Annotated in this window: 53 protein-coding genes and 7 tRNA genes (2 of these 60 running past the window's edge); 41 read left to right on the top strand and 19 right to left on the bottom strand. The window is 65.6% G+C overall.

The window, feature by feature from the left end; genetic code table 11:
* The 13 genes from virB11 to VG561_RS04405 form a co-directional block, all read left to right on the top strand.
* A protein-coding gene (virB11, locus tag VG561_RS04465) for a P-type DNA transfer ATPase VirB11 (RefSeq protein ID WP_049408142.1) crosses the window boundary here: on the top strand, positions 1-974 show its 3' portion. It extends 70 nt beyond the left edge of the window; 974 of the gene's 1,044 nt are visible here — the last part of the coding sequence; its start codon lies off the left edge, out of view; it ends in the stop codon at positions 972-974.
* 3 nt (positions 975-977) lie between these two features.
* Positions 978-1,961, top strand: coding sequence for a lytic transglycosylase domain-containing protein (locus VG561_RS04460; protein ID WP_069118279.1), 984 nt, complete (start codon positions 978-980; stop codon positions 1,959-1,961).
* Positions 1,962-2,034: 73 nt separating this feature from the next.
* Positions 2,035-2,442 carry a TrbC/VirB2 family protein gene (locus tag VG561_RS04455; protein WP_046431329.1) on the top strand — a complete coding sequence of 136 codons (408 nt, stop codon included), beginning with the start codon at positions 2,035-2,037 and terminating at the stop codon, positions 2,440-2,442.
* Positions 2,435-2,743, top strand: a complete 309-nt coding sequence (locus VG561_RS04450) for a type IV secretion system protein VirB3 (RefSeq protein ID WP_019660289.1) — start codon at positions 2,435-2,437, stop codon at positions 2,741-2,743. The genes VG561_RS04455 and VG561_RS04450 overlap by 8 nt, the downstream gene beginning before the upstream one ends.
* Positions 2,744-2,824: 81 nt before the next feature.
* On the top strand, positions 2,825-5,272 hold the full coding sequence (locus VG561_RS04445; protein ID WP_069118278.1) for a VirB4 family type IV secretion/conjugal transfer ATPase: 2,448 nt from the start codon (positions 2,825-2,827) through the stop codon (positions 5,270-5,272).
* The gene (locus VG561_RS04440) at positions 5,202-6,140 is read left to right on the top strand and encodes a hypothetical protein (RefSeq protein WP_153643637.1); all 939 of its coding nucleotides are present in this window, start codon (positions 5,202-5,204) and stop codon (positions 6,138-6,140) included. The genes VG561_RS04445 and VG561_RS04440 overlap by 71 nt, the downstream gene beginning before the upstream one ends.
* Before the next feature lie 83 nt (positions 6,141-6,223).
* Positions 6,224-7,366, top strand: coding sequence for a type IV secretion system protein (locus VG561_RS04435; RefSeq protein ID WP_262093122.1), 1,143 nt, complete (start codon positions 6,224-6,226; stop codon positions 7,364-7,366).
* Positions 7,367-7,396: 30 nt separating this feature from the next.
* Entirely contained in the window at positions 7,397-7,921 is a 525-nt protein-coding gene (locus VG561_RS04430) for a DUF4189 domain-containing protein (RefSeq protein ID WP_153643293.1), read from the top strand.
* Positions 7,922-8,035: 114 nt separating this feature from the next.
* Positions 8,036-8,737: a DUF4189 domain-containing protein gene (locus VG561_RS04425; RefSeq protein WP_414611705.1), complete on the top strand. Its 702-nt coding sequence runs from the start codon at positions 8,036-8,038 to the stop codon at positions 8,735-8,737.
* Positions 8,738-9,103: 366 nt separating this feature from the next.
* On the top strand, positions 9,104-10,117 hold the full coding sequence (locus VG561_RS04420) for a hypothetical protein (protein WP_100450276.1): 1,014 nt from the start codon (positions 9,104-9,106) through the stop codon (positions 10,115-10,117).
* A gap of 490 nt (positions 10,118-10,607) precedes the next feature.
* Positions 10,608-11,144, top strand: coding sequence for a hypothetical protein (locus VG561_RS04415; RefSeq protein ID WP_032954278.1), 537 nt, complete (start codon positions 10,608-10,610; stop codon positions 11,142-11,144).
* Between the two features lie 57 nt (positions 11,145-11,201).
* On the top strand, positions 11,202-12,209 hold the full coding sequence (locus VG561_RS04410) for an XVIPCD domain-containing protein (protein ID WP_321210536.1): 1,008 nt from the start codon (positions 11,202-11,204) through the stop codon (positions 12,207-12,209).
* Positions 12,210-12,305: 96 nt separating this feature from the next.
* Entirely contained in the window at positions 12,306-13,574 is a 1,269-nt protein-coding gene (locus VG561_RS04405) for a hypothetical protein (protein ID WP_423179403.1), read from the top strand.
* Between the two features lie 52 nt (positions 13,575-13,626).
* Here the strand turns inward: VG561_RS04405 and VG561_RS04400 are convergent, their stop codons facing one another.
* The 3 genes from VG561_RS04400 to VG561_RS04390 are packed head-to-tail and all read right to left on the bottom strand — an operon-like array spanning position 13,627 to position 16,305.
* Positions 13,627-14,955 carry an XVIPCD domain-containing protein gene (locus VG561_RS04400; protein ID WP_262093123.1) on the bottom strand — a complete coding sequence of 443 codons (1,329 nt, stop codon included), beginning with the start codon at positions 14,953-14,955 and terminating at the stop codon, positions 13,627-13,629.
* On the bottom strand, positions 14,952-15,605 hold the full coding sequence (locus tag VG561_RS04395) for a hypothetical protein (protein ID WP_014647564.1): 654 nt from the start codon (positions 15,603-15,605) through the stop codon (positions 14,952-14,954). The genes VG561_RS04400 and VG561_RS04395 overlap by 4 nt, the downstream gene beginning before the upstream one ends.
* A 43-nt stretch (positions 15,606-15,648) precedes the next feature.
* Positions 15,649-16,305, bottom strand: a complete 657-nt coding sequence (locus tag VG561_RS04390; RefSeq protein ID WP_238381466.1) for a hypothetical protein — start codon at positions 16,303-16,305, stop codon at positions 15,649-15,651.
* 258 nt (positions 16,306-16,563) lie between these two features.
* Here VG561_RS04390 and VG561_RS04385 point away from each other — a divergent pair, with 258 nt between their 5' ends.
* Complete coding sequence (locus VG561_RS04385) at positions 16,564-17,070, top strand: GNAT family N-acetyltransferase (RefSeq protein WP_262093124.1); 507 nt, start codon at positions 16,564-16,566, stop codon at positions 17,068-17,070.
* Between the two features lie 33 nt (positions 17,071-17,103).
* Here VG561_RS04385 and VG561_RS04380 read toward each other — a convergent pair whose 3' ends face one another.
* Positions 17,104-17,541, bottom strand: coding sequence for an acetyltransferase (locus tag VG561_RS04380; RefSeq protein WP_049441672.1), 438 nt, complete (start codon positions 17,539-17,541; stop codon positions 17,104-17,106).
* Between the two features lie 68 nt (positions 17,542-17,609).
* Positions 17,610-18,377, bottom strand: a complete 768-nt coding sequence (locus tag VG561_RS04375; RefSeq protein ID WP_069118271.1) for an NAD(P)H-dependent oxidoreductase — start codon at positions 18,375-18,377, stop codon at positions 17,610-17,612.
* Positions 18,378-18,455: 78 nt separating this feature from the next.
* Here VG561_RS04375 and VG561_RS04370 point away from each other — a divergent pair, with 78 nt between their 5' ends.
* The 5 genes from VG561_RS04370 to VG561_RS04350 all read left to right on the top strand — a co-directional run bounded on the left by VG561_RS04370 (position 18,456) and on the right by VG561_RS04350 (position 22,422).
* Positions 18,456-18,815: a winged helix-turn-helix transcriptional regulator gene (locus VG561_RS04370; protein WP_032961582.1), complete on the top strand. Its 360-nt coding sequence runs from the start codon at positions 18,456-18,458 to the stop codon at positions 18,813-18,815.
* A gap of 75 nt (positions 18,816-18,890) precedes the next feature.
* Complete coding sequence (gene tadA / locus VG561_RS04365) at positions 18,891-19,415, top strand: tRNA adenosine(34) deaminase TadA (RefSeq protein WP_014647558.1); 525 nt, start codon at positions 18,891-18,893, stop codon at positions 19,413-19,415.
* A gap of 75 nt (positions 19,416-19,490) precedes the next feature.
* On the top strand, positions 19,491-20,063 hold the full coding sequence (gene orn / locus VG561_RS04360; protein WP_014647557.1) for an oligoribonuclease: 573 nt from the start codon (positions 19,491-19,493) through the stop codon (positions 20,061-20,063).
* Between the two features lie 170 nt (positions 20,064-20,233).
* Complete coding sequence (locus tag VG561_RS04355) at positions 20,234-21,106, top strand: EcsC family protein (protein ID WP_046431294.1); 873 nt, start codon at positions 20,234-20,236, stop codon at positions 21,104-21,106.
* A gap of 200 nt (positions 21,107-21,306) precedes the next feature.
* Positions 21,307-22,422, top strand: coding sequence for an alkene reductase (locus tag VG561_RS04350; RefSeq protein WP_142234919.1), 1,116 nt, complete (start codon positions 21,307-21,309; stop codon positions 22,420-22,422).
* A 129-nt stretch (positions 22,423-22,551) separates the two neighbouring features.
* On the opposite strand, the gene VG561_RS04345 is transcribed toward VG561_RS04350, so the two are convergent.
* Positions 22,552-23,445, bottom strand: a complete 894-nt coding sequence (locus VG561_RS04345) for a mechanosensitive ion channel family protein (RefSeq protein WP_049408109.1) — start codon at positions 23,443-23,445, stop codon at positions 22,552-22,554.
* 148 nt (positions 23,446-23,593) lie between these two features.
* Positions 23,594-25,972: a phosphoenolpyruvate synthase gene (gene ppsA / locus VG561_RS04340; protein ID WP_423179402.1), complete on the bottom strand. Its 2,379-nt coding sequence runs from the start codon at positions 25,970-25,972 to the stop codon at positions 23,594-23,596.
* Positions 25,973-26,116: 144 nt separating this feature from the next.
* Between ppsA and ppsR the strand changes: the two genes are divergently transcribed.
* From ppsR to VG561_RS04270, 14 genes are all read left to right on the top strand, one after another.
* Positions 26,117-26,938 carry a posphoenolpyruvate synthetase regulatory kinase/phosphorylase PpsR gene (ppsR, locus tag VG561_RS04335; protein ID WP_014647552.1) on the top strand — a complete coding sequence of 274 codons (822 nt, stop codon included), beginning with the start codon at positions 26,117-26,119 and terminating at the stop codon, positions 26,936-26,938.
* Between the two features lie 178 nt (positions 26,939-27,116).
* Positions 27,117-27,626 carry a DUF1249 domain-containing protein gene (locus VG561_RS04330; RefSeq protein WP_032956108.1) on the top strand — a complete coding sequence of 170 codons (510 nt, stop codon included), beginning with the start codon at positions 27,117-27,119 and terminating at the stop codon, positions 27,624-27,626.
* A gap of 41 nt (positions 27,627-27,667) precedes the next feature.
* Positions 27,668-28,156, top strand: coding sequence for an NUDIX hydrolase (locus tag VG561_RS04325; protein ID WP_014647550.1), 489 nt, complete (start codon positions 27,668-27,670; stop codon positions 28,154-28,156).
* Positions 28,157-28,280: 124 nt separating this feature from the next.
* Positions 28,281-28,898: a DUF2239 family protein gene (locus tag VG561_RS04320; RefSeq protein WP_014647549.1), complete on the top strand. Its 618-nt coding sequence runs from the start codon at positions 28,281-28,283 to the stop codon at positions 28,896-28,898.
* 118 nt (positions 28,899-29,016) lie between these two features.
* The gene (locus tag VG561_RS04315) at positions 29,017-30,378 is read left to right on the top strand and encodes an MATE family efflux transporter (protein ID WP_032956100.1); all 1,362 of its coding nucleotides are present in this window, start codon (positions 29,017-29,019) and stop codon (positions 30,376-30,378) included.
* Positions 30,379-30,833: 455 nt separating this feature from the next.
* Positions 30,834-31,448 (top strand): CDP-alcohol phosphatidyltransferase family protein, encoded by a 615-nt coding sequence (locus VG561_RS04310; RefSeq protein ID WP_014647547.1) that lies wholly within the window; start codon positions 30,834-30,836, stop codon positions 31,446-31,448.
* Positions 31,449-31,470: 22 nt separating this feature from the next.
* Complete coding sequence (phaE, locus tag VG561_RS04305) at positions 31,471-32,550, top strand: class III poly(R)-hydroxyalkanoic acid synthase subunit PhaE (protein WP_262093127.1); 1,080 nt, start codon at positions 31,471-31,473, stop codon at positions 32,548-32,550.
* Positions 32,547-33,614: a class III poly(R)-hydroxyalkanoic acid synthase subunit PhaC gene (gene phaC, locus VG561_RS04300; protein WP_032956096.1), complete on the top strand. Its 1,068-nt coding sequence runs from the start codon at positions 32,547-32,549 to the stop codon at positions 33,612-33,614. Before phaE ends, phaC begins: the two co-directional genes overlap by 4 nt.
* 33 nt (positions 33,615-33,647) lie before the next feature.
* The gene (locus VG561_RS04295) at positions 33,648-34,016 is read left to right on the top strand and encodes a YfeK family protein (RefSeq protein WP_049408149.1); all 369 of its coding nucleotides are present in this window, start codon (positions 33,648-33,650) and stop codon (positions 34,014-34,016) included.
* Between the two features lie 64 nt (positions 34,017-34,080).
* Positions 34,081-34,284 carry a PspC domain-containing protein gene (locus VG561_RS04290; protein ID WP_014647543.1) on the top strand — a complete coding sequence of 68 codons (204 nt, stop codon included), beginning with the start codon at positions 34,081-34,083 and terminating at the stop codon, positions 34,282-34,284.
* Positions 34,281-34,733 (top strand): hypothetical protein, encoded by a 453-nt coding sequence (locus VG561_RS04285; RefSeq protein ID WP_032956093.1) that lies wholly within the window; start codon positions 34,281-34,283, stop codon positions 34,731-34,733. The genes VG561_RS04290 and VG561_RS04285 overlap by 4 nt, the downstream gene beginning before the upstream one ends.
* Positions 34,734-35,562: 829 nt before the next feature.
* A complete protein-coding gene (locus VG561_RS04280) occupies positions 35,563-35,778 on the top strand; it encodes a hypothetical protein (protein WP_005410085.1) in 216 nt (71 codons plus the stop codon).
* Between the two features lie 207 nt (positions 35,779-35,985).
* On the top strand, positions 35,986-38,373 hold the full coding sequence (locus VG561_RS04275) for a Tex family protein (RefSeq protein ID WP_262093128.1): 2,388 nt from the start codon (positions 35,986-35,988) through the stop codon (positions 38,371-38,373).
* 207 nt (positions 38,374-38,580) lie between these two features.
* Positions 38,581-40,770, top strand: coding sequence for a PAS domain S-box protein (locus VG561_RS04270; protein ID WP_014647539.1), 2,190 nt, complete (start codon positions 38,581-38,583; stop codon positions 40,768-40,770).
* Positions 40,771-41,076: 306 nt separating this feature from the next.
* On the opposite strand, the gene VG561_RS04265 is transcribed toward VG561_RS04270, so the two are convergent.
* Both VG561_RS04265 and VG561_RS04260 read right to left on the bottom strand, forming a co-directional pair.
* Positions 41,077-41,367 carry a putative quinol monooxygenase gene (locus tag VG561_RS04265; RefSeq protein ID WP_046431272.1) on the bottom strand — a complete coding sequence of 97 codons (291 nt, stop codon included), beginning with the start codon at positions 41,365-41,367 and terminating at the stop codon, positions 41,077-41,079.
* Between the two features lie 62 nt (positions 41,368-41,429).
* Positions 41,430-42,518, bottom strand: coding sequence for a DUF5694 domain-containing protein (locus tag VG561_RS04260; protein WP_262093130.1), 1,089 nt, complete (start codon positions 42,516-42,518; stop codon positions 41,430-41,432).
* 580 nt (positions 42,519-43,098) lie between these two features.
* Between VG561_RS04260 and VG561_RS04255 the strand changes: the two genes are divergently transcribed.
* Positions 43,099-44,925, top strand: a complete 1,827-nt coding sequence (locus tag VG561_RS04255; RefSeq protein ID WP_262093131.1) for a methyl-accepting chemotaxis protein — start codon at positions 43,099-43,101, stop codon at positions 44,923-44,925.
* Here the strand turns inward: VG561_RS04255 and VG561_RS04250 are convergent.
* Positions 44,922-46,361: a GGDEF domain-containing protein gene (locus VG561_RS04250; RefSeq protein WP_262093132.1), complete on the bottom strand. Its 1,440-nt coding sequence runs from the start codon at positions 46,359-46,361 to the stop codon at positions 44,922-44,924. The two genes, VG561_RS04255 and VG561_RS04250, sit on opposite strands and share 4 nt — an antisense overlap.
* 305 nt (positions 46,362-46,666) lie before the next feature.
* A tRNA-Leu gene (locus VG561_RS04245) sits at positions 46,667-46,752 on the bottom strand.
* Positions 46,753-46,884: 132 nt separating this feature from the next.
* Between VG561_RS04245 and VG561_RS04240 the strand changes: the two genes are divergently transcribed.
* Positions 46,885-47,265: a response regulator gene (locus VG561_RS04240; RefSeq protein ID WP_032957303.1), complete on the top strand. Its 381-nt coding sequence runs from the start codon at positions 46,885-46,887 to the stop codon at positions 47,263-47,265.
* 123 nt (positions 47,266-47,388) lie between these two features.
* On the opposite strand, the gene VG561_RS04235 is transcribed toward VG561_RS04240, so the two are convergent.
* Complete coding sequence (locus VG561_RS04235; RefSeq protein WP_134809023.1) at positions 47,389-48,345, bottom strand: SOS response-associated peptidase family protein; 957 nt, start codon at positions 48,343-48,345, stop codon at positions 47,389-47,391.
* A 76-nt stretch (positions 48,346-48,421) separates the two neighbouring features.
* Between VG561_RS04235 and VG561_RS04230 the strand changes: the two genes are divergently transcribed.
* On the top strand, positions 48,422-48,838 hold the full coding sequence (locus VG561_RS04230) for a GNAT family N-acetyltransferase (protein ID WP_014647532.1): 417 nt from the start codon (positions 48,422-48,424) through the stop codon (positions 48,836-48,838).
* A gap of 101 nt (positions 48,839-48,939) precedes the next feature.
* Here the strand turns inward: VG561_RS04230 and VG561_RS04225 are convergent.
* From VG561_RS04225 to VG561_RS04195, 7 genes are all read right to left on the bottom strand, one after another.
* Positions 48,940-49,015, bottom strand: a tRNA-Glu gene (locus VG561_RS04225).
* A gap of 47 nt (positions 49,016-49,062) precedes the next feature.
* A tRNA-Ala gene (locus VG561_RS04220) sits at positions 49,063-49,138 on the bottom strand.
* A 45-nt stretch (positions 49,139-49,183) separates the two neighbouring features.
* Positions 49,184-49,259, bottom strand: a tRNA-Glu gene (locus tag VG561_RS04215).
* Positions 49,260-49,308: 49 nt separating this feature from the next.
* Positions 49,309-49,384, bottom strand: a tRNA-Ala gene (locus VG561_RS04210).
* Between the two features lie 184 nt (positions 49,385-49,568).
* Positions 49,569-49,644 (bottom strand) — tRNA-Glu (locus VG561_RS04205).
* Between the two features lie 54 nt (positions 49,645-49,698).
* Positions 49,699-49,774: transfer RNA gene (locus VG561_RS04200), tRNA-Ala, on the bottom strand.
* A 78-nt stretch (positions 49,775-49,852) separates the two neighbouring features.
* Positions 49,853-50,251 carry a heavy metal-responsive transcriptional regulator gene (locus tag VG561_RS04195; protein ID WP_032957298.1) on the bottom strand — a complete coding sequence of 133 codons (399 nt, stop codon included), beginning with the start codon at positions 50,249-50,251 and terminating at the stop codon, positions 49,853-49,855.
* A gap of 186 nt (positions 50,252-50,437) precedes the next feature.
* Between VG561_RS04195 and VG561_RS04190 the strand changes: the two genes are divergently transcribed.
* The 5 genes from VG561_RS04190 to adiC all read left to right on the top strand — a co-directional run.
* Entirely contained in the window at positions 50,438-51,505 is a 1,068-nt protein-coding gene (locus tag VG561_RS04190) for a GlxA family transcriptional regulator (RefSeq protein ID WP_032957296.1), read from the top strand.
* A gap of 81 nt (positions 51,506-51,586) precedes the next feature.
* Entirely contained in the window at positions 51,587-52,390 is an 804-nt protein-coding gene (locus tag VG561_RS04185) for a redoxin family protein (protein WP_262093134.1), read from the top strand.
* 30 nt (positions 52,391-52,420) lie between these two features.
* A complete protein-coding gene (gene dsbG / locus VG561_RS04180) occupies positions 52,421-53,263 on the top strand; it encodes a thiol:disulfide interchange protein DsbG (protein ID WP_032957294.1) in 843 nt (280 codons plus the stop codon).
* Between the two features lie 525 nt (positions 53,264-53,788).
* Positions 53,789-55,222 (top strand): DcaP family trimeric outer membrane transporter, encoded by a 1,434-nt coding sequence (locus VG561_RS04175; protein ID WP_014647527.1) that lies wholly within the window; start codon positions 53,789-53,791, stop codon positions 55,220-55,222.
* 76 nt (positions 55,223-55,298) lie between these two features.
* A protein-coding gene (adiC, locus tag VG561_RS04170; RefSeq protein ID WP_021204506.1) for an arginine/agmatine antiporter crosses the window boundary here: on the top strand, positions 55,299-55,959 show its start. The gene runs 692 nt beyond the window's last position; the window shows 661 of its 1,353 coding nt (coding positions 1-661); the start codon lies at positions 55,299-55,301; its stop codon lies off the right edge, out of view.

Genomic DNA, 55,959 nt, shown 5'->3' with positions numbered 1-55,959 from the left:
GCATCGCCGAGTACATGACGTCTCCGGAAGTGACGGAAATCTGCATCAACCGTCCCGGTGAGCTGTACCTGGAAACCCGGGCGGGGTGGCAGCGGGTGGACGTGCCGAGCCTGACCTTCGAGCGGGCCCGGCAGTTCTGCACGGCGGTGGTGAACGAGAGCAACACCGGCCAGCGCATCACCGATGCCGATCCGGTCGTGTCGCTCACGTTCCCCACTGGCCAGCGTGCGCAGTTCGTGATTCCGCCGGCATGTGATGCAGGCAAGGTGTCGATCACCATCCGTCTGCCGTCCAAGCACACCAAGTCGCTCAGCCAGTATCACGAAGACGGCTTCTTCAATCAGATCCTGGAAACCGATGGCAGCATCAGCGAGCAGGATCGCGAGCTGCTGGAGCTGCGCCATTCGCGCGAGTACGCCGAGTTCTTCCGGCGTGCGGTGATGTACCGCAAGAACATCGTGGTATCGGGTGCGACCGGTAGCGGCAAGACCACCTTCATGAAGGCGCTGGTCAACCATATCCCGGACAGCGAGCGCCTGGTCACGATCGAGGACGCGCGCGAACTGTTCCTGACCCAGCCCAACGTCGTGCACCTGCTGTATTCCAAGGGTGGACAAAGCACCAGCAATGTCAGCGCCAAGAGCTGCATGGAAGCCTGCCTGCGCATGAAGCCCGAACGCATCATCCTGGCCGAGCTGCGCGGTGACGAGGCGTTCTACTTCATCCGCAACTGCGCGTCCGGTCATCCGGGTTCGATCACCAGCTGCCATGCGGGCAGCCCGGAGCAGACCTGGGACCAGTTGGCGCTGATGGTGAAGGCCTCGACCGAAGGTTCGGGCCTGGAATTCAACGTGATCAAGCGACTGTTGATGATGACCATCGACATCGTCGTGCATATCAAGGCGCATGCCGGCTCGCGCTACATCACCGGCATCGACTTCAATCCTGGGCGTGCCCAGGGGCAGGGGGGCTGAAGGATGCTGCCAGGACTGGAAATGATGGCGTGCCCGGAGATGGCCGTGTCGATGGATGTGATGCAGCACGTCATCAACGTCGAATCGTCGCGCAATCCCTACGCGATCGGCGTGGTTGGCGGTGCACTGGTGCGCCAGCCCAAGGCCTTGGATGAAGCACTGGCGACGGTGCGCATGCTGGAAGAGAAGGGCTACAACTTCTCGATCGGGCTGGCCCAGGTCAATCGCTACAACCTGGGCAAGTACGGCCTGGATTCCTACGAGAAGGCCTTCCAGCAGTGCCCGAACCTGCAGGCCGGTTCGCGCATCCTCGCCGAGTGCTACAAGCGCTCCGGTGGTGACTGGGGCAAGTCGTTCAGCTGCTACTACTCGGGCAACTTCGAGACCGGCTTCCGTCATGGCTACGTGCAGAAGATCTACGACTCGATCCGCCGCGGGCAGCAGGTCGCCAGTAATGGTGTCGCACCGATCGACGTGGTCAGTCGGGGGGAGCGCCGCGCGGTGAAGGTCGAGCATCACCCGCAGCTGGCTTCGCCGGCGCAGGCGCGCATCGTTGCTCAATCCAATGGCCCCGTGTACGTGCCGTCGGAAGATCCCGCACGCGCCTATGTCGTGTACCCGTCCACCGGGGCGATGGCGCGGGGCAGCCTCCTGAACATCGCCGACCAGGCACTGTCCAAGGTGGTACTGGGTTCGGTGGATCGGATGATGCAGCCGCAGGCGCAGCCGGCCCAGGCGGGCGCCTATCCGCAGCAGCAGGCCGGCGGCATGCCGCAGCAGCTGCCACAGCAGGGCCCCGCACAGGCGATGGCCATGCCGCAGCAATTGCCGGGCGCGGCTGGCGCCGGCAATGAGGGGCCAGTGATGCTGCGGCCCTGGAGCGAGCGTAACCAGCCTGTGGCCGGTACCGACAATTCGTACAACGCGCCGGTGCAGGCCGCACCGGTGCAGCAGATTCCCGCAGGGGATGCGGCCTTCGTGTTCTGACGAAGTCGTGGTGCGGCCAGTCCCCCGGCTGGCCGATTCAGTTGTGTTAGTCCATCAACAAGGAAATCAATCCATGAAGCGATCCAATCTCGACCTCGTCCAGGCCCAGCGCACGCTGAAGACCCTGCTGATGGCCACGATCTTCGTTGGCGCACTGTTCGCCCCGCAGGTGTTCGCAACCGGCACCGACTTCGGCGGCACCGACAAGAAGGTCTGCGGTTTCTTCTCCAACATCAACGGCCTGCTGAACATGGCCTCGATCGCCGTCGTGACCATTGCGGTGATCTTCGCCGGCTACCAGATCGCCTTCGCGCACAAGCGCATCGGTGACGTCGCGCCGATCCTGATCGGTGGCGTGCTGATCGGTGCCGCCGGCCAGATTGCGCGCATGCTGCTGGGCGAGGGTAGCGACGGCAAGTGCGGTGGTGGCACCAGCACCTCCTACCTGATCAACCACGTGATCCAGTACTACAGTGCATAAGAACGTCGTGTTCCGCGGCTGCACGCGCCCAGCGATGTTCCTGGGTGTCCCCTACCTGCCATTTTTCATGGTGGCAGGTGGGTTGCTGCTGCTCAGCATGTACACGAACTTCTGGTTCCTGCTCACCATTCCGGTGGCGGTCTTCATCATGCGGCAGATGGCCAAGCGTGACGAAATGATCTTCCGCCTGTTGGGCCTGCGCCTGATGTTCAAGCTGAAAGTCCGCAACGTGCAGGAACACGATGGCATGTGGGTATTCAACCCCAACCATTACCGCGACAAGCCGGCCCGAATGGATTGAGGTCCGGATCCGGCCTGGCGGGCGTCTGCGCCCGCCGGGTCTTTTGTAACTCCTTGGCACTACCTCTTTGGAAGCAGTCGTATGTTCAGCCCTGACACCTCCATCAGTGAGTTCATTCCGTTGTCGTCGCATGTCGCTCCGAACGTGGTCAAGACCACGGGCGGCGATTACCTGCTGACCTGGCATCTGGAAGGGCTGCCGTTCGTCGGCCGCGAGGAGTGGGAGCTCGAACATCGCCACAACACGTTCAACCGCCTGCTGCAGACGCTGCGCGCGCCGGATTTCGTCAACGTCGCCTTCTGGGTGCACGACATCCGTCGTCGCCGCACCCTGAAGGGCAAGAGCAACTACAAGCAGCGCTTCAACCAGGATGTGTCCGATCAGTACATGGGCATGTTGTCCTCACAGCGCATCATGCAGAACGAGCTGTACCTGACCATGATCTACCGCCCCGTGGTGGCGGGTAAGCGCTTCGTAGAGAAGTCGGCGAACGTGGACAAGCTGCGCGCCGAGCAGGAGCAGGCGGTCGAAAAGCTGATGGAGCTGGCCGGCAACGTCGAGGCCGTCATCCGGGACTATGCGCCATACCGCCTGGGAATGTACGAGGCCAAGAACGGCGTGGTGTTCTCGGAAACGCTGGAGCTGTTCGGTTACCTGATCAATCGCATCGACGAGCCGGTGCCGGTGCTGTCGGCACCGATCAAGGACTACCTGCCTGTCAGCCGCCATATGTTCTCGGCCAAGACCGGCGATTTCGCGATCAATACCCCCAATGGTGCCAACCACTTCGGCGCCATTCTGAACATCAAGGAGTATGCCGAGGGCACTTACCCGGGCATCCTCAACGGCCTGAAGTACCTGGACTACGAATACGTCATCACCCATTCGTTCAGCCCGATGGGGCGGCAGGACGCGCTGAAGGTGCTCGATCGCACCAAGGGCATGATGATCTCCTCCGGCGACAAGGCGGTCAGCCAGATCGTCGAGCTCGACCAGGCCATGGATCAGCTGTCGTCCGGCAACTTCGTGCTGGGTGAATACCACTTCATCATGGCGGTCTACGGTGACACTCAGGCCAAGCTTTCGCAGAACGTCGCATCGACCCGCGCCGAGCTGTCCAACGCCGGCTTCGTGTCGACCAAGGAAGACCTTGCGGTCACCTCGTCCTTCTATTCGCAGCTGCCGGGCAACTGGCGCTATCGTACCCGCCTGGCCAATGTCAGCTCGCTGAACTTCCTGGGCCTGTCGCCGCTGCACAACTTCGCCACCGGCAAGCAGCACAACAACCCGTGGGGCGACTGCGTCACCACGCTGCAGACCACCAACGGCCAGCCGTACTACTTCAATTTCCACGCGACCCATCCGTCGGAAAACTCGCTGGGCGAGAAGGCGATCGCCAACACCATGGTGATTGGTAAGTCCGGTACCGGTAAGACCGCGCTGATCAACTTCCTGCTCAGCCAGGTTCAGAAGTACGAGCCGTCACCGACCATCTTCTTCTTCGACAAGGATCGTGGTGCGGAGATCTTCGTGCGCGCCTGCGGTGGCAACTATCTGGCCCTGGAGAACGGCGCGCCGACCGGTTTCAACCCGTTCCAGTGCGAGAACAACGAAGCCAACGTGCAGTTCCTGGCCGACCTGATCAAGGTGCTGGCCGGCAAGCGTGAGTACAGTGCGCGCGAGGAAGAGGACATCTACCGCGCAGTGGAAAGCATGCTCGATACGCCGATGCACCTGCGCAGCATGACCAACTTCCAGAAGAGCTTGCCCAACATGGGCGACGATGGGCTCTACGCGCGCATGCGCCGCTGGACCTCGGGCAATTCGCTGGGCTGGGTCTTCGACAATCCGGTCGACACCGTTGATCTGAGCAAGGCCAATATCATCGGCTTCGACTACACCGACATCATCGACAATCCCGAAGTGCGCGTGCCGGTCATCAATTACCTGCTGCACCGCCTGGAGTCGCTGATCGATGGTCGTCCGCTGATCTACGTAATGGACGAATTCTGGAAGATCCTGGATGGCGAAGGTGGCCTGAAGGAGTTCGCGAAGAACAAGCAGAAGACCATTCGTAAGCAGAATGGCCTGGGCATCTTCGCGACGCAGAGCCCGGAGGACGCGCTGAAGAGCGACATCTCGGCAGCGCTGATCGAGCAGACTGCCACCTTGATCCTGCTGCCGAACCCGAACGCCAGCAAGAGCGACTACATGGACGGCCTGAAGCTGACCGAGGCCGAGTTCAAGGTGGTCACTGCCCTGGACGAGCGCTCGCGCTGCTTCCTGGTCAAGCAGGGTCACGCGTCCAGCGTGTGCCAGCTCAACCTGCGCGGCATGGATGACATTCTGTCGGTGATCTCGGCGTCCACTGACAACATCGACATCATGCATCGGGTATTGCAGACAGCTGCGGTACGCGCACGGGTGACGGTGGATGAGCTGACGCCGGAACAGTGGCTTGAAGATTTCTACAAGAATCGAAAGGGCTCGGGCAAGGCGGCTGTCGCAGCGCGCGACACTGTTACCTGATCCGCGAGACGGCCTGCCCGAAGACTACGAGTTCCGATCAATGGAGACTGATATGAACAATACCAAGCAAGCTTCCTCGCCCCGCCGCCGCGCGCCCCGTCTTGCAGCGATGACCGTGGCAGCCATGATGGCGCTCGGCACCGGCAATGTCAGCGCCTGGATTCCCGTGCAGGAGACCGGTACCAGCCTCATCCAGCACCTGCTCAATCAGATCAACACCTACAAGACCGAGGCGACCGTCTACGCGGCCAAAGCGCAGGACGCGGCCGAGTACGTCGAGCAGAACACCCGCTGGATCCGCACGCTGGAGCAGTATCGCCAGGCGCTGATCCAGGTGCAGGCGGCGGTGAACAGCTTCGGCATGCCCGACAGCGCGCCGCTGGTGCCGGTGGCACCGAACTATCTGGTTGCCGAAACCTGCGGCAAGGCGCTGGACTTCAGCTTGGAGTCCGCCTTCAAGGTGTTCGTGTTCAATCCGCAGGCGGATGTGAAGGAGCAGCAGATGCAGATCTGCGTCAACATCCGGATGATGCAGAACCGCAAGTACAACGACGCGATCGATTTCCTGACCCAGACCGTTCCGCGCATCAACAACTCCTTGACCCGCATCCTCAAGATCCGCCTGACCAATAACGATCAGGGCACCGTGCAGGGTGCCGACAGCGAATCGCTCCGCACCGCCAATGACATTGCCGCACTTGCCCAGAGCTGGGAAGCACGGATGAAATCCTATGATGCCTATATCGAGGTCATGGAGGCCAACCAGAAGGTGGTGGCGCAGGCCGCATTGAAGGGGGACCCGACCAAGCAGCTGATCAGCGACATGGTCAAGACCACCGCACTGAAGGCCGCGCTCAGCGTCAAGTGATTGCAGGCCGCTAATACGTAGACATGCGCTGCAAAGCAATGCGGCATTTCATGCAGTAACGGAATTACCAAGGGATTGTGGAAATGACGATCAGGTGGCTGGCCAACTTTGATTTCTCAGGCGGATTGCAGGATCTGCTGGGCTACGCTGTGCGTGTCCAGTCGATCGGCGATTTCGTCTTCTTCAAGCTGATCATGGATTACCTGCGCGACAGGATCAGTGACTACGGCATCGACCTGATGGGGCGCATGATGTCCTGGGTCGGTGGCATTGCCCTGGTGCTGATGACGCTGTGGGTACTGATCCAGGGCTTCCGGATCGTCACCGGCCGCAGTCGCGACTCCATGATGGTGCTGGTGACCAACATGGCGCGCGCGGCGTTGATTGTGAGTGTTGCCACCAGCATGGCGATGTTCGGCAGCAACCTGCAGAAATTCCTCAACGAGGACGTCAAAGGCCTGATCACCCACGTGGTGACCGGCAAGGACCAGCAGCCGGAAGACCAGATCGACAAGAGCCTGGCGTGGATGCAGGTGGCGCTGTCGAGCATTGATGGCATCAAGATCCTGAATGATCCGGGGTTGCAGGCGGACAAGACACGGGCGCTTTGGTTCATCGGCATGGGCACGGGCGGTCCGGCCGTCACCGCTGGTGCGATGTTGCTGCTCTACGAGGTCGCGCTGGCGCTGTTCATCGGCCTGGGTCCCTTGTTCATTCTGTGTCTGCTGTTCGACCAGACCAAGCAGCTGTTCCAGCGATGGCTGTTCTACGGCATCGGCACGATGTTCTCGATGGCGGTACTGGCAGCGATGGTATCGATCGCGCTGGACATGGTGATCCGTGTCTCGACCGCGTTCTGGTCCACCGCCCTGGTCAACAAGTTCCTGCTCGAAGGCGCCTCCAGCGACGGCATGACCAGCCAGGCGATGCAGCAGGGCGGCATGGGCCTGATTCTCACGACGCTGATCCTGACTGCGCCCCCAATGGCAGCCATGTTCTTCCAGGGCACGCTGGGTAGCTTCATGGCATATTCGCAGATAGGTGGCAGTGCGGCCTCAACTCCTAGTGCTGATGGTCGGCCCCCGGGCACTTACACGCCTCCTTCGCCATCGAAGAGCGAAGGGCATTCGAGTCACCAGGATAGTGGTGTCACCGTAAGGAACTCTGCTCCAAGTACTTACACGCCGTCTAATCAGAAGCAGGGGCAGTATGGCTTGGCGGATTGATGGTTCTGACTTAGGTTGAAGGATGTGTGTATGAATATTGACTGGGCAGCTCAAGTTCTGAGGTGCGCTCTTGCGGCAGTCCTAATTTTTGGGGGGAACAGCGCTGCCTTCGCCGAAGGACGGTGTCCTCCAGGCCAGTATCCGATTGGTGGGCAGGGCGCCGGCGGATGTGCACCGATTCCTGCTGGTGGATCAGGAGCGGAAAGCCCGCGTCCAACGGGGCGGTGGATCAAGACTTGGGGAGCATTTGCTGCCTCGCCTTCCGGTATCGCAGGAGCGGCAAGCGGGTGGAGGAAGAAGGCGGATGCGGGAAACGCGGCAGTGAGGTCCTGCTCTGATGCCGGCGGCCGGGATTGTCGAGTGAAGTTCACCTATAAGAATCAGTGCGCAACGGCGGCTGTCTCAAATACGGGAAATGGGGGAACCTTCTACTCTGCCGCAGCCACAAAGGAAGAGGCGGCAGGTCTATCCTTGGCGCAATGTCGTGCTGGTTCCAAAGAGACATGTGAGATTGTCATGTCCAATTGCACCGAACCGGAGTTTGAGAAGTTCTGAGTCACTGCTCGCGTTATTCTGATGATCCGGCAGTGGAATGGCCGGTATTGAGCGGATCATTTCTTCTCTGCGCCGATCGAGTCGCAAGTCCTGATCACGTGATCGGGTCCCCGTATGGGTGCCGGCCGGAGCCTCATCTTTCTCACGCTGATGGCAATAGTACAGATCATGCCATTACGCCTGTCATTCCAATGGCTAGGAATGGAAATAGCTTGGCTGTTGGGGAGATTGGTTCTGCCCGCTAAGAAAAAATCTCTATTCTTTGTGTTGGGAGATTCCCGATGTGATCAGGCGTTCAGTGGCGGCAAGTTTGGTCGCAGCAATTGGGTGGCGGGTGCTGCGCTCACCTCTGAGTCGGTCCGGGCAGAGGGGCGGTGTCCACCTGGTCAGTATCCCATCGGTGGCCGGGGTGTTGGTGGCTGTGCCCCGATTCCAGCCTCTCAGGGTGAGGGGAGTTCCGGGCCGCGTGCGATAGGTAAGTGGATCAAAACCTGGGGAGCCATATCTCGTTCTGTTGCGACCGGTGATGTGGGAGCTTCGGTGGGAAAGAGATCAAAGGCCGAGGCTGTCGCTGAGGCTCAGTCCCGGTGTGCGACATATGGTGCGAAGGATTGCACTGTAGGGATAACGTATAAGAACCAGTGTGTCGCTTACGCGGATCCGGCTCCGGGCTCTAAAGGCTTGATTTCAATGGCCGGCGGTCCAACGAGAGAGGCTGCTTCCACTGAGGTTCTGAAGTACTGTGCTGCTCACGGCGGTGGGCAGTGCACGATCAAGTACACCGATTGCAGTGAGCCGATCTTCCAAGAATTCTGATTGCTCGATGGAGCTGCGTTGATACATCCGACGTCCAGCGTCTATCGCATTCTGGCAGATTGGTGGTATCTGTCTCTAGGTGAGACTGCTGCTTGGCGCTTGAGTCACGTAGGTAGCCACTCATGGTGATTGCGCTTTTTTTCAATCAAGATCGCCTCTCAATCCAAGTTCCGTTAGGCGACCAATCCCTCCTCGAAGTAGGGTGCGTTCGCGTCAAAAATGTTGACGCTTCAGCCCCTCATTTGCTCTCGCTTGATGCGCAGGCTTTGCGCTTAGGTGGGCGTCCCTCGATGCGACGCGCCAGGCCGTGCTATAAGGCCCCATTCGCGATGCCGTAGGTCTTCGCGCCATTCGAAGGAACGAATCATGCCGAATCCCGGCCGTGTTGCCTCGCTGATTGGCGGACTGCTGTTCGCCTCGTCGGCCCATGCCGCTGATAGCTGGGTCATCTTCACCGGTGGCGAAACGCCGAACCGCGAGGCGTGGGTGGTCGATGCACAATCGCTCGCCGACCGCTCGGATCTGGTCGGTTTTCTGCAGCGTGCCACGCCGGCAGAGCAGAACGCGTACCTGAAGCAGTTGCGCCGCAGGGAGCCGGCGAAGCCCGGTGACCCAGTTGCGGGTCCGGAGCCGGTGTACGAAATCCAGGTCAATACCGTCTACGAGAACGCGACCAAACCGAATCGACTGGTCAGAAAGTACTGGGTGAACTGTTCACAGAACAGCGTGGCCATCAGGACGAGTCTGATCCAGTGGCGCGATCGGCCAATGGAGAACGTCCCACCGGATAAGTTCGAACCGCAGGCCGAGGCGATTGCTCCCTGGCAGGTGCAACTGGTGCGGTTTGCCTGTCTAGTTGGGCCTGATCCCAAGGCCAAGGCGCCAGCGGAAATGATGAAGCGTGGCTTCCTTTCCATCGGTGACGTCGGGCAATCGCCTGTGGATTTCATCTGGGCCAGCCTGTGGAAGGACGGCAAACGTCCAGCATTCACCTATCTGCCGGGCGACGCTGAAATGGATCGTACTGTGCGTAGCCTGGAAGCGACTGTGGCGCGCGGCCAGAGTGAAACCAGCAAAGCTCTGGATGAGTCGCGGCGCGCAGCCAACCGAGTGGGTCGCAACAATCTCATGGACCTGTGGATCGGCAAGACAGAGCAGGAATTCGTGCGGACGTGGGGCCCACCGGATCGTGTGGAGAACGGGGCCGATGGTTCGCGCACGTTGTACTTGCATCGTGGCGAGCGTGTGCAGGGATTGAATGCTTATGGGCATGTCGTCAGTGACGTAAACAATCGATGCGATATCACGGTGCTGACGACGGACGGCTACGTCCGCGACTACGCCACACAGGGGGCCGCATGCGCCCAGCAGTTGCGCTGAGCGCGATTGCTGGCCACGACGCGAGGAAGCATGGCTTGTGCTGGGTCCCGCACCCGTCGACTTAAGTGGCGTAGGCTTTCCGTGCAACATCGCCCCGGCCGGGCCAGACCGTATGTGGGAATGCGAGCCATACCTGCGGTGCCATCCACCGCGTGTCTGATTGTCGGATAAGCCACCATTCACGTTAACCGCGCTGTTTCTGTGATCAAGTGCGCTTTTCATCCCAAGCACCCTTCGACGAGCGCTGCCTCCTCGAAGTAAGCTGCGTGCGCGTCAAAATCCCGACGCGCCGGTGCCATCGAACACAGGAGCTTTTCCGTCCATGAGGACTGTGTCCCCCCGCGGTGCGGGTGACGCTTGCCACCATCGCGGTTGCCGTGGGCTCGAGGCTATCATCCGCCATGGCGGCCGCAGGGCACGTGCGAGGCATCGCCCCGTTTCCGGCCTCCGCTCGGGAACTGGCAAGACGGGATTGAAGGAGTTGCAGGGGATGGAGAAGGGGAGTGGCGTACACATGGACAATGCCTTGGCGTTCGTTCCGTCCGGCGCGAACCTGCTGGAAGCCGTGCGCGGTGATCTGACGGGCAATGGTTTCCAGGACCAGCTCCTGGTGATCGACCAACCTCCTCCGGAGGGCTTGCTGCCCGGCGAGCACGGTCCCAACCGGGTGCTGTTGCTGCTGCTGGGCGACGCCACGGGCCGATGGCAGTTGGCGGCGCGCAACGACAAGCTGGTGCCGTGTTCCACCCGGGGAGGCATTGCCGGCGATCCTTTCGCGTACGTGACCATCGAGGATGGTGCGTTCAGTGTGATCACCAACGGCGGCAGTCGCGAACGCTGGAGCAGCGTCTACACGTTCCGGTATGCACCTGCCGAGCAGGCGTGCTGGGTGCATGGCGTGCAGCGCAGGGTGGTCGACACCGAGACCGAGGCCACCCATACGCGTGACTTCTCGGCCGCCGAACTTGGCCGGGTGCGGTTCGAGGATTTCGATCCGTCCGTCGTCGCCGACGTCAGCTTGCCCTGAGTGCCATGCCGGTGAGGAGGCGGGAGTATCCAACGATGATCGAGCAGGAGTTTCACCGTGTCGCAGGATAGGGAGTCGCAGCTGTTGCGGCAGGCCACGGAGGCCGGCATGACCTCGTCCCGGGAACTGGCCAACTTCATGGCGCAGGCCGGGCACGAGTCCCGTGGCCTGAGCCGGCTCAATGAGAGTTTCAACTTCACCCGGGGCATCTCGCAGATCCCGGTGGAAGCAGCGTGGCGCAATGGCAACGGTGCGCTGGAGAGCGCCCGCCAGGAAGCGCTGCGTGGCCGCCCGGAAAACCTGGCTGAGCTGATGTACGGCGGGCGCATGGGCAACGATGCCCCTGGCGACGCACTGAAGTATCACGGCCGCGGCTATCTGCCGCTGGTCGGCAAGGAGAACTATGAGCGTGCCGGCAAGGCGCTGGAACTGGACCTGGTGAATCACCCGGAACTGGCCGCACAGCCCGAGCACGCAGGTCGCATTGCCGTGTGGCAGTGGCAGACGCGGGTGCCGGAGACGGCACGCGAGGATGTGCGCGAAGCCACGCGTGCCCTGAATGGCGCGCTCAACGGCATCGAAGCCCGCCAGCAGCGCTTTGACGTGTGGCAGCAGAAGCTGACGCCCGATGTGATGGCGCGGCTGGAGCGTGGCGAAGTGGGGGCGCCGGCCCAGCAGGCAACGGGACGCGACATGTCGCAACCGGGCGAGCCGGGATACACGTTGTTCCTGGGAGCGCGCCAGCACCTGCAGCAGATGGGGCCGCAAAGCGGAATGCGCAGCGCGCAGGAACTGGACAATGCCGCCGGCGCACTGGCGCTGAGCGCGCAGAAGGCCGGAATGTCGCGTATCGACCACCTGTTGGCCGGCAATGACGGTCGCACGCTGTTTGCCGTGCAGGGCGCGCTGGGCGATCCGGCCATGCTGCGCGCATCGGTCGATCGCGAACAGGCGGCGCAGCAGCCGCTGGCGCAGAGCAGCCAGCAATTGGCTGCCAATGTCGCCCAGCAGGACCCGGCGGCCGCGCTCGCCCGCGAGCAGGAGCAGCGTTCTCGATCCCTGTAACACCGATGCCGGCGGGCAGGGTGCCCGCTGGCGCTTCATGTACGACGCGTGGCGCCCTGTGGCGCCGACATGGAAACCCACCCGTAAGGACACCACATGCGAATCGTTCCCCCGAATGCCCGCCACGCCGCTGCCCGCTGCAATGCACCCGTGCGTCGCCTGCCGCCGCTCTGGCTGCTGTCACTTGGACTTGCCGCAGCGTCGGCACAAGCTCAGGAGGCAGCGGCGCCCGTCGTGGAGACGCGCCCCGCTGCCGAGGCTACCGTTGAGGCGCCTGCAGGGGCGGCGCCCGTTGCAGCGCCCGCGGCGGCCGACGCCGTTGTCGCGGCGCCGGCTCCCGAAGTACCGGCTGCCGCGACACCCCCTGCGACACCGGTGGTGGACACGCAGCCGGCGCCGGCTGCGGACCCGGCGCCTGCGCCCGTTCCGCCCGCAGCGGCGGCGCCTGTGGCTGCACCGCCTACAGTCGTCGAGTCAGCGGTCCCGGCGGTAGCGCCGGCACCGCCTGCATTGGCCATCGTGCCGTTGCCGCCCGAGCAGGCGACCGAGCGTGCGCTCGGTGCCCGCTGCCCGGTGGATCTGGCCGGGCGGCTGGCGAGCCAGGGCGACCTGCTGATCGGCGCCTGCCAGGGCACCATGCCGGCGCATCTGGCTGCGATGCTGGTCGCGCTGCCCGAGCAGGACATCCACCTGCCGCGCAGCTGGCGCGAGCGTGAGGTGCGGCAGAAGGCCTGGTTCAAGGCGGTGCCGGGCTACGGCCAGCGCCCGGACTTCATCGTGCGGATGGGCGACATCTGGGTGCGCTCGTTGGAAGGGCGCGACGCCGACAGCACGTTCTACCTGGTGTCGGCGCCGTTCACCTGCAGCGACCAGGTCGCCAACCGTGATGAGTACGGCGCGGAGCCGGTCCGCGTGCCAGCGGGTGATTGCCGCGAGGCCTATGTGGGCCAGCGTGTGTACCAGGTCCGCGGGGACGCGGCGCCGAGGGATGTGACCGCCGATGCCATGCCTGTCATGCCGCAGCAGACGGAAGCGGATCGTGCGCGGCAGCTGTCGCGTGAGGGACGGATCAGCCTGGACCATAGCAAGTTGCAGTACGGCCCGGCCATGCGCTGGTTCGTGCAGTATCCGGAGTCGGCGCAGAAGGGTGGTCCGCGCGTCTACAGTGACTGGAACCGTGAGCACATCGCGTTCGTGGTCTGGACCGGCGATCGCTTCGAGCTGCGCGACAAAGTCGCGCGGGCGCAGTGGCCCTGTGATCCGGTGGCGCCCGGCGATCGCGCCTGCGGTGGATTCCCGGATTCCGGGCCGGATCTGTTCGTGACGGCCGGAGCATCCGTGCCAATGGCAGCGTCCAGCCCCTGAGCCGGAGTTTCGAAGTGATGCGGGAGCCGGGCTGACCGGCTCCCGCGCTGCATCAGGCCTGCAGGCTGCGGGTCTGATTCTGCTGCTGTTCCAGCTGCTGGTCGCGCTCAAGTGCAAGGCGCTGACCTGCGGCCTGCTGGTCGATGCGCTGGCTGCTCTGTTCCAGCGGTGTGTTCATCGCCACCGCCGTATCCACTGACACGCGAAGGTGGGCCGGGTCACCGCCCTGGCCCTGCACGGCGAAGCTGCGCGAGGCATCGGCATTCATGACCACCTCGTCGATGCGCTTGCCGCCCGCCGCATGCATTTCGGCGGCCAGGCTGCCGGCCAGTTGCGTGCTCATTACGTCTGGTACCCGGCCGACGCGGACGTCCTGCGCGTGCACGCCACGGATCGCGTCGTTGAACAGTGGGTTGCCCACATGGTTGGCGTCGTCCATGCGCAGCATGCTGGTGTGATGGCCATTCTTCTCCGCTTCGCGGCGTGCCGGCTCACCGGGCTGCAGCGGGCCGCGGATATGGTCGTACAGATCGACGGCGCCGCCCGGAATGCCGCGCGCCGCGCGGGTGACACCACGGCGCAGTGATTCAACGTCGTCGCGGTACTCCTCGATCATCCTGGCGTTGTCTTTTGCCAGCTTCTGCGTTTCCGGGTGTTGCAGCACCGAGCCGTCACCGAGGAAGTTGCCCAGCTTGTGCGCACCGAACGAGCTGCCTGCGGCGATTATCGGCCGGTCAGGGATCAGGGCGCGCAACGAGTGATTGCTGAAGCCGTTCGCGGCAAGCGTGCTGATTTCATTTGGCCGCGCGTAGATGCGCACCTGGCCGAAGTGCGGCGACGCCGCGCTGACCGGATCGGACGCCATGACATGGTTGATCATGGTGTTGCCGCCTTCCGGGATGCGGTAGCTGAGGCTGACCGCGCCATAGGCGTTGAAGGTCTCGCCCTTGACATTGAAATGGTGCGAGGTGATCTGGGCCAGCGCGCCACCGAGAGAGTGGCCGGTGACGGTGACTTCGGGTGGGCGCTGTCCGAGATCCTGCCCCTCCTTCTTGGCGTAGGCCAGGGCGCGTTGGGTCAGCGCGATGGCGTCCGGTGCCTGGACGTTGGTGCGGGCGACAACCATGCCACCATCGGTCAGGATCGCATCGCGGGCGATCTGTTCGGTGCCGCGATGTGCGACGACAATTTCATTGGTGTCGACTCGCTGGTAGATCGTTCCCTGATAACCGTTCAATCGATTATCAACGTGCTCGAGGATCTTGTACTCATGCCCGTTGATCGCTACGAGCTCTTCCTTGCCGGGAGCGCGTCGACCGACCGCACGGTCCTTGTACACGTCGTCGGAAATATCCGCATAGTCTTGGCTGCTGAGGCTCATTGGCGGACCTCATTGGCTTCAAGTGAAGCCGAGAACAGCGAATTCTGCAGCTCAGGGCGGAACTTGGTGGGGTCTTCTTGGCCGCTTGCGCCGTAGTCAGGAATCTCGTTCACGCGCGGATAGTCCGAACGAGGATAGTGGCGAGTCTCGGTCTCGCCTTTCACGAATGGCGCTGCTTCAATAAATGAAAGGAAACGCGTCTCGCCCTCGGCCCCCGTCGCCTTCAGCATCGCGCCTGCACCGGTGAACTCCCACTTGCAGACACCGCGACCGTAGTAATCCTCATCCAGCATGCGGTCGATGTATACAGTGCCCCGGTACTCGCCATCAGCGACCTTGCGCAGTTCCACCGGTTCCTGGCTGGTAATCCGTGCAGCCGTGCCGGTGGCCGGCTCGATATAGCCACACTGGTCTTCGTTGGTGACGTCGTACTGCGCGACACCTTCGACCACCGCGAAATCGCCCGGGGCGTCCTTCAGGCGCAGCACCAGTTCATAGGCCTTGCGCGGGCTGGGGTTGAGCTTGGCGAGGCCGCGCCCACCCTGGGCGACATCGGCTTCAGCAGCGGCACGTTCCTGGTTCATGGCGGTCTCCGGATGGCAGGCGGTCAACAGAAGCAGAGCAAGGCACGGAATCATCTTGTGGCGCAATGTCGGCCTCCTGGTGTGTAAGGGTGAATGTGGCACTGGCGGCTCATGGCACGAGCTTCTGCACAGTGGTGGTGGTTGAGAACAGCGCATTGCGCAGCTCTTCGCTGTACCCCGACGGAGCTTCCTCGCCACTGGCGCCAAAGTTGGCGACAGTGTCGGCGCGCGGATAGACAAGGTTCGGGTAATAAAGCGTCAGAGGCGAGTCGTTCTCCATGCGCTTCTTGTCGATGAACGTCAGGAATCGCGTATCCGCCTTGCTGGTCGTGGCGCGCAACATCGCACCGACACCCGTCAGCGTCCAATGGCAGACGCCACGCCCGTAGTAGTCCTCATCCAGCATACGGTCCAGGTAAAATGTACCGCGGTACTCGTTCTCGCTGACCTTGTGCAGGGTGATGGGCTCCTGGCTGGTGATGCGGCCTGCAGTGCCTGTTGCAGGCACGATCCGTCCACAGTCTGCGTAGTTGATGGCGTCGTACTGGGCCACGCCCTCAACAACCGCGAACGGGCCTGGCGCGCCCTTCAGTGTCAGTACCAGCTCATAGGCCTGCTTCGGCGCCGGGTTGAGTTTGGCCAGGCCGCGTCCACCCGCGGCGACGTCGCGCTCGGCATCGGCGTAGGGCGAGCATGCCGCCAGCAGGACGAGGGCGAGCACTGCCAGCAGCGGCCGTCCCCTGTGTGCGAGGTGCGCTACACCCATGGCCCAATCCTGCATCGTGCGTCCATGTCCGTCTATCCTTCCTGGGTGGCAGGTTTCTCGATTATGGAACGTGCCGGGAGCCCTGTGCCACCCTTGGAGACGGATTTTTGACGCTCCCGGGGCGCGCCGCCGGCAGATCGCTTGCCGCACAGGGCATCCGATCGTCGCGTTGGCTCTGACGCCGACGCAGGTTCGCAGCTGAATCCGTGACCGGAATCGATCATTCACATGTCCATCACTTCATCAAAGGTGTTGTCCTTGAACTGCACGATCCGCTCTGAAACCCGCGAAGACCACGCGGTCATCCATGCACTCACCGAGGCGGCCTTCCGCGAAGCCCCGCACAGCAGCCACACCGAGCAGTTCATTGTGGATACGCTGCGTTCGCGTGGAGAGCTGAGTCTTTCGCTGGTCGCCGAGAAGGACGGACAGGTCGTCGGGCACATCGCGCTGTCGCCGGTGACGATCAGCGATGGCAGCACCGGCTGGTTCGGCCTCGGGCCAATCTCGGTGCTGCCGGACTGGCAGGGGCAGGGCATCGGTGCGGCGCTGATGCGCGCGGCGCTCGGCGCATTGCGTGAGCAGGGGGCACAGGGCTGCGTATTGCTGGGAGAACCCGCGTATTACGGTCGATTCGGATTCCGCGCCGAGCCGGGCCTGGTGCTGCCGGGTGTGCCGCCAGAGTACTTCCAGGCGCTGTGCCTGCGGCCACCGATGGCGCAGGGAGAGGTGCAGTACTCGCCGGCATTCGAGGCCACGGCCTGATGATCGGGGCGGGCCTCGAATATCCGTCGAATGTCAGCCGTTGTACCGGAGATGAATCAGGGGATACGGGCGGCCCTGCGAATCCAGCGGTGAACGTCCGGTTTCGACGAAGCCCATGCGCTGGTAGAAGCCAACGGCCTGCGCGTTCTGTTCGTTGACGTCGGTACTCAGCTGCGGATGCAGGGCCAGCGCGTGCTGCAGCAACTGCCGGCCGATACCGGTGCCGCGTACGTCCGGATCGATGAACAGCGCTTCCATGTGCGTGCCGTCGATCAGCATGAAGCCAAGGGGGCGGTCCTGAGCGTCGACGGCCACGGTCATCGGAGCCTGCGGCAGGAAGCCGGCGACTTCGGCATCGATGGCCTGGCGGTCGTCGGCGCTGAGGAAGTTGTGGGTGGCGTCGACGGCGCGGCGCCAGAGGTCGACGAGGGCGGCGCCGTCGTCGGCGCGCGAGGGACGGAGGGTGGTCATGGGTTCACCAAGGTGCTTGCAAAGAGCGCGTAGTATGGCGCGTCCCGACCCAGCGCGCAGGCGTGGATTCATCCGGTGTTGCGATGGCGGATGAAGGGGCTGTAGGCAGTGGCCTCCGCGCGCAGCACCACGCCATCCTCGAAATCGCCGCTGTCGTTGAAGGGCACGGTGGGCCACCGCGGCCATTGCGCCAGGCGTTCGCGGTAGTAGTGGGTTGCTGCAGCCAATGCCTCGTCGTGTGCCTGCACGCGCTCCGCTGCCAGCCCGGAACGCACGCCATGCACCAGATGCGGCTCCAGCACGTCGAAGCCGACGTAGCGCAGGCTGTACATCAAGGGCCACAGCAACAACCGGGTATCTCCCTCGCGGCCGTCGACGGCGCAGGCCCGTGCCGATGAGCCGGTGGTGACGCTCAGCAACGCACGCTTGCCGCGCATCGCGCCGTGCTCGTGGCGCAGGCGGCTGTTGTACATCGGCCCGTAAACCAGCACGCGATCCAGCCAGCCCTTGAGGATTGCCGGCGGCGCGAACCACCACAGCGGGAACTGCAGGATGACCAGATCCGCGGCCTGCAGCAGCTGCAGATGGCGCTGCACATCGGCGGGCAGCCGACCCTGTTCGGCGCCGTGGCGTTGTTCGCGCTGGGCATCGAAACGGCCGGGCTGCAAGCGACTTGAATGATGGCGGGCCGCTTCCAGCGGATCGAAGCCCTCTGCATACAGGTCGACCACGTCCACCTGCAGCGCGTCATGCCGCAGCTGTTCGGCGGCCTGTGCGGCCAGGTGGGCGTTGAAGGAGCGGGGTTCGGGATGGGCAAGCAGGATCAGGGCGCGCATGGGGCGAGGTGTTCGAGGAGTGTGCGACCATCCTCGCGGCGCCGGTATGCCCCGGCAATTACGCACCTTGAGGTAACCATGGCCTACCCGGGCGATGTCTATGCCGCCGATTGCTCGGCACGCGATGCGCTGGCGCTGATCTCCGGCAAGTGGGTGATGCTGCTGTTGCCGGCGCTGGCGCAGGGCCCGCAACGCAATGGCGCGCTGCTGAGGAAGATCGAAGGCATCTCGCAGAAGGTGTTGACCCAGACCCTGCGGCAGCTGGAGCGCAACGGCCTGGTCGAGCGGTGTGAGCGGGGCAGCAAGCCACTGCATGTGGAATACCGGCTGACCGAGGTCGCACGTGGACTGGTTGACACGCTGTCCGCCCTGGACCGTTGGGCCGAGCACAATTTCCCGGCGCTGGACGCCGCCCGCGAGCGCTTCGACGCGCGTTAGCGGCGCCTGCACGGCCGCGGGCGTACAATGCGGCCCCGGCGGCCATCCTGGCCCTGCAGACACGCGAGAACCGCCATGACCGACGCCCTGGGTGTACCGGTGCACGACGCCGATGAACACTGGATGCGCCATGCGCTGGCGCTGGCCGAGCGTGCGCAGCGCGAGTACGACGAGATCCCCGTTGGTGCGGTACTGGTGGGCGCCGATGGCCAGCTGCTGGGCGAGGGCTGGAACCTCAACATCGCCTCGCACGATCCCAGTGCGCATGCCGAGATCGTGGCCATGCGGGCCGGTGGCACGCGGCTGGCCAATCATCGGCTGCTCGGCAGCACCCTGTACGTGACCCTGGAACCGTGCGCGATGTGTGCGATGGCCATCGTGCATGCACGCGTTGCCCGCCTGGTCTACGGCGCCAGCGACCCCAAGACCGGCGCCTGCGGCAGCGTGTTCGACCTGCTGGGCGATGCCCGCCACAACCACCGGGTGGAGATCCACGGTGGGGTGCTGGCCAAGGAGGCCAGCATGCGCCTGACCAATTATTTCCGTGCCAAGCGTGGCAAGCCGCCGCTGCTGCTGGAAGACCATGCCGGCGAGGCCTGAGGGGGCGAACCGGTATGATGGGCGCCTCTTTCCATCACCGGCAGGCCGCGCGCCTGCCCAGCAACGAGGCGACACATGGCGGACAACGGCGCGGCCAACGAGCGACTGATCTGGATCGACCTGGAAATGACCGGGTTGGATACCGACAACGATTCGATCATCGAGATCGCCACCGTGGTCACCGATGCCCAGCTCAACGTACTGGCCGAAGGGCCGGAATTCGCCATCCACCACCCGCTGGAAACGCTGGAAGCGATGGACGAGTGGAACCGCAACCAGCATCGCCGCTCGGGCCTGTGGCAGCGCGTGGTGGACAGCACCACCACCCTGGGCCAGGCCGAGGCGCAGACGGTGAACTTCCTGGCGCAGTGGATCCCGGCCGGCCTGTCGCCGATGTGCGGCAACTCGATCTGCCAGGATCGCCGCTTCCTGCACCGCCAGATGCCGCGACTGGAGAAGTACTTCCACTACCGCAACCTGGACGTGTCCACGGTGAAGGAACTGGCCAAGCGCTGGGCGCCGAGCGTGGCCGCCGGCGTCGGCAAGAACAGCAACCACACCGCGCTGAGCGACGTGCACGATTCGATCGCTGAGCTGCGCCACTACCGCCAGTTCATGGGCGCGCTGTCGGGGCTGCCGGTTGCCTGAACAACGACGCCGGGCATGGCCCGGCGCTATCGGATGACACGCCAACGGGTAGTGCCGGCCGCTGGCCGGCAAGGCGCCGGGGTCGGATCCCTTTCCTGCGGAAAGGGCTCTGACCCCTCTGTCGTACCCCGCGACGAACCGTTCAACTTCCTGGCGCTAAGATCGGCGCCATGAACGAGCCGATCCTGCTCCCCCGCGACATCGCCCATGACGCCCGCGACTGGTCCGACCTGCAGCGCGCGGTGGCCCTGCTGGAAGCGCCGACCCTGACCGCGCGCATGGCCAACCTGGTCGGCACGCCGCTGGAGTTCGCGGTGAAGGCGCTGCCCAGCTCGGTCTCCAACCGCATCCACGGTGCTGTGCAGGCGGCGCTGAGCAAATCGGCGCAGGCCGCGTTGTGGAGCATGGACAACAGCCCCGGCAAGGGGGCGTCCACCCGCTGGCACAAACTGGCGGCGGCCACCTCGGGCGCGGTCGGTGGGGCCTTCGGCTTCGCGGCCTTGTTCATCGAGCTGCCGGTGTCGACCACCATCATGATGCGTGCGGTGGCCGACGTGGCCCGCAGCGAGGGCTTCGACCTGTCCGAGTTCAGCACCCGCCAGGCGTGCCTGGAGGTGTTCGCGTTGGGCGGCAACTCGCCGCGCGATGATGCCAGCGAGACCGGCTACTACCTGGCCCGCGGCTTCACCACGGATGTGATGCGCCACCTGTCGGCCGAGCTGGCCGGGCGGGTGGTGACCGGCCGCGACCTGACCCTGGGCGTGGCGCCAAAGGAAGCTGGCAAGCTGCTGGCGAAGATGGTGGAGAAGGTGGCGGCGCGCTTCGGCGTGGTGGTTACCGAGAAATTCGCTGCGCAGGCGGTGCCGATCGTCGGTGCCGCCGCCGGTGCAACACTGAATACCATGTTCACCGACTACTACCAGGACATGGCGCGCGGCCACTTCATCGTGCGTCGGCTGGAGCTGAAGTACGGGGAAGACGTGGTGCGCGCCTGCTATGACCGCGTGGCGCATGGCGGCGTGCTGATCGAGCCCACGCTGTAGCCGGCTTCGGGGTCGGAGCCCTTTGCGTTGCAAAGGGATCCGACCCCGGTTGCGCGCGGGGTCGGATCCCGTTCCGCAGGAAGGGGCTCTGCCGGTCATCCTTGCCTTGGGGGAACAATTGTTTTGCCAGTACATGCCTGTTGCCTGGCAGCTGGCATCCCCATCCTTTGCGGCAGTCCCCCCCGCAAGAGATCGCCGCCATGTTGTTCACTCCCCACCGCTTGGGCGCCTTGACCCTGCCCAACCGCATCGTGATGCCGCCGATGACCCGCTCGCGTGCCGCCGACGGCAACGTCGCCACCGCGGACATGGCCGCCTACTACGCCCAACGCGCCAGTGCTGGCCTGATCGTCAGCGAAGGCACCCAGATCAGCCCGCAGGGCCAGGGCTATGCCTGGACCCCGGGCATCCACAGCCCGGAACAGGTGCAGGGCTGGCGCCGGGTGACCGATGCGGTGCACGCCGCTGGCGGCCGCATCTACGCCCAGCTGTGGCATGTGGGCCGGGTCTCGCATGTGGCCCTGCAGCCGGGTGGTGCCGCCCCGGTGTCGTCGTCGGCGCTGCTGGCCGAAGGCGTGAAGGTGTTTGTCGACCCTGCCGGCGCTGGCCCGGAAGCGGGCGTGGGCGAGATGATCCAGCACTCGATGCCGCGCGCGCTGGCCGAGGACGAGATTCCGGGCATCATCGCCGACTATGCACAGGCCACCCGCAATGCACTGGCCGCCGGCTTCGATGGCGTCGAGCTGCACGGTGCCAATGGCTACCTGATCAACCAGTTCATCGACTCGCAGGCCAACCGGCGCACCGACGGCTATGGCGGCGCGTTGCAGAACCGGCTGCGGTTCCTGCGCGAGGTCGTGCAGGCGGTGACGGCCGTAGCCGGTGGTGACCGCGTCGGTGTCCGTCTGGCGCCGCTGACGACATTGCAGGGCGCGGTGGACGATACGCCACAGGCGACCTATCTGGCCGCGGCGCACCTGCTGGGTGAGCTGGGCGTGGGCTACCTGCACATCGCCGAAGCCGACTGGGACGATGCACCGTTGATGCCGGTGGCGTTCAAGCAGGCGCTGCGCATGGTCTATCCGGGCACGCTGATCTACGCCGGCAAGTACACCGCCGAACGCGGCGAGCAGGCACTGGCTGAAGGCTGGGCTGACCTGATCGGCTTCGGTCGGCCGTTCATCGCCAACCCGGACCTGCCGGAGCGACTGCGTACCGGTGCGGCGCTGAATCCGCCGGATCGTGCGACATTCTTTGGCGGTGGCGCGGCGGGCTTCACCGATTATCCGACGCTGGAAGAGAGCGTCGCGGCCTGATCCTGGACGCTGCCGGCCAGCGGCCGGCACTACCAGTGGGCGAGGGGTAGTGCCGGCCGCTGGCCGGCATTCCGATGTCGTATCGCCGATGGGTGGGTGCCGACCGTTGGTCGGCACTACCGGCATGGATCAGGGCTTGTCGCGCACCAGCGCGTCAGCCTCTATCACGCCGCCATCCTTTCCATGCAGGTACAGGTGCATGTCCTGCTGCGGGTACGGGATGTTGATGCCGGCCTTGTCAAAGCCCAGCTTCAGCTGCTCCAGCAGCGTGACCTTGGTACCGAACCAGTCGGCCGACTTCACGTAGCAGCGGATGCCCAGGTTGATGGCGTGCGCGCCCAGCTCATACACCACCACGTCCGGTGCCGGTGTCTGCAGCACGCGTGGGTCGGCCTTCATCAACGCCAGCGCGGTATCGCGCGCCAGCTGGATGTTGTCTTCATAGCCGATGCCGATCACCAGTTCGACGCGGCGGGTCGGTTCGGCGGTGAGGTTGATGATCGGTGCAGCGGTGATCAACGTGTTCGGAATGGTGGTGTGCTGGTTGTCGGCACCGGTGATGACGGTCTGGAAGATGCGCACTTCGCGCACCGTGCCGGTCTGTCCGGCCACGGTGACCACATCGCCCACACGGAACGGTCGCAGCGTCACCAGCATCACGCCCGAGGCGATGTTGGACAGCGAATCCTTCAATGCCAGGCCGACGGCCAGGCCAGCGGTACCGAGCACGGCCAGCAACGGGGTGATCTGCACGCCCAGCGTGCCGATCGCCAGCACCACCACGATCACAAGCGATGCGGCATACACCACGTTGCGCAGGAAGCTGCCCAGCATCGGGTCCACGCCCATGCGAGCCGTAGCGCGCGGCATCGCGTTGGACAGGCGTCGTGCCACCCACAGGCCCACCAGCAGCACCACGATCGCGGCCAGCAACGGTACGCCGTAGGTTTCCAGCAGGCGCTCCCAGTTGAGCGAGTGGAACCAGGGCGTTGCGGCGGGGGCGGGTCGGGCGGCGGCGATCATGCGGGAGTTCCTTTGCTGCTGAGGGACAGGCGCGAGGTGCGCGTGGCGTGCACGGACGCCAGAAACAGCAAGCCCCGCAGAGGCGGGGCTTGCGTGCGGCAGCAGTATGTGCGGACGTCGATGAAAGCGACGTCAGCCCATTACGGCATCAGCCGTTGGCCTTCAGCTTGGCCAGGCGCAGCCAGGTATCGACCACGGTGTCCGGGTTCAGCGACACCGACTCGATGCCTTCCTGCATCAGCCATTCGGCCAGATCCGGGTGATCGGACGGGCCCTGGCCGCAGATGCCGACGTACTTGCCCTTGGCGCGTGCGGCCTTGATCGCCATCGACAGCAGCTTCTTCACTGCCGGGTTCCGTTCGTCGAACAGGTGCGCGACGATCGACGAGTCGCGGTCCAGGCCCAGGCTGAGCTGGGTCAGGTCGTTGGAGCCGATCGAGAAGCCGTCGAAGATCTCCAGGAACTCATCGGCGAGCAGTGCGTTGGACGGCACTTCGCACATCATGATGATCTTCAGGCCGTTCTCGCCCTGCTTCAGGCCGTTCTGTTCCAGCACCTCGACGACCTTGCGGCCTTCCTCCAGGGTGCGCACGAACGGAATCATGACCCACAGGTTGTCCAGGCCCATTTCGTTGCGCACGCGCAGCACGGCCTTGCACTCCAACGCGAAGGCGGCCGAGAAGCTCGGGTCGACGTAACGGCTGGCGCCGCGGAAGCCGATCATCGGGTTTTCTTCGTGCGGCTCGTAGTTGCTGCCGCCGATCAGGTTGGCGTACTCGTTGGACTTGAAGTCCGACAGGCGCACGATCACCGGGTTCGGTGCAACCGAGGCGGTGAGCGTGGCGATGCCTTCGGCCAGGCGGTCCACGTAGAAGCTGACCGGATCGCCGTAGCCGGCGATCTTCTCATCGATCTTCTTCTTGGTCGCCGCATCCTGGCGGTCGTATTCCAGCAGCGCGTTCGGGTGGATGCCGATGTGGCTGGCGATGATCATCTCCAGGCGGGCCAGGCCGATGCCGGCGTTCGGCAGCTGGCCGAAGTCGAAGGCACGTTCCGGGTTGGCCACGTTCATCATGATCTTCAGCGGTGCCGGCGGCATGTTGCCCAGATCGGTGGTGGTGCGCTCGAAGCCGAGCTTTCCTTCGTAGATGAAGCCGGTATCACCTTCAGCGCAGCTGACGGTGACCAGCTGGCCATCTTCGATCACCTTGGTGGCGTTGCCCGAACCGACCACGGCCGGCACGCCCAGCTCGCGCGCGATGATCGCGGCGTGGCAGGTACGGCCGCCACGGTTGGTGACGATGGCCGAAGCGCGCTTCATCACCGGTTCCCAATCGGGATCGGTCATGTCGGCGATCAGTACGTCGCCCGGCTGCACGCGGTTCATGTCGTCCAGCGTCTTCACCACGCGGGCCACGCCCGAGCCGATCTTGGCGCCGACGGCGCGGCCTTCGGCCAGCACGTTGCCGCCCTTCTCGGTCAGCGCGAAGCGCTCGATCTGGGTGGCGTGGCTGCGCGACTTCACCGTTTCCGGGCGCGCCTGCACGATGAACAGCTTGCCGCTGACACCGTCCTTGGCCCACTCGATGTCCATCGGGCGGCCGTAGTGCTTTTCGATGACCAGCGCCTGCTTGGACAGTTCCTGCACGTCCTCGTCGCTGATCGAGAAGGTGTTGCGCAGCTCGGCCGGGGTGTCCTCGATCCTGACGCGCTCACCCGGGACATCCGAGTACACCATGCGGATCGCCTTGCTGCCGAGCGAGCGGCGCAGGATCGCCGGCTTGCCGGCCTGCAGGGTGGGCTTGTAGACGTAGTACTCGTCGGGATTGACCGCGCCCTGCACGACCATTTCGCCCAGGCCGAACGAAGAGGTGACGAACACCACGTCGCGGAAGCCGGACTCGGTGTCCAGGGTGAACAGCACGCCGGACGAACCGACGCCCGAACGCACCATCAGCTGCACGCCGGCGGACAGGAACACATCCTCATGCTTGAAGCCGTGGTGCACGCGGTAGGCGATGGCGCGGTCGTTGTACAGCGAGGCGAACACTTCCTTGACCTTGTGCACGACGTCGTCGGCACCGGTGACGTTGAGGAAGGTTTCCTGCTGGCCGGCGAAGGAGGCATCCGGCAGATCCTCGGCGGTGGCCGAGGAACGCACGGCCACGGCCACATCGCCGCCGCCGTTGTCGGCGCTCAGCTTGGCGTAAGCGGCGCGGATGTCCTGGTCCAGCTGCGGCTGCAGCGGCGCATCGATCACCCAGCTGCGGATTTCCTTGCCGGCGGCGGTCAGCGCGGTGACGTCCTCGACGTCCAGCGTGGCCAGCCTGTCGAAGATGCGCTTGGACAGATCGTTGTGCGCAATGAAGTCCTTGAAGGCTTCAGCGGTGGTGGCATAACCGCCCGGCACCGAAACGCCCAGACCGGCCAGGTTGCCGATCATCTCGCCCAGCGACGAATTCTTGCCGCCTACGCGGGCCAGATCGGCCAGACGCAGTTCGTGCAACCACAGGATGTTCTCGTTCAAGCGCGATGCTCCGTTTGGCCATCGCCCGAGGCGGGCTGAGTGGCCGCGTCCGTAGGAAGAAGCCGATATGATGCCGGGCAGAGCACCGTCGGCACAAGCTTGTGCTGGCGGCCTTTTTAAGCTTCGTAGGGGGTAAAAGCGCGCATGTCGACCATCCGTCCGGTGTTCTACGTTTCCGATGGAACCGGTATCACCGCTGAAACCATTGGGCATAGCCTGCTGACCCAGTTCTCCGGGTTCAGCTTCATTACCGACCGCATGTCGTTTGTCGACGACCCCGAAAAAGCGCGTGAAGCCTGTGCCCGGATCCAGGCGGCAGGGGAGCGCTACCAGGTCCGGCCGATCGTGGTGAACTCCTGCGTGGACCAGAGCCTGAGCCTGATCCTGGCCGACAGCGGGGCACTGATGCTGGATGTGTTCGCGCCGTTCATCGAGCCGCTGGAGCGTGAACTGGCCAGCCCGCGCCTGGCCCGGGTCGGCCAGGCCCACGGCATGGTCGATTTCGATACCTACCACCGTCGCATCAACGCGATGAACTTCGCCCTGACCCATGACGACGGCATCGCGGTGAACTACGACGATGCCGACGTGATCCTGGTGGCGGTGTCGCGCGCGGGCAAGACGCCGACCTGCATCTACCTGGCCCTGCATTACGGGGTACGCGCGGCCAACTACCCGCTGACCGACGAAGACCTGGAAAGCGATCGCCTGCCGCCGCGACTGCGCAATTACCGGCGCAAGCTGTTCGGCCTGACCATCGATCCGGACCGGCTGCAGCAGATCCGCCAGGAGCGCCGTCCGAACTCGCGCTACGCCAACCTGGAGACCTGCAAGCGCGAGGTGGCTGCGGCCGAGACCATGTTCCGCATGGAGCGGATCCCGACCCTGAGCACCACGCATACCTCGATCGAGGAGATTTCCAGCAAGGTGCTGGCCACGCTGGGGCTGCAGCGCGAGCTGTATTGAGCCTTTCCGGCGCGCCGCACTTCGCCCTGTAGAGCCGAGCCCACGCTCGGCTGGGCCGCCGGGTTCTTCCCGAACAGCAGCCGAGCATGGGCTCGGCTCTACACGGGGATCGTCGTTGTCGGGTTGGCTGTGGCTTGAGGCGCCCCCACGTTGAAGCACCAACGTGTAGGATCGACCCATGGCCCAAGCCTCGCCCCGCACCGAACGTATTCCCCGCCTGAGCCGGTTGAGCTGGCTCATGGGCCTGTACGCGGAGAACTACCGCCATCTGGTGCGCCTGTTCGAACCGGCCGGATTGGTGGCGGGCAGCTACATTTCCTCGATCGGCGACGGCCTGGACGTACGCCTGGACGTGATCGAGTGCCACCGCTACACGGTGGAACTGCGCCTGACCTACGACCTGGCCGACCCGGTCACCGGTGAGCCGGATCCCTCGGCGTATGTGCGCCTTTACCGTGACGCACGCCAGGCCGAGACCACCCATTGCTACGTCGGCCGCCGCTGGCAGGACACGATGGGCCTGTACCCGCCGCCGGCCGAGCTGATCAGCCACCGCATGCGGATGAACACCTTCCTCGGCAAGTGGCTGGAATACCTGGCTGAGCGCGGTCACGGCGTGGCCACCCTGCGCCGCGATCCCGATGGCGCAGGCACACCCGCCGAGCGCCGCCTGTCGCTGGTGCGCTGATCGGCCATAATCCACGGCTGACCTGCCGCTGGATGCCGCCCATGCCGTACACCCCGATCGTCGCCACCCTGGGCTACGTGCTGTCGCCTGATCGTCGCCAGGTGCTGATGATCCACCGCAACACCCGTCCGGGTGACCACCACCTGGGCAAGTACAACGGGCTGGGCGGCAAGATCGAAGCGGACGAGGACGTGGCAGCCAGCATGCGTCGCGAGATCGCCGAGGAAGCCGGCATCGACTGCACCGGCATGCGCCTGCGCGGCACCCTCAGCTGGCCGGGCTTCGGCAAGCACGGTGAAGACTGGCTGGGCTTCGTGTTCGTCATCGATACTTTCGAAGGCACCCCGCACGGCGGCAACCATGAAGGCACGCTGGAGTGGGTGGACCTGGACAAGCTGGACACGCTGCCGATGTGGGAGGGCGACCGCAACTTCCTGCCGCTGGTGTTCGACGCCGACCCGCGCCCGTTCCACGGCGTGATGCCGTACAAGGACGGCCGCATGGTCAGCTGGTCCTACAGCCGGCTGTGAGGTGACGAATCGGGTGGGTGCCAACCTTGGTTGGCACGCTCTTCTGGCAAATTAATACCCGGATAATATTGACTCGGTGAAATTACCCGGGCAATATTCGCGCATCGCCTCTGATGCCATTGCCATGCCTGTGTCCCGACTTCCTCCCTTCAGCTGTTTCGACGGCCATCGCCTGGTCGCTTCCGGTACCCCGGAAGTGGCAGCGCTGGCGTTGAAACAGCTGCGTGCCGACAACGCAGCCGGTCCGCTGCTGGTGTTCGACAACGCCAGCGGGCGAACCCGCGATTTCGACACGCGCGGCAGCGACACAGAGCTGCTGGCGCGGGTGACCGAAGCGTTTCCCTCCGCCGTGGAGGCGGGTGCCGACGTCACTGCCGGAGAGGCGCCCGCAACCCCGCGTGGCCGTGGCCGCCCCAGGCTGGGCGTGGTCGCCCGCGAAGTGACGCTGCTGCCGCGGCATTGGGCGTGGTTGGCCGAACAGCCGGGTGGGGCCTCGGTGGTGCTGCGCAGGCTGGTGGAAGCGGCCAGCCGTGCCGGTGCCGACGAGGATCGGCAGCGCCGCCACAGCGAGCGTACCTATCACTTCCTGCAGGCCATCGCCGGTGACCTGCCGGGCTTCGAGGAGGCCATTCGGGTGCTGTTCGCGCATGACCGCGCGGGCCTGGAAGCGGCGCTGCATTCCTGGCCCAGGGATGTGCGCGACCACGCCCTGCGGCTGGCGTTCGAAGACGCTGACGGCTGAGCCATCGCGCCGTTGCTGAGCGACGGCGTCATCTGATCGCGGGCCGCGGCCCGCTTCCCCTGTGCTTGCTTTGCTGGCGGAAACGCCGGGCAGGGCGGCGCCTTGCCCAGAGAATCCCATGAGCCCCCCTGTACATCCGACACCTCCGGCAGCACCCCCGCTGTGGCGCACCTACCTGACGCTGCTGCTGCCGATGCTGCTGACCAATGCGTTGCAGCTGGCCGCAGGCACGCTGGACAACATCTATCTCGGCCACCTGCTTGGCACACAGGCGGTGGCTGCGGCCGCGGCGTTCTTCCCGGTCTTTTTCCTGCTGCTGGCCCTGGTGATGGGCCTGGCCACGGGCGCGATGGTGCTGATCGGCCAGGCCTGGGGCGCGGGCCGCCCGCAACAGGCGCGCGCGGTGGCCGGCAGCGCGGTGGCGCTGATCCTGCTGTTGTCGGTGCTGGTGATGGCCCTGGGCGGCGGTTTCGCGCCACAGCTGCTGGCGGCACTGGGCACGCCGGCAGCGATCCTCGGCGAGTCCATCGTGTACGCGCGCGTGCTGTTGCTGGCGGCTCCGGTGTTCTTCCTGCTGTGGCTGGCCACTGCCGTGAGCCGCGCAGTGGGCGATGCAAAGACGCCGCTGCAGGCGCTGCTGCTGGCCACGGTGGTCGGCCTGCTGTGCACGCCGCTGCTGATCCTGGGCTGGACCGGCCTGCCGCGGCTGGGGTCGGCCAGTGCGGCTGTATCGGCGGCGTTTGCCTCATTGTTGGCCCTGGGCTGGTTGCTGTGGCGCTGGCATCGGGTAGGACATCCCCTGGCGCCACGGCGCGAGCAGTTGCGTGCCATCCGTTTCGATGGCGCGCTCATCCGCGCGATGCTGCGCATCGGCGTACCGTCTTCGCTGCAGATGCTCAGCCTGGCCATTGCCGAGATCGTATTGCTGGGCTGGATCAACCGCTACGGCTACACGGCCACGGCCGCCTACGGTGCGGTCAACCAGTTGATGAGCTGGGTGCAGCTGCCGGCGATGTCGCTGGGCATTACCGCCACCATCCTCGCGGCGCATGCGATGGGTGCAGGGCGTACGGCACGGCTGCCGGCCATCGCCCGCACCGGCGTGCTGCTTGGACTGGCGATGCTGAGTGCAGTGGTGCTGCTGGTGATGGCGCTTGCGCCCTGGCTGACCGGCCTGATCCTGGTGGCTGCCGAAGCGCGTGAACTGGCGACGCTGCAGTTGCGCACGGTGGCATGGGGCGTGCTGGCGATGGGCGGCAGCACCGTGCTGGTAGGAGTGATGCGCGGCAGTGGCACGGTATGGCGGCCAGCGCTGCTGGGCATGGCGGCGGTATTGCTGCTGGAGCTGCCGCTGGCGATGTGGATGCAGGCGCAGCACGGGCTGGCCGGCGTGTGGTGGGCGTGGCCGCTGGGGTTGCTGGCGATGCTGGTGATGCAGGTGTTCTGTTTCGAGCGCTGGCGGCGGGTGCAGGCTGGGTAGTGCCGGCCGCTGGCCGGCAACGCGGAACGGTCGGGGCAGCCGGCCAGCGGCCGGCTCTACCACTTCAGGGCCGCTGCGCCAGCGGCAGGTGGAAGCATCCGGCATCATCGCCGCCCGTCACCAGGAATCGGACGCGGCGGCGGCGGGCCCGCCGGTGACCATAGCGCCGACTCTGCGGCTTGGGAAGTAGGGAAACCCCGCGGAAGAGTGATGAGGAAATGTCCACCGTCGCAGTCGGTGAGATCTGGTTGTCCACAGGGGGTGTGGATTACGCGTGGGCAACTTTGTGGATAAGCCCCGACAGGCGCCACCCCCCTAGGCTGTCAAGATGGGTGGCGAAAAATTCACCGCCGGTGACGACGGGTGAGGGGGCGGTGAAGGATCGGCTGAGCCAGCGCTGTCGCCAGCGGCGGCGCTCGCGGTAACCTGTGGGCCTTGATGCTCCGTGAGACCCCATGAAACGTCACTTCTCGATGCTGCGCGAATTCCAGCTGGCCGACTGGTTCACCCTGGCCAATGCTTTCTGCGGCACCGGTGCGGTCTTTGCCGCGATGCGCTTCCTGCAGGACGGCGAGCGCGGCTATCTGCTGTTCGGCATGGCGCTGATCCCGCTGGCCTTCATCTTCGACGCCCTCGACGGGCGCATCGCGCGCTGGCGCAAGTCCAGCTCCACCCTGGGCCGCGAGCTGGACTCGCTGTCCGACGTGATCTCCTTCGGCGTGGCGCCGGCGGCGCTGGCCTATGCCTGCGGCATGCAGGGCGGATGGGACTGGCTGGTGCTGAGCTACTTCGTCTGCTGCGGCGTCAGCCGCCTGGCACGCTACAACGTCACTGCCGAGGCGCTCGCCGGCGACGAGGGCAAGGTCACGTATTTCGAGGGCACCCCGATCCCGACCAGCCTGGTGCTGGTGATCGTACTGGCGATTGCCGCCGGCACCGATGCCATCGGCCAGAACATCTGGTTCGGCCAGTGGCAGATCGGCCCGTGGCAGCTGCACCCGATGGTGCTGTTGTTCGCCCTGTCCGGGTCGCTGATGATCAGCAAGACCTTGCGTATTCCCAAGCCATGAGCCAGCCCTGCGGAGGCCTGCGATGACCAGCTCGGCCCACGACACCGGCAGCAGCGATTTCGAAACCCTGGCCCGGCAGTATTTCGGCGCCTGGGGCGATGCCCTGCGCCATGCGAGCACGCCCGGCGCACCCGCCGGTGACGATCCCGGCAGTTGGCAGCGGTTGTTCGACTGGTGGGGCCAGCTGTTGCCCGAGCAGGCGCAGGGCGCGCCGGAAGATGCCGTGCGCCGGTTCCGCGAACAGGCGGGCAGCTGGTACGGCACCATGCAGGAGGTCGCCGCACGGTTTGCGGGCCGCGACGCCAGCAGTGCCGATGTGGCCCAGGCCTGGCGCGAGGCGGTGCAGGGGCAGGGCGACGGCATGCTCCAGTGGATGCTGCAGGGCGCCCGTGGCAGCACGCACGCCGGCGCCGCGATACCCGAATTCGCCGCCTGGCTGCAGCAGTTCCAGCTGCAGGCGGGCCCGTGGCTGCAGAGCCCGGCATTCGGCCCCGGCCGCGAGCACCAGGCGCGCTGGCAGGCCCTGCTGCGTGCGCAGGAGGAATACCAGCAGCATTCGCGCGCCTATGTCGATCAGATCAAGCAGGCACTGGACGAAGCCTTTGCGCTGTTCGAGCAGCGCCTGGCCGAGCACGAACAGCCCGGCAGCCAGCTGACCAGCGCCCGCGCGATGTTCGACCTGTGGATCGAAGTTGCCGAGGAGGCCTACGCCAAGGTCGCCATGTCCGAACCGTTCCAGCAGGTGTACGCCTCGCTGGGCAACGCGCAGATGCGCCTGCGCGCCGGCCTGCAGCGGGAGGTGGAACAGATGAGTGAACGGATCGGCCTGCCGACCCGGAGCGAGATGGATGCCGCACACCGCCGCATCGCCGAGCTGGAGCGCAGCCTGCGCCGCCTGCAGGCGCAGGTGGCTGTGCTGGCCGGAACCGCTGAGGTCGATCCGGTGGCGCAGCCGGCGCCGGCGAAGGTGAAGCCAACTGCGCGCAAGGCCGCGAAGAAGGCCGCGCCGGCAAAGAAGGCGCCTGCGAGGAAGACATCTGCAAAGAAGACATCTGCGAAGAAGGCCGCACCTCGCGCTTCCGATCGGGCGCGTGACCGATGAAGGGACCATTGGGCTTCAACGCCGATGACCTGATGCAGGAGAGCCTGGCCATGCAGCGCAAGCTGATGGAAGGGCTGAAGCTGCTGCCGCAGGTGGAAGACGTGCACTATGGCGTGACCGCGCGCGAGGAAGTCTGGCGCGACGGCAAGGTGGTGCTGTATCGCTTCGTCGGTGAGCAGGCGCCGACCCGGCGCACGCCGCTGCTGATCGTCTACGCGCTGGTCAACCGGCCGTACATGGTCGACCTGCAGGCCGACCGTTCGCTGGTGCAGAAGCTGCTGGCGCTGGGCCAGGACGTGTACGTGCTGGACTGGGGCTACCCGGACCGGTCCGAACGCTTCCAGACCCTGGAGGACTACCTGCTGCGCTACATCGACGGAGCGGTTGATGCGCTGCGCGTGCGCAGTGGTGGCCCGGTCGACCTGCTCGGCATCTGCCAAGGCGGCGTGTTCGCACTCTGCTACGCAGCGTTGCGCCAACAGAAGCTGGGCAAGCTGATCACCATGGTCACCCCGGTCGATTTCCAGACCGCCGACAACATGCTCTCGCACTGGGCGCGGCAGGTGGACGTGGACCTGCTGGTCGATACGCTGGGCAACATCCCGGCCGACCTGATGAACGCCAGCTACCTGATGCTCAAGCCGTTCCGCCTGAACGTGCAGAAGTACGTCGGCCTGCTCGACATCCTCGATGACAAGGCGGCGCTGGAGGACTTCCTGCGCATGGAGAAGTGGATCTTCGATTCGCCGGACCTGGCGGGCGAGGCGTTCCGCGATTTCATCAAGCAGTTCTACCAGGCCAATGGCCTGATGAAGGGCACGGTAAGGATCGGCGAGGAAGCAGTGGACCTGTCGCAGGTGACGCTGCCGGTGCTGAATATCTACGCCGAGCAGGATCATCTGGTGCCGCCGGACGCCTCGCGCGCGATGCGCGGGCGCCTGGGCACGGACGACTACACCGAGTCCAGTTTCCGCGGTGGCCATATCGGCATCTACGTGTCCGGGCGCGCGCAGCGCGAAGTGCCGGCCACGATCGATGGTTGGCTGAAGGCGCGCGACCTGTAGAGTCGAGCCCTGCTCGACTGACTTGGAGGGATGATGACGTACCGGATTTTGTTGATTCTTGCGGTACTGCTGGCAGCGCCCCTTGCCCAGGCCGCACCCGGTGCGGATGCACGGCGGGAGATCGCCCAGTTGATCGCCAGCCTGGACGGCTCCCAGTGCCGGTTCCAGCGCAATGGCAGCTGGTACGACGGCGGCGATGCGCGCGCGCATCTGCAGCGCAAGTACGACTATCTGCTGAAGAAGGACATGGTGGACAGCGCCGAGCAGTTCATCGAGCGCGCCGCCAGCCAGAGCAGCATGAGCGGCAAACCCTATCGCATCCAGTGCCCGGGGCAGCCTGAACAGACCGCAGCCGCCTGGTTCGGTGCGCGCCTGCAGGCGCTGCGTCACCGCACGCCGTAGACATGGGCAGGGTGTAGAGTCGAGCCACGCTCGACTGCCCTGTCCGTTGCCCGGAGCCGCCGCCATGAACACCACGCCCAAGACACTGTCGCGTTCATTGAACGACCGCATGATCGCCGGCGTGATGGGTGGCATTGCCCATCGCTTCGGCTGGAATGCCACCCTCCTGCGGGTGGTCTACGTGCTGCTGTCGCTGGCCTCGGCGGCCTTCCCCGGCATCCTGGTCTACCTGATCCTGTGGCTGCTGATGCCGAACGAGGCCGATTGAACACCGCCTCCCGGCCTTGGCCGATCTGGCTGCGCGCGCTGCAGGTGCTGGGCGCGGTGTGGACCCTGCCCAACACCCTGATCGGCCTGATGGGTGGGTTGGCCGGCATGCTCGGCGGCGCGACATTGCGCTGGAGCGGGCGTGACTGCGCGCTGGTGTTCGACCGTTGGCCGTGGGGGCCGGGTGGGGCGATCACCTTGGGCAATGTGATCCTGCACACGGGCCACGATCTTGGCATTTCCTGCCGGACCTACGCGCATCAGGCGGGGTGGGGCGTGGAGCCGCTGATCCGGCTGGACGACCATGAGCGTGCGCATGTCTACCAGTACATGGTGCTGGGGCCGCTGTACCTGCCGGTGTACCTGCTGTGTGGCGGGGTGAGTGCGCGCAATCCGTTCGAGCGGGCGGCCGATCATTTCGCCCGGTTCGGGCAAGGCTGGTGGCCGTAGTTTCCAGCCAACGGCGCAGCCCCTCGTGGCTTGGTCGCGGAATGCCTGCTTCCTGGGGGCTGGCCGGGTGGGTGGGGCCAGCGCGGACGCCGTGAACCCATCCATGGGGGCTTGGCCGCGGCTTGCACGTGTGCGCTGTCCTGCGCACACGGCAAGACCGGGGTTGGGCGTCCTGCCCAACCCGTCGGGCGCATGCGACCGACCCATGCCGCGGATACCCCGCCACCCCCACCCACCCGGCCGCTGACAGATTCCGTGCGCGTCCAGCCACGGAAGAGATAAAGAACAGCAAAAGCGGGTCGCGCGCTGCGCTTGCTCGTGTAGAGCCGAGCCTGCGCTCGGCTTCGCGGACTGGCCGGAAAGCAGCCGAGCGTGGGCTCGGCTCTACAAGAAGCGAGCCGGCCATTCCGCTTTTGCTTTTGGTCTTCTTTTTTCTTTTCCGTGGCTGGACGTGCCCGAAAACTGTCGGGGGTCGGGCGGGGTGGGTGCGCGGGACCGTTGGCGCCATGGATGGCGCCATCGAGCCCCCAGGGACGGGTTCACGGCGTGTCCCGCGCACCCACCTCGCCCGGCCCAATCACATCAAACGCGTTACACGACCACCCACGAGGGGCTGCGCCGTTGGCGGGAATCCCCAACGGATTCGTTAGCCGGAAGTTAAGGATCCGTAAGCATTCTGCTGCGATCCCGCAGTCATCTGCATGCAACCGATCGTCATTAGCCTTCGTGACGTTCCAGTCAGGTTCGACGCGGTAAGCTCTCCCCCGATGAGCTCGCAGCATCGCTCATCGAGTGCAGTAAGCAGTAGCAATTTGGAGGAATACATCACATGGCAATCGTTCTTTATGTCGGTGGTAGCAAGGATGGCGAGAAGGGCGTGGTGCCCTACGGCTTCAGCAAATCCCGCGCCGACACCGCGCTGGGGCCGGAGTTCTACACGGAGCGGTTCATGGAACTGCAGGGTGTCGGCAAGGTTCGCCTGATGGCCCTGGAAGGCATGCGTGACGAGATCGTCATGCAGCGCGCTGCCCGCCACTACCGCTGACCTTCGCAACACGCGGCAGGGCGCGCCCACCATCGCGCGCCCGCGCCGGCATCCCAGCCCCGGGCCAGTCCGGGCCCGCTCTTTGCCAGGATGCCGGCGTCCACTCCGGCTACGCCGCTGAACCCCGTCCCCTGTCAATGCCTTGTCCGGCTCCGTCGTCGGTTGCCAGAATGGGGTCTTCCCGTAACGCGGCTCAGACCTGAAGCAATGCACGACGCCAAGAACGCCCAGAGCGCGCTCGCCCAGCAGATCGCCCAGACCATCGCCGACGAGATCGGTGCCCAGTCCGCCCAGGTACGCGCCGCCGTCGGCCTGCTCGACGAGGGCGCCAGCGTTCCGTTCATCGCGCGCTACCGCAAGGAAGTGACCGGTGGCCTGGACGACACCCAGCTGCGCAACCTGGAAACCCGGCTGACCTACCTGCGCGAGCTGGAGGACCGCCGTGCGGCGGTGCTGGCCAGCATCGGCGAGCAGGGCAAGCTCAGCGACGAGCTGCGCAATGACATACTGGCCGCCGATACCAAGAGCCGGCTGGAAGACCTGTACCTGCCGTACAAGCCCAAGCGACGTACCCGCGCCCAGATCGCCCGCGAGGCCGGTCTGGAGCCGCTGGCCGATGGCCTGCTGGCCGATCCGACGCAGGACCCGCAGACGTTCGCGGCCACCTTCGTCGATACCGACAAGGGGGTGGCCGACACCAAGGCCGCGCTGGAAGGCGCCCGCGCGATCCTGATGGAGCGCTGGGGCGAAGATGCCGCGTTGGTTGGCGAGCTGCGCACCTGGCTGGGCGAGACCGGCGTGATCCGTGCCCGCGTGGCCGAGGGCAAGGAAACCGAAGGCGCCAAGTACCGCGACTATTTCGAACATGCCGAATCTCTGGCGAAGATTCCCTCGCACCGCTTGCTCGCACTGTTCCGTGCGCGCCGCGAGGAGATCCTGTTCCTGGAACTGGACCCGGGCAGCGATGCCGAAGCGGGCCACCAGTACGCCGAGGGTCGGGTGGCACGCAAGGCCGGCATCGCCGACCAGGGTCGTGCCGCCGACCGCTGGCTGCTGGATGCCTGCCGCCTGACTTGGCGCGCCAAGCTGCACACCCATCTTCTGCTGGACCTGTTCAACCAGGCCCGCGAAAAGGCCGAAGCCGAAGCCATCGCGGTGTTCGGCGACAACCTGAAGGACCTGCTGCTGGCCGCACCGGCCGGCCCGAAGACCGTACTCGGCCTGGACCCGGGCATCCGTACTGGCTGCAAGATCGCCGTGGTCGATGCCACCGGCAAGCTGGTCGCCACCGACACCATCTACCCGCATGAGCCACGTCGCCAGTGGGACCAGTCGGTGCAGACGATCAAGCAGCTGTGCGCCAAGCACAACGTGGAGCTGATCGCGATCGGCAATGGCACCGCCAGCCGCGAAACCGACAAGCTGGCCGGCGAAGCGATCAAGGCTGCCGCCAACCCGAAGCTGCAGAAGGTCGTGGTCAGCGAGGCGGGCGCCTCGGTGTACTCGGCCTCCGAGTTCGCGGCCAAGGAGTTACCGGGGCTGGACGTGTCGCTGCGTGGCGCGGTATCGATCGCTCGTCGCCTGCAGGACCCGCTGGCCGAACTGGTCAAGATCGAACCCAAGGCGATCGGTGTCGGCCAGTACCAGCACGACGTGGACCAGTACCGCCTGGCGCGGGCGCTGGACGCGCGCGTGGAGGACTGCGTGAACGCCGTGGGCGTGTATGTCAACACCGCCTCGGCCGCGCTGCTGTCCCGGGTGTCCGGCCTGTCGGCCACGGTGGCCGAGAACATCGTGCGCCATCGCGACGACAACGGCCCGTTCAAGCGCCGCAAGGACCTGCTGAAGGTCGCGCGCCTGGGCGAGAAGACCTTCGAGCAGTGCGCCGGCTTCCTGCGCATCGCCGATGGCGACCAGCCGCTGGACGCCTCGGCGGTACACCCCGAAGCCTATCCGGTGGTTGAGCGCATCGTGGCCAGCACCGCGCGCCCGATCAAGGCGCTGATCGGTGACGGCAGCTTCCTGCGTGGCCTGAAGGCAGAACAGTTCACCGACGACACCTTTGGCGTCCCGACCGTGCGCGACATCCTGAAGGAACTGGAAAAGCCGGGCCGCGACCCGCGCCCGGAGTTCAAGGCGGCGCGCTTCGCCGAGGGCGTCGAGGACATCAAGGACCTGCGCGAGGGCATGGTGCTGGAGGGCGTGGTCAGCAACGTGGCCGCCTTCGGGGCCTTTGTCGATATCGGCGTGCACCAGGACGGCCTGATCCACATCTCGGCGCTCTCCGATACCTTCGTGAAGGACCCGCGCGACGTGGTCAAGGCCGGTGACATCGTCAAGGTGAAGGTGCTGGAGGTGGACGTGGCGCGCAAGCGCATCGCCCTGACCCGGCGCCTGGACGATACCCCGGGCCAGGGCACCAGCCGCCCGGGCCAGCGCGATGAGCGGGGCCAGGGCCAAGGGCCGCGCCGTGACGCTGGCGGCCAGAACCGTGGACCGAACCGCGGCCAGGGCGCTGGCGGCCGTCCGGCCCAGTCTGCGCCGCCGGCCAACAATGCCCTGGCCGAGGCCTTTGCCCGGGCCAAGCGCAGCTGAGGATCGTGCCCCCCGTCACGGTTGATCCGGGGCGGGGGACTTGTCGGTTTTCCCCGTGATTGCGCACACTTGCGCCTGAGGGGGGCGTTTGGCCTCCCCGCTGTCGCTGGGGAGGACCATGACGCCAGCACGACCCGCCGTCTTCGTTGCAGGCCGCAGCGCTCCGCTGCGGTCGGCGCCTGCCCGTGCCGGCAGGGGACCGGAGTGATGCCGGGCCAGGGCACCCACGGCAATGGACTGCTGGAGCGCCGCCTGCAGGCGTTGGCGGAAGAGCGTCGCCGGCTGGCGATGATCATCGACGGTACCGCTGCGGGTACCTGGGAATGGAACGTGCAGACCGGCGAGATGCGGGTCAATGCGCGCTGGGCCGAGATTGTCGGTTATCGCCTGGATGAGCTGGAACCGATCTGCCAGAAGACGTTCCTGAAGCTGGTCCATCCCGATGACATTGCGCTGTCCGATGCAGCGCTGGACGACCATTTCGAAGGGCGCAGCGACAACTACGCCTGCCTGCTGCGCATGCGCCACAGGAACGGCCAGTGGATCTGGATCCAGGACCGTGGCCGGGTCTTTGAATGGGACGGGCAGGGCAAGCCGCTGTGGATGGCCGGTGCCCATGCCGATGTCACCGAACTGCAGCAGGCAAGGCAGGACGCGGCCGAGACCCGGCAGCGCCTGCAGGCCGTGGTCGATGCGTCCGATGAGGTGGCGGTGATCGCCACCGATACCGATGGCACCATCACCCTGTTCAACACGGGGGCGGAGCGCCTGCTGGGCTACAGCGCGGCGGAGGTGGTCGGCCAGCGCCGGCTCGACGCCTTCCACGATCCAGCCGAACTGAAAGCGTGGTTGCAGCCGCTGGCTGATGCTGATGGCAATCTTCCCGGCGTGTTCGAGGCGCTGAGCGCGCGTGCCGACGGGCAGACCTACTCGCGGCAGTGGACGCTGCTGCGCAAGGATGGCCAGTCACGCCAGGTACGCCTGTCGATCAGCCGCATGGAGAGTGCCGATGGAACGCGCATCGGCTACGTCGGCATGGCCATCGACATTACCGAGATCCTGCAGGCACGCGCCGAAGCACGACTTTCGGCAGAGAAGTTCGCTGGCGCGTTCACCTCCGCCGCACTGGGCATGGCACTGGTGTCGCTGGAAGGACGCTGGCTGGATGTCAACGACGCGCTGTGCCGGATACTGGGCTACCCCCGAGAAGAGCTGCTGCAGGTCGATTTCCAGCGCCTGACCCATCCCGATGACCTGCAGACCGACCTGGCCCTGGTACAGGACCTGTTGGCCGGGCGACGCAGCCACTATCACCTGGAAAAGCGCTACCTCGACCGCGACGGCCGCATCATCTGGGCGCGGCTGTCGGTGTCGCTGGTGCGCAACGAGCATGGCGAACCGCTGCATTTCGTGTCGCAGATCCAGGACATCACCGCCCAACGCAGCAGCGAGCAGCGCCTGTTCGAGAGTGAACAACGCAGCCGAATCACGCTGGATGCGGTGGCCGACCTGGTGCTCAGCGTCAGCCTTGATGGCCGCATCGACTACGCCAACGCGGCTGCGGTGCGCACCCTGGCCGGTGATGGCGCCTTGTCGCTGGCCGGGCACAAGGTGCAGGACGTGCTGGCGCTGACCACCGAGTACGCGCCCGGCTCGGTACTGGATGTGACGGTGCTGCTGGACCCGGAGAGCAACGCGGTGGACCTGCACGCCGACCTGCTGCTGCGCCTGGGCACGGCAACGGTGCCGGTGGACCTGACCCGCGCCTGGCTGCGCGATGACGAAGGCCACGTGCGCGGCGCGGTGTGGGTGCTGCGCGACGACACCCAGCAGCGGGCACGCCAGCGCGAAGCCCGCCACCTGGCCGAGATCGATCCGCTCACCGAACTGAGCAACCGCCGCGGTTTCGAGGTGCACCTGCAGCAGGCGATCACCCGCGTGGAGCGCACCGGCCAGGCCGCCTCGCTGATGTACATCGATCTGGACCGCTTCAAGCCGGTCAACGACACCTGGGGCCATCTGGCCGGCGATGCCGTGCTGTGGGCGGTGGCCAGCGTGCTGCGCCATGGCGTGCGCGATTCGGACGTGGTGGCACGGTTGGGCGGCGACGAATTCGCGGTCATCCTGTCCGGTTGCACGCCGCGGCGTGCGGCCCGCATCGGGGGCGAGCTGCTGCACACCCTGGCCGCGCTGTCCATTCCGTGGGACCAGGACCGGCTGCGGATCGGTGCCAGCATCGGTATCGCGCCGCTGGCCGGCGGCATGAGCGTGGACCAGGCGGTGGCTGCGGCCGATGCCCAGTGCTACCGGGCCAAGGCGATGGGGCGCAACAACGTGCAGGTGCAGGGCGAGTTGTCCCAGCTTCCGGGTGACGATCCCGACGCCGCGGAGGACTGATCTCAGCCTGTGAGAGGACGCGCGCGAATACTGCGCGCACTCCACTCACGCAGGTAACCTCCATGAATGCCTGGAACCCGGTTGCGGTACGCAAGTTCATTCCGGCCCTGATCGGCTGGTGCCTGGCGCTGGCCGCCTGTCTACGCGCCGAACAGCTGCGCGGCGACCTGCACGCAAGGGCGTTGTTGCCCGTGTTGCAGCAAGGTGCAGTCGCGCTGCTGGTCCTGAGCCTGTCCTGCACGGTTGCGGCCTGCCTGTTGCTGTGGCGGCATGGCCGCAGCGATCATGTGCATCCCGCTGCAGGCACTACACCCGTACGGCATCCATCAGCAGGAACCGGCACGGCGCACACTGGAAGGCATTGATCTGTGGCACCAGGCGCTGGAAGTGTTCGCTGGCACAGTGCAGGTCGAGCGCGGCGCGGTCGGGCCACAGCTCGATGAAGATGAAGTGGCCCGGATCCTTCTGGTCGACGAACAGTTCATAGCCGAGGCAGCGCGGCTCGCGCAGCGTGCACGCCACCAGCTCCCGGTACAGGGGAAGCACGGTGTCCACCGCATCGGGATGGATGAAATCCTCGGCGATCACTTTCAGCATGTCGGCACCTGCGAATCGGGTCTTGCAGGATAGTGCCGGCGCATGGCCGGCACCTGTTCCCGTCAACGCAATACCGTGTCCGCACTGACCAGCCGCACGTCATGCATCTGATTGAGGTAGGCCTCGTAGTAGCCCTTGTGCGAGGCACCCACGATGGCCAGCATGCGTCTGCCAGGATGCTGGCTCAGCACGTCGCGGATGTTGGCGACCATGCGCAGGTTGCGGGTTTCCCAGTAACCGACGTACATCCGGCCGAACGCCTTGGAGGACGGCTCGACGAGCGTCGCGCCGAAGTCGCTCTGGTAGGCGGCCATCGCCGCCGCCGGGCTGTTGTAGTCCCGATACAGCGCCATGACACCGCCGGGCTTGTCCAGATCGGCCACGAGGCGTTCATCGGCCTCCCGCCGCACGCGCGAGTGCGTATTGTTCCAGGCACCGGTGATGGCCGCGCTGGCCGCCGCTTCATCCTCGGCGGGCGTGGGCGAATCGGCCGTGTGGTCGTCCACGGCCCACAGGCGTTCCTGCCCGAGGCGGGCGGCGACCTCCGCGGCGATCAGGTGGGTTTCATTGCGGCGAACCAGGCCTTTTTCGAGGATCTCGACCAAGGCAGGTGTCAGTCCATCACCGCCTTTGCGCTCGGACGCAGGCAGGCGCAGCCACTGCACCTGCGCCGAGCCGCGTTCACCCGCTGCCAGGAACAATGCTGCGAGCCGACGACGCTGGGCGGGCGTCGGCTCGTCCGGCCAGGTCGCAAGCAGGTGCTCGGCCTGGGTGTTCGCCGTAGGCACGTCCAGTCCGGTCGCAGCCTGCGCAGCGGTGGTGTCGAAGCAGTAGGTGGCCACGCTCTCCGCATAGCGTGCCGGGTAGCGACGCATGAAATCGCACTGCAGGCCTGACAGGTCTTCGGTGGCGATCAGCTCGGGCTTCCAGGCGACCAGTCGCTGCAGCAACGGTTCAAGCAAGGCGGGCTGGAAGGACTTGGGCAGGCCGGACAAGTGGGGGGTGCCCAGTACCAGCACTTCGTTCGGGCGCCCGGCAGGCGGGCCCTTCAGCTGGTCGGGATGGAAGCTGGGGCGGTAGGTGGCGTCGGCAGCGAAGGCGCCGCTGCTGCACAGGCCCAGGATGAGGAAACTGGCCAGGCGTGGGAACATGCGATCTCCGTGTCAGTGAGCGTCCTGCGGTTCGCTGCATGCTGGCCAGTTTCATCTACCACCGGATCTCCCGTTGGTCATGCAAACCTTTTCCGCTTGAACTGCATCCGCGTGCCGGGCAAGGCTATGCCCAGTGACGGCGACAACGCGCGACATATGCCCTGACGACACCCGGTGCCGAGCAGAACCTGCCCAGCCGGCACCCGGCGAAACCGCTCGGCGGTGCCCCTGTCGCGCGTGAGCAGAATGTGAAGTACATCGCGATTGTCTACCGCATCCCTGCAGGAGCATCTGAAGATGCGACGGACGTCGCGGAATCCGGCTAAAGCCACCGATCGCATCGCCGATATTCCCTCTGGATCCCGCTCAAGTCGCCCGCTGCAGGACCCCAGGCTGCCCCCGACGGGCGGCCCGCGCTGTGTGTTCCGCCGCTCCCTATGCCGATCGCACCCGCACCAGACGTTCTTGCCAGCCGCTCGAGGGGTGCCTGCCGGTACCTGTAGTCCCAAGCAACTGAAGTTGCCGCCGGGCATCCCGCCCGTCGGGTCGCAACCGCTTACCGGACACCGAGGATCAGACAATGCTCATTCCAGGCTTTACGGCGGGCGCGCAGGCGCCGGCCGAGCTGCATACCCGTTGGTCGCCGTGGCGCGCCCTGCTGGGCGCGCTGGCACCGCAGCACCGCAGCGACGTCGAGGCGGCGGCCGATGGCCGTGCCGAGCTGGAGGCGCAGGTCGCGGCGCTGCACCGGGTCCAGGCGGTCATCGAGTTCGCCCTCGATGGCACCATCCTGCAGGCCAACGAGAACTTCCTGCAGGCGATGGGTTACCGGCTGGAGGAGATCCAGGGCAAGCATCATTCCCTGTTCGTCGACCCCGAGCAGGCGCGCAGCGCCGGATACCGTGACTTCTGGGCGCGGCTGGGTCGTGGCGAATATGACGCGGGCCAGTACCGGCGTTTTGGCAAGAACCAGCGCGAGATCTGGATCCAGGCCTCGTACAACCCGGTGCTGGACCGACAGGGGCGTCCGTACAAGGTGGTCAAGTTCGCCACTGACATCACTGCGCAGAAGCTGCAGGCGGCCGACTCGGCCGGCCAGCTGGCGGCGATCGACAAGTCGCAGGCGGTGATCGAGTTCAGCATGGATGGCCGCATCCTGTCGGCCAACGACAACTTCCTGGCTGCCACCGGTTACAGCCTGGATGATGTGCGTGGCCAGCACCACTCGCTGTTCGTCGAACCTGAGTATCGCAGCAGTGCCGAGTATCGGCAGTTCTGGGAAAAGCTCAGCCGTGGCGAATATGATGCCGGCCAGTACCGGCGCCTCGGCAAGGGCGGACGCGAGGTCTGGATCCAGGCGTCCTACAACCCGATCCTGGACCTCAACGGGAAGCCGTTCAAGGTGGTCAAGTACGCCACCGACATCACCGCGCAGGTGCATGAGAACCAGGCCATGCAGCGTGCCGTGGCGCAGACCCGTGAAGTGGTGGCGGCCGCCAAGGAGGGCGACCTGACCCGGCGCGTGGCCACCGCCGACAAGACCGGGCCGATCGCCGAGCTGTGCGAAGGGGTGAATTCGCTGGTCGAGGCGATGGCCGCGATCATCGGCCAGATCAAGTTCGCCGCTGACACCATCGCCGTCGGTGCGACCGAGATCGCGCAGGGCAACAGCGATCTGTCGCAGCGCACCGAGCAGCAGGCAGCGTCGCTGGAGGAGACCGCGGTGTCGATGAAGGGCCTGGCCGAGACCGTGCAGCGCACCGCGACCAACGCACGGCAGGCCAGTCAGCTGGCTGGTGGTGCCGCCGATGTCGCCGCGCGCGGCGGTAACGTAGTGCACGAAGTGGTGGAAACCATGGCGGTGATCAACGCGTCCTCGCGCCGCATCGTCGACATCATCGGCGTGATCGACGGCATCGCCTTCCAGACCAACATCCTTGCCCTGAACGCCGCGGTGGAAGCCGCGCGTGCGGGCGAACACGGGCGTGGCTTCGCCGTGGTCGCCACCGAGATCCGGGAACTGTCGCAGCGCTCGGCCAGTGCCGCCAAGGAGATCAAGCAGCTGATCGATGCGTCGGTGGCCAATGTCGGTGCCGGTACCGCGCAGGTTGAGAGCGCCGGCCGCACCATGGACGAGATCGTGGTCAACGTGCGCCGGGTCAGCGACCTGATGTCCGAGATCAGCACGGCCGCGCAGCAGCAGAGCGACGACATCCAGCAGATGAACCATGCCGTCGATCTGATCGACCAGGGCACCCAGCAGAACGCCGCGCTGGTCGAGGAAGCTTCGGCCGCGGCGCGCAGCATGGAAGAACAGTCGGCGCAGCTGCTGCAGACGGTGGCCAGCTTCCGCGTGCAGGGTGGGGCGGGGCACATGCATGGTGCGGCGGTGCTGCGCGCGGTCTAGGCGCGGCGGTCGGCGTGTTGTTCCCCGGCCTCGACGGCCGGGGCGGCGTGCACGCAGTTGCGGCCGGCATGCTTGGCCCGGTACAGGGCCTGGTCGGCACGCTCGACCAGGCTGCGCGGGTCACCCTCATCATGCGCGGCCTGCCAGGCCACGCCGATGCTGATGGTCACGTGGGCCTGGGCGGCGGGCAGGGCGGCGGCTTCCACGGCGGCGCGCAGGCGCTCGCCCAGGCCCAGGGCGTGGCCGATGTCGGGCGCGGGCAGGGCGGCGATGAACTCCTCGCCGCCGTAGCGGGCCAGCAGGTCATCACCGCGTTGCAGGCAGCCGTCGAGGATCGCGGCGACCGCCTGCAGGCGGCGATCACCTTCCGGATGCCCGTAGGTGTCGTTGAGTCGCTTGAAGTGGTCGATATCGATCATCAGCACCGCCAGCCCCACGCCCTGGCGACGGGCGCGGCCGTGCGCGCTGCCGAGCGCTTCATCGAAGTTGCGCCGGTTGCCGAGCCCGGTCAACGGATCGCGCCGGGCCAGCAGCGCCAGCTCGTCGCGCTCACGCTGGATCTGCACCTGGGTGAGCACGCTGCGCAGGGCATGGCCGAGCATGGCACCGATGAACCCCACGGTGGCCAGGGTCGGCTGCAGGCGTGCCACCAGCAGCGCCACCATCATCAGCAGCAACGGCAGCATCAGCGGCACGCCGGCATCGACGATGCGGCGGAGGTTGCGCGGCACAGCCACCGCCGGTGGGCGGTACGTGCTGCCGGCCAGCACTGCCAGCAGCACGAACAGCCCGCTGATCAGCAGGTCGCCCCAGCCACCATCGGGTACCTGCGGCTGCCAGGTATTGATGTAGAGCGCCATCAGGAAGTAGCCGAGCGCGTAGATCGTCAACGTGCGGAAGAAGTCGCGGCGGTCGGCATTGTCCTCGGCCACGAAGCGGATCAGCGCGAAGCAGAACACCAGGCTGTTCTGCACGTTGCTCAGGGTGTGCAGGCATTGCGTCCACAATGCGGTGTTGAGGTGTGCCATCGCCCGCGTATGCACGAAGTACAGCAACCACAGCAGCGCGATGACCGCCAGGTCCACCGCACGGATACAGCGGTTGCCGCCGCCTGGGCTGGCGGCCACGTAGGTCAGCGGAATCCGGTAGAACACATACAGGATCAGCGACGAGGCGGTCATCTGCGCAGGGCTGAGGCCGGCCACATTGCGATACAGCAGGGCCAGCAGGGCCAGCGAGAACAGGCCGACGGCAGCGCCCAGCGTTCGCCACTTGCAGGCCGCCTGGCTGTCGCGCGCGCGTCGCACGCAGGCCAGAGCGGCCAGAAGGGGGGCGGTGATCAGCATCAGGTAGGAGCCAACCGGGTCCTGCGGGCCGATCAAGGCAATGACGAGCGCGTGCGTGACCATGAAAAACAGTGCCGCACGCAACGTCATGCATTCCCCCGCCCCCAGATCCGGCTGGGATCACGATAGGCAGAAGTAGGTGAGGCTGGCAAGAAAAGTGTGCGCTAGTGCTATTCGCAACCTTGTCGGCTGTCACATTTTCGTTTCATCGGGGTGACACGACGGCGTTGCCGTGGGCGTACGTCCAGACGTCGCGGGGCTGCCCCCGCACGTGGCGATGGGCGCGCAGTATGTCGGCGAGCGTGGGAGGGGCATGCTGGGGCATCCTCGCCAGTGTCGGCGCTCCGGTCCGGGAAATGCAAAAGGCCAGGTCATGGACCTGGCCTTTGATGCAGTGGTGCCGGTGAAAGGACTCGAACCTTCATGGGGTCACCCCCGGCTGATTTTGAGTCAGCTGCGTATACCATTCCGCCACACCGGCAGGCAGCGTGCGAGTGTAACCGAGGTCGGCAGGAGATGCCTAGTAGGAGAGCCTATCAGGGCGGTTCCTGTCGGCATTGGCCCCGTGGTAGCTATACTCCCGACGTGCAATTGCCTCCAGGAGCGGTAGCTGATGACAGTGTTGCAGGACCTGAGGGTGCTGGTGGTCGAGAACGACGAGATGAGTGCGGCCCTGCTGCAGATGCAGCTGGTGCATGCCGGTGCGACTGTGGTCGGGCTTGCCGCGAGTGTGTCCGAGGCCCTGCGGCTGCTGGAGCAGAGCACTCCTGACGTGGCCCTGCTGGATTACCGGCTGGCCCGCAACGAGACCAGTGAGCCAGTGGCTGCAGCGCTTTCGGCGCGTGGCATTCCGTTCGTGCTGGCCACCGGGATGCTGGCCGAGCAGCTGCCTGCGCCGATGCTGGCCGGCCTGTTGCTGGTCAAGCCGTACCTGTCGGCCGATCTGTCGCGGGCGCTGGCGCGTGCGGTGGGACGCTCCAGCGCCAAGGCCTGAGCCGCTCGCCACGCACCGGCAGGGGGAAGCTGCGGGGGCTGAATCCTCACGTCTGCGATGCGCGGCGGCAACCCCTGATCCAGGAGCCCTGCCCACGCGCGGTTTTTCATTCGCGTCCGGCGCTCAGCCCGCTTCCTCGTACACGTAACGGATTTCCTCGCGGTCATCGAGGATGCGGTACTGGCGCGCCAGATCATCCGGTTCGGGGTTGAGCCAGGCGTCCAGGTGTTCCCTGCGGATCGGTACCACGCCGCGGTCATGCCCGGCAGCGGCGACGTCGCTGGGCGGTGTGTCGGTGATCGTGGCAAACGAAAGCAGGCGGCCTTCCGGTCCTTCCCATTCCGCCCAGAGGCAGGCCAGCAGCAGGTCGCGGGGTGGATCGGGGCGGAATTCGAGCACCACGTCCTGCTCCTTTTCGTCGGCATCGAGGCTGCGGCCGGCGATGGCGTGGCGGGGCACGTGCTCGTAGAACGCCTGCACCACCACCACGCCGTGGCGCAGTCCGAACGCACCCCGCCAGTAACCTTCCAGGCTGTCGCGCCGCGCGTTGTAGGTGCCGGGGTACAGCACGTCGTTGCGCGCCGGCTTGTCCGGCAACCGGCACTGGTAGCGCATCGGCTTGATCACGCGCCGGCCGTTCTCGCTGACCATCACCGGTGCGTAGCTGCCGGGGAAAATGCGGTTGTCGCGCGGCAGCAGCTGCACCCGATGCAGGTCGTCCAGCCGGGCCTGCGCGCGCTCGATGCGGTTACCGGCCACGCGCAGGTCATTGCGCGCTTTCTGCGTGGGCCGGGTGGCCAGCGTGGCATGGGCAATATCGCGTCGTTCGCGCTGCCGGACCAGTTCAGCCTCCAGCGCCTGCTGCTCCTGCGCATGCCATTGCTGGATCTTCGCCACGATGGCCCGGCCCTGTTCGGTACGCGCACCGGCGAACCCGTCATCCATCGCCTTCGGCGTCTTCGGCCGCTTCTTGCCTGGATCGTGTGCGTACAGTTCGGCGAACTCCTCCAGCGACAGGATGGCGCCGAACTCGCGTACCAGCTTGGCGTAGTCAGCGCGGATCAGGGCGGAATAGCACATGGGACTCTGGGGGCCTGGGTCGCAGCGGCTGCGACGTGGATGCGGCAGGATAGCCCGACCCATCTGGAGATGCCGCATGACTGATTCCATCACCTGCCAGTTCCGCGAAGCCGTGCCCACGGTCGAGGACTACTGCCGGTTGCGCGTGCTTGCAGGCCTCAGTGCCAAGGCCCGGGAAGCGGCCGCCCGCGCGCTGCCCAATACGCTGTTCGGCGTGTGTGCCTACCAGGGCACTGAGCTGGTGGCGATGGGCCGTATCGTCGGCGATGGCGGCTGCCACCTGCAGGTCTGTGATATCGCGGTGCTGCCGCGGTTGCAGGGGCAGGGCCTGGGCAAGGAAGTGATGCGGCGCCTGGATGGCTGGATGCAGGCCAACCTGCCGCCATCGGCGTACGTCAGCCTGCTGGCCGATGGCGAGGCGCATCGGTTGTACGCACAGTTTGGTTTCGCGCCCACGGCACCGGCATCGATCGGGATGTATCGGCGGTTCTGAGCCGTAATCGGGGTGAAGCCATCCACACCATGCGTGGATAGGGCCTTCCCAGGAATCACAGGCAAAGAAAAACCCCGACCGGAGTCGGGGTTTTCAAGAATTGGCGTCCCCACGGGGATTCGAACCCCGGTCGCCACCGTGAAAGGGTGATGTCCTAGGCCTCTAGACGATGGGGACGCACGAAAACTTCAAGTTGTAGATCTTTCGACGGCCTAATGTCGAAGTGGTGGAGCCAAGCGGGATCGAACCGCTGACCTCCTGCATGCCATGCAGGCGCTCTCCCAGCTGAGCTATGGCCCCATGAAACTCCGGATGATCTGCCGGGAGCAGAGTCCGTTTTGAAACTGGCGTCCCCACGGGGATTCGAACCCCGGTCGCCACCGTGAAAGGGTGATGTCCTAGGCCTCTAGACGATGGGGACGCACGAAAAACTTCAAGTTGTAGAACTTTCGACGGCCTAATGTCGAAAGTGGTGGAGCCAAGCGGGATCGAACCGCTGACCTCCTGCATGCCATGCAGGCGCTCTCCCAGCTGAGCTATGGCCCCGTGTTACCGAGCCGCCTATCATACCTGCGTGTTCACGTTTGTGGAAGTTTTTTTTGAACTTTTTTCGTTCCGGTTCGACCGTCGCCACGAGGGCAGGGGAACCGCAACGCCACAACCTGAATGCCGGTAGGCGGTGAACAAAAAAGACCCGGTTATCGGCCGGGTCCTCGTTGTTCGTGATGAGTGGCGTCCCCACGGGGATTCGAACCCCGGTCGCCACCGTGAAAGGGTGATGTCCTAGGCCTCTAGACGATGGGGACGCAATTCTCATCAATGTTCTTTAGCGACCTTTCGACGGCCTAATGCCGAAAGATTGGTGGAGCCAAGCGGGATCGAACCGCTGACCTCCTGCATGCCATGCAGGCGCTCTCCCAGCTGAGCTATGGCCCCACGTCGCTGAGGAGCGAAATAATAGCCTTGCCCCCGGGGGTTGGCAAGCATTTGTTGCACTTTTCTTCACGCGCGTTGCTATGCCGCGTCGTCGGTCAGCGCCGCCAGGATCGGGCACTGATCCAGCGTGCCGTGGCCGGGGCAGGCGTCGACCAGCTGAGAAAGCGCGGTGTGCATGCGCTGCAGTTCGGCCATGCGTTGTGCAATGTCCTGCAGCCGGGCCTGCGCCGTGTCGCGCACACTGCCCATGTCCTGTGAGTGGCGGTCACTGAGCGCCAGCAGTTCGGCGATTTCTTCCAGGCTGAAGCCCAGCGTCTTGGCGCGGCGGATGAAGCGCAGCCGGCGCAGGTCCTGCTCACCGAAGATGCGGTAGCCCCCGGCCGAGCGTGCCGCCGTGGGCAGCAACTGCTGGCGTTCGTAGTAGCGCACCGTATCGATCGGCACGCCGGCCTGGCGTGCCAGTTGACCAATGTTCATGGCGGATTCCTGCGGATGCTGCCGCTCATTGTGAAGCCTTGAGTCTGGTCCAGGGTCAAGGTCCCGTCGCTGACGGCGCATTCAGCGCACTTTGCAACTTTCTTCATAGCCCCACCGTCGTGGCAGTTCCTACCCTGCGCCTGAACCGGCCGCTGGACGGCCTGCAACGAACCGAGGAGATGGTCTGTGGAAGGATTCAGGAACGAAGGATTCGTCGAGGTCGCGGTGGTCGAATACCCGGGAGGCGACCCGTCGGCCGCCTCCGTGCTGACCGAGATGGCACATGTCGCCAACCGGCTTGCCCAGCAGCAGCGCCGTCCGTTCAAGCGTGTCCTGGTGACCCGCTGGATCGTGCCGGCCAGCCAGACCGGCGTGCATCGCATTGCCGGCGCGGAGATGCTCGAGGCGGACATCCCCGCCGTGATCGCCGTGCCTGGCCAGATCAGCCAGGGCGTCTGCCTGCGCGCCGATGAGGTGCTGCTGGATTGGCTGCGCGCGCATTACGACGGTGGCAGTCTGCTGGCTGCCGCCAGCGACGGTGTCAGCATGCTGGCACGCGCCGGTCTGCTGGCTGGGCGCACCGTCAGTGGTCCGGACCTCGGGCGCCATCCGGGCCTGCAGGGGCAGTCGGCCAGCTGGGTACCCAGCGAGCGCGCGCTGGTCGATGACGGCGACCTGCTGACGGTGGCCGGTTCCCAGGCCTGGCGCTTCCTCGCCCTGCGCCTGCTGTACCGGCTGCACGGCCAGGGCGTGGCGAGTTCCGTGGCGCAGCAGCTGGGGATCACGGTTCCGGCGGCGATCCAGCAGGATCTTGAGCGTTTCAGTGCCAACTTCGCCCACGGCGATCGCGATGTACTGAAGGCGCAACGCTGGCTGCATACCACCGCTGCGCGCGGCGCCACGCTCGGTGCGATCTGTGAGATTTCCGGGCTGGAGCCGCGCACCCTGCAGCGGCGCTTCCTGAAGGCCACCGGCCTGCGCCCGATCGAGTATTGCCAGCGGTTGCGTATCGCCAAGGCGCAGACGCTGTTGCAGCAGGGGGCGGGCATCGATGAAGTGGCCTGGGGCGTGGGCTATGCCGACCAGAGCGCATTCCGTCGCCTGTTCCTGCGCATTGTTGGAATGACGCCGGCCAACTATCGCCGGCTGGTCAACAACAAGCGGCGCGAGCGGCCGCTGTTGTCATCGGTGGCAGGCAGCCTGCGCGGGCTGCAACCGGCGCCCGGCATGCAGATGCCGCGCAGCGTGGCCTGATGCCTGCAGTAGGCGTCGCGCTTGCAACCTGGGCGCGACGCTTCGACCATGCAGGTAACGGATGATGGGGCAGGTGGGCTGATGTCGAGTGTGGGACCGGTGCCGATGCCGGTGGTGTTGATCCTGATGTGCGTGCTGCTGGCCATGGCGGTAGCACGCCTGTGGCCGCGTCGGAAAGACGGGATGGCAGTGCCTTCCGCGGCCAGCCTGGTTCTGGACATGTTGCTGATCGGCCTGCTGTGCGGACGCATCAGCTTCGTCGCCTTGAACTTCGCGCTTTACCGTGAGGCCCCGTGGAGCATCCTGCAGATCGCCGACGGTGGGTATCACCTTGCAGTCGTGCTGGCTGCGGGCCTGGCGTGGGGCACCTGGCGGCTGCGGCTCTGGCGCGCGTTGCTTGCGCCGGTGCTGGCGGGCGCACTGGTGGGCGTGGTGTCGTGGGTGGTGGGCAGCCACCTGCTGGCAGCCTGGCAGGAGCAGCGGATGCCGCTGCCGGCGGTGCAGGTGGCCGATCTGCAGGGGCGCGTGATCGACCTGCAGCAGTTCCGGGGCAAGCCACTGGTGCTGAATCTCTGGGCCAGCTGGTGTGGGCCCTGCCGGCGCGAGATGCCGGTGCTGGCATCCGCACAGCAGACCCACACCGACGTGCAGTTCGTGTTCCTCAACCAGGGGGAAACCCTGGACGAAGTGAAGGGTTTCATCGCATCCGAGCAGCTCCGGCTGGGCAATGTACTGCTGGACGATACCGCCTCGGCGTCAACCGTGCTGGGTGTGCAGGCCTATCCGTCGACGCTGTTCTTCGACGCCGAAGGTCGCCTGCGTGAACTGCACCTTGGCGAACTGACGGCCGCGGGTCTTGAACACAAACTGCGCCGGCTGCGGTAGCCTGCGCGGGCATCTCATTACGGAGTTCCCATGTTGTCGACTTCCCTGCGCATCGCTCCGGCGGTGCTGTTGCTGCCGGTCATGCTGGCATTGGCCGCCTGCAGCCAGGCCCAGACCCCGCCGGGCAAGACGGCGGCAGCGCCGGCCGCCGGCGCTCCGGCCACCGCGGCCAAGGGGGACCGTCCCGCAGTGCTGAAAGGCATCGAGAAGCACGGCTTCGAAGTCGTTGCCGAGTTTGATGCACCGGGTGGCCTGCGTGGCTTCGCCGGCGTGGTGGGGGGGCAGCAGCCCGCCGCCGCGTACGTGACCGCCGACGGCAAGCATGTGCTGGTGGGCAGCCTGTTCGATGCCGAAGGCAACGATGTGGCCGCCGAGGCGGTGGAGAAGCTGGTCGCTGCACCGATGTCGGCCAAGATGTGGACCAAGCTGGAAGCCAGCGCCTGGGTGCGTGACGGCAAGGCCGATGCACCGCGTGTGGTCTATACCTTCAGCGATGCCAACTGCCCGTACTGCCACAAGTTCTGGGAAGCGGCGCGTCCGTGGGTTGACGCCGGCAAGGTGCAGTTGCGCCACATCATGGTTGGCGTGATCCGCGAGGACAGCCCGGCCAAGGCCGCCGCCATCCTCGCCGCGCGTGATCCGAGCGCGGCGCTGCTGGAGAATGAGCACCAGTTCGACCGTGGCGGCATCAAGGCGCTACCGAGCATCAGCCGCGAGATCGCAGGCAAGCTTGATGCCAACCAGGTCCTGATGATCGAGATGGGCTTCCAGGGCACGCCGGGCATCCTGTTCCAGGATGCACAGGGGCAGGTGCAGCGTCGCGCGGGCCTGCCGCAGGGCGCCGACCTGCAGACGGTGCTGGGTCCGCGCTGATCGCCGCCAACGTCGTGATGTAACCGACAGGCCCGCATGGCAGCATGCGGGCCTGTTGCATTTCGGCGCTCCTGCGGCGGGCGGAGAGGGCAGCAGGGCTGCGCAGCAGCTGTTCGTCGTCACATCTGAATCGTGACTGACATCAAGCATCGCGCCTTGATTCCAATCAAGGTCAAAAACGACAGGCGGATTAGCCTGTTGACGCATGGAATACAGCGTCAACGCGCCATGGATGCCGCGCCAGACATGCCTTGAACCAGGGCGGTCGGCACAGCCATTCACGACACTCTCACTCCCCGATTGTTACCCAGACCGCTGCGGTCGCCACCTCTCTGGCAGCGCGGCCTTGATGGGCTCGACACCGGTGCGGGCAGGGCAGTGTCATCGTCCTGTTGCCTGCCGGATGCAGGCTGGCCGGTGTCGTCAACGCAGTATCCGCATTTCCAGCAACGGCGACGCGAGGCCAGGGCACTGTGCGCCTGTATCCGGCCAGCGCGCTGCGAATGTTTGTCCAGGGAGGATGCAATGCGCTTGGCGGTACTGAGTCTGGCCTGTTCGACCGCACTGGCGATCGCGCCAGCGTATGCGCAGCAGCATGGCCAGGAAGATGCGCAGGCGTTGCGGCAGGAAATCGCTGCCATGCGCCAGGCATTGGAAGGCATGCAGCAGCGCCTGGATCGGCTTGAGCAGCGCGAGGGCTCAGCGCCTGCCGCCGTGGCGCAGGCCCCGACCCCGGCAGCAACGGCGGGCGGCAGCGCCAGCATGCTGCACCCGACCCAGGTGCCGGGCGTGGCGCAACCGGTGCTGCCGCAGCGCGAATCGGTGGCCGATCCCTCAACGGCGGCGTCGCGTCCCGACAGCGCAGCCGGTCCGACCGACCCCGATCTGAAAGGCTTCTTCACCATTCCCGGCACCGATACGGTGATCCGCATCGGCGGCTACGCCAAGCTCGATGCGATTGCCGATTCGCGTGCGGCCGGTGACGAAGATCAGTTCATTCCGTCGTCGATGCCGGTGGGTGGCAGCCATCGCGATGTCTCCAACTTCAACATCCATGCCAAGCAGACCCGCTTCAGCTTCGAGGCGCGGCGCCCGACCACGCACGGCAACCTGCGTTTCTACCTGGAGAACGATTTCTTCGGCAGCAGTGAGGGGTATGAGTTCCGCCTGCGACACGCCTATGGACAGCTTGGCAACACCTATGCCGGCTATGGCTACTCCAGCTTCATGGACCCGGACAGCCTGCCCGATACGCTTGACTTCGCCGGGCCGGGCGGCGCCGGATACCTGCTGGTGGCGGGCATCCACCACAGTTTTGCGATAGGCAAGGGCAACACCCTGACCGTCGCTGCTGAAGACCCGAAGACTGAACTCGCCGGCGCCAGCGATGCTCGCACGGCAGTCAACCGCCTGCCCGATGTGACCGTGACCGCGCGCCTGGAGCGCGACTGGGGCCACCTGCAGCTGGGCGCGGTGGCACGCAGCCTGGCCTACGACGGCGATGGCGAGCGCGACCGGCGCATGGCCGGTGGCCTGCAGCTGAGCGGCTCGGCGTCAGTGGGCGAGCGCGACCTGCTGCTGTTCGGCGTACTCGGCGGGCGCGGCCTCAGTCGCTACACCGCCGACCTGACCGGCTCCGGACTGGACGCAGTGGTAGGTGCCGATGGCCGCCTCGCCGCGTTGGACCTGCACGGCGGTTTCGTCGGCTACACCCATTACTGGTCCGCGCTGTGGCGCTCCAACCTGATCTTTGGCCAGCTGACCCTGGAGCGCAACGCCGCACTCGCCGCTGATGCATTCCGGCAGAGCCGCTACGGCGTGTTCAACCTGATCTGGAGCCCGGCGCCGTCCTGGACGATGGGCATGGAGCTGCTGTACGGCCGGCTGGAACAGCAGGGCGGCGCACGCGGCGACACGGTCCGGGTGCAGGGCAGCCTGCAATACAACTTCATCAAATAGACGCCAGCGGTCGTACGCCAGCGTAACCGTCCCCACGCCCGGTGCTGCCGGGCTCATGCCAGTACCGGAGATCGTCATGGCAGAAGCAAAGAAAATCGGGGTGGTCGGAGCCACCTTCCTCGTCGCCGGCAACATGATGGGCTCAGGCGTGTTCCTGTTGCCGTCCAGCCTGGCCAAGATCGGTACCGCCTCGATCTGGGGCTGGCTGATCACCACCGCCGGTGCGCTGCTGCTGGCCTTCGTGTTCGCCAAGCTGGGCAAGCTCGCACCCAAGGCGGGCGGTCCCTATGCCTACGCGCGCGACTGGTTCGGGCCGTACATGGGCTTCCAGACCAACACCATCTACTGGTTCGCCAACTGGATCGGCAACGTCGCCATTCCGATCGCGGCGGTGGGCTATTTCAGCTATTTCTTCCCGATCCTGTCCGAGCCGCTGGTGCGTTGCATCGCGGTGCTGGTGCTGGTGTGGGCACTGAGCTTTGCCAACGTGATCGGTCCGGCCTTCGTCAGCCGCGTGCAGACGGTCACCACCAGCTTTGCGTTGGTGCCGATCCTGGGCATCGCCATTTTCGGCTGGTTCTTCTTCGATGCCGACATCTTCAAGGGCGCCTACAACGTGTCTGGCGAGTCGAACTTCGGTGCGATCTCGAGCGCCGCGGCACTGACCCTGTGGGCCTTCATCGGCGTCGAGTCTGCATCGGTGACTGCCGGTGTGGTCGAAAATCCGGAGAAGAACG

This window comes from Stenotrophomonas sp. CASM110 (genome assembly GCF_049384345.1).
Classification (GTDB): domain Bacteria; phylum Pseudomonadota; class Gammaproteobacteria; order Xanthomonadales; family Xanthomonadaceae; genus Stenotrophomonas; species Stenotrophomonas muris.
The sequence above is the reverse complement of the archived record's forward strand: the minus strand, read 5'-3'. Positions and strand labels throughout refer to the sequence as shown.

Excerpts from the sequence above, each read along its gene's own strand:
- VG561_RS04460 (WP_069118279.1), top strand. The coding sequence starts at position 978 with ATGCTGCCAGGACTGGAAATGATGGCGTGCCCGGAGATGGCCGTGTCG.
- VG561_RS04455 (WP_046431329.1), top strand. The coding sequence starts at position 2,035 with ATGAAGCGATCCAATCTCGACCTCGTCCAGGCCCAGCGCACGCTGAAG.
- VG561_RS04445 (WP_069118278.1), top strand. The coding sequence starts at position 2,825 with ATGTTCAGCCCTGACACCTCCATCAGTGAGTTCATTCCGTTGTCGTCG.
- VG561_RS04435 (WP_262093122.1), top strand. The coding sequence starts at position 6,224 with ATGACGATCAGGTGGCTGGCCAACTTTGATTTCTCAGGCGGATTGCAG.
- VG561_RS04430 (WP_153643293.1), top strand. The coding sequence starts at position 7,397 with ATGAATATTGACTGGGCAGCTCAAGTTCTGAGGTGCGCTCTTGCGGCA.
- VG561_RS04425 (WP_414611705.1), top strand. The coding sequence starts at position 8,036 with ATGGGTGCCGGCCGGAGCCTCATCTTTCTCACGCTGATGGCAATAGTA.
- VG561_RS04420 (WP_100450276.1), top strand. The coding sequence starts at position 9,104 with ATGCCGAATCCCGGCCGTGTTGCCTCGCTGATTGGCGGACTGCTGTTC.
- VG561_RS04415 (WP_032954278.1), top strand. The coding sequence starts at position 10,608 with ATGGAGAAGGGGAGTGGCGTACACATGGACAATGCCTTGGCGTTCGTT.
- VG561_RS04405 (WP_423179403.1), top strand. The coding sequence starts at position 12,306 with ATGCGAATCGTTCCCCCGAATGCCCGCCACGCCGCTGCCCGCTGCAAT.
- VG561_RS04400 (WP_262093123.1), bottom strand. The coding sequence starts at position 14,955 with ATGAGCCTCAGCAGCCAAGACTATGCGGATATTTCCGACGACGTGTAC.
- VG561_RS04390 (WP_238381466.1), bottom strand. The coding sequence starts at position 16,305 with ATGGGTGTAGCGCACCTCGCACACAGGGGACGGCCGCTGCTGGCAGTG.
- VG561_RS04380 (WP_049441672.1), bottom strand. The coding sequence starts at position 17,541 with ATGACCACCCTCCGTCCCTCGCGCGCCGACGACGGCGCCGCCCTCGTC.
- VG561_RS04375 (WP_069118271.1), bottom strand. The coding sequence starts at position 18,377 with ATGCGCGCCCTGATCCTGCTTGCCCATCCCGAACCCCGCTCCTTCAAC.
- VG561_RS04370 (WP_032961582.1), top strand. The coding sequence starts at position 18,456 with ATGGCCTACCCGGGCGATGTCTATGCCGCCGATTGCTCGGCACGCGAT.
- tadA (WP_014647558.1), top strand. The coding sequence starts at position 18,891 with ATGACCGACGCCCTGGGTGTACCGGTGCACGACGCCGATGAACACTGG.
- orn (WP_014647557.1), top strand. The coding sequence starts at position 19,491 with ATGGCGGACAACGGCGCGGCCAACGAGCGACTGATCTGGATCGACCTG.
- VG561_RS04355 (WP_046431294.1), top strand. The coding sequence starts at position 20,234 with ATGAACGAGCCGATCCTGCTCCCCCGCGACATCGCCCATGACGCCCGC.
- VG561_RS04350 (WP_142234919.1), top strand. The coding sequence starts at position 21,307 with ATGTTGTTCACTCCCCACCGCTTGGGCGCCTTGACCCTGCCCAACCGC.
- VG561_RS04345 (WP_049408109.1), bottom strand. The coding sequence starts at position 23,445 with ATGATCGCCGCCGCCCGACCCGCCCCCGCCGCAACGCCCTGGTTCCAC.
- ppsR (WP_014647552.1), top strand. The coding sequence starts at position 26,117 with ATGTCGACCATCCGTCCGGTGTTCTACGTTTCCGATGGAACCGGTATC.
- VG561_RS04330 (WP_032956108.1), top strand. The coding sequence starts at position 27,117 with ATGGCCCAAGCCTCGCCCCGCACCGAACGTATTCCCCGCCTGAGCCGG.
- VG561_RS04325 (WP_014647550.1), top strand. The coding sequence starts at position 27,668 with ATGCCGTACACCCCGATCGTCGCCACCCTGGGCTACGTGCTGTCGCCT.
- VG561_RS04320 (WP_014647549.1), top strand. The coding sequence starts at position 28,281 with ATGCCTGTGTCCCGACTTCCTCCCTTCAGCTGTTTCGACGGCCATCGC.
- VG561_RS04315 (WP_032956100.1), top strand. The coding sequence starts at position 29,017 with ATGAGCCCCCCTGTACATCCGACACCTCCGGCAGCACCCCCGCTGTGG.
- VG561_RS04310 (WP_014647547.1), top strand. The coding sequence starts at position 30,834 with ATGAAACGTCACTTCTCGATGCTGCGCGAATTCCAGCTGGCCGACTGG.
- phaE (WP_262093127.1), top strand. The coding sequence starts at position 31,471 with ATGACCAGCTCGGCCCACGACACCGGCAGCAGCGATTTCGAAACCCTG.
- phaC (WP_032956096.1), top strand. The coding sequence starts at position 32,547 with ATGAAGGGACCATTGGGCTTCAACGCCGATGACCTGATGCAGGAGAGC.
- VG561_RS04295 (WP_049408149.1), top strand. The coding sequence starts at position 33,648 with ATGACGTACCGGATTTTGTTGATTCTTGCGGTACTGCTGGCAGCGCCC.
- VG561_RS04290 (WP_014647543.1), top strand. The coding sequence starts at position 34,081 with ATGAACACCACGCCCAAGACACTGTCGCGTTCATTGAACGACCGCATG.
- VG561_RS04280 (WP_005410085.1), top strand. The coding sequence starts at position 35,563 with ATGGCAATCGTTCTTTATGTCGGTGGTAGCAAGGATGGCGAGAAGGGC.
- VG561_RS04275 (WP_262093128.1), top strand. The coding sequence starts at position 35,986 with ATGCACGACGCCAAGAACGCCCAGAGCGCGCTCGCCCAGCAGATCGCC.
- VG561_RS04270 (WP_014647539.1), top strand. The coding sequence starts at position 38,581 with ATGCCGGGCCAGGGCACCCACGGCAATGGACTGCTGGAGCGCCGCCTG.
- VG561_RS04265 (WP_046431272.1), bottom strand. The coding sequence starts at position 41,367 with ATGCTGAAAGTGATCGCCGAGGATTTCATCCATCCCGATGCGGTGGAC.
- VG561_RS04260 (WP_262093130.1), bottom strand. The coding sequence starts at position 42,518 with ATGTTCCCACGCCTGGCCAGTTTCCTCATCCTGGGCCTGTGCAGCAGC.
- VG561_RS04255 (WP_262093131.1), top strand. The coding sequence starts at position 43,099 with ATGCTCATTCCAGGCTTTACGGCGGGCGCGCAGGCGCCGGCCGAGCTG.
- VG561_RS04250 (WP_262093132.1), bottom strand. The coding sequence starts at position 46,361 with ATGACGTTGCGTGCGGCACTGTTTTTCATGGTCACGCACGCGCTCGTC.
- VG561_RS04240 (WP_032957303.1), top strand. The coding sequence starts at position 46,885 with ATGACAGTGTTGCAGGACCTGAGGGTGCTGGTGGTCGAGAACGACGAG.
- VG561_RS04235 (WP_134809023.1), bottom strand. The coding sequence starts at position 48,345 with ATGTGCTATTCCGCCCTGATCCGCGCTGACTACGCCAAGCTGGTACGC.
- VG561_RS04230 (WP_014647532.1), top strand. The coding sequence starts at position 48,422 with ATGACTGATTCCATCACCTGCCAGTTCCGCGAAGCCGTGCCCACGGTC.
- VG561_RS04195 (WP_032957298.1), bottom strand. The coding sequence starts at position 50,251 with ATGAACATTGGTCAACTGGCACGCCAGGCCGGCGTGCCGATCGATACG.
- VG561_RS04185 (WP_262093134.1), top strand. The coding sequence starts at position 51,587 with ATGTCGAGTGTGGGACCGGTGCCGATGCCGGTGGTGTTGATCCTGATG.
- dsbG (WP_032957294.1), top strand. The coding sequence starts at position 52,421 with ATGTTGTCGACTTCCCTGCGCATCGCTCCGGCGGTGCTGTTGCTGCCG.
- VG561_RS04175 (WP_014647527.1), top strand. The coding sequence starts at position 53,789 with ATGCGCTTGGCGGTACTGAGTCTGGCCTGTTCGACCGCACTGGCGATC.